Below are 45,747 nucleotides of genomic sequence, written 5' to 3'. Positions count from 1 at the left end.
CACACCACTCGAAGCTCTGCGCGACCACGACGGACTCGGACTCGCGGCATAGAAGGACAGCAAACAAGGCGTCCGGAAAACGCGGGGCCCCTCAGTCTGCCCCGCCACTGCGAGCGCGTTCAACACCCGCCCCGGCGCGGGCCGGGCGAGGCGTTCGGACTGCCGGCGCACCATCGTCATCGCCGCCGGATAGGCCGCCGACGTACCCAGTCCGAGCACCACACGCGCGACCACGAGCATGCCGATCGACGTACCCACGAAACCGATCAGCCCGCCGAGCGCGACCAGCGCCATGCCGGCGAGGTACACCCGCCTGGGCCCGAACAGATCCGCGAGCCGCCCGGCCGTCGGCTGCCCGATCGCGGTGGCCAGGTACAACGCCGACACCAGCCACGTCGTGGCCCCCGCGTCCACACCGAACGCCCGGCCGATCGACACCAGCGCGATCGCGATGATCGACGAGTTGATCGGATTCAGGACCGATCCGATGGCGGCGGCCGCGGTGAATCGGGCCCCGAATCCGGCTTGTTCGGGGGCGGGGCCGGCGAATCGGCGGCGCGAGGGCGAGGGTATCGGGTGCGGAAGCGGGTCGGTCGGGGGCATGGCGGCGGGCACGTCCGTTCTGCGGGCGTCGGGTCGGGGGCCGGACCCGGGGCGGCGCTGTCAGCCTTGCGCGTGCGTGGGTCGCCATGAAGGCCGTGTCATTCGCGCCAATGGCGAGTGCGGTGCCGGGACTGATGGCGGCACGGTCGTCCCCGTGCCGGTGCCGCCCGCCGTGCCTGTCCCCGTGGGGGACACGCACCGAGACCCCGGCTTTGTGACAATCGAGAGGTGACGTCACCACATCCACTCGGAGAGTTCCTGCAGGCCCGCCGCGCCCGTCTCCAGCCCGGCGACGTCGGGCTGCCCGCCGGCACCGGACTCCGTCGTACCCAGGGGCTGCGCAGGGAGGAGCTGGCCGCGTTGGCGGGGCTGAGCATCCAGTACTACACGCGCCTGGAGCAGGGCCGCGAAAACAATCCCGGCGGCGCGGTCCTGGACGGGATCGCGAGCGCGCTGCGGTTGAACGAGGAGGAGCACGCGCACCTGTACGCCCTGGCCAACCACGCGGCGGAGCGGCTGCCGGCCGGCGGCGCGCCCGCCGATCGGGAGGTACGGCCGGGGATCCGCGCGCTCCTGGAGCGGGTCCGACCCTGGCCCGCGTACCTGCTCGGTCGGACCAGCGACATCCTGGCCGCCAACCCAGAGGTGTTCGCGCTGCTGCCCGGACTGGCCGACTGGGCGCCGGAGCGGCGCAACAGCATCCGATACCTGTTCCTGCACCCGACGGCACGGGAGTTGTTCGCCGACTGGGAGCGGGCCGCGCTCAGCACCACCGCGCAACTGCGCTCGCTGCTCGCCGCCGACCCCAGGGACCGGGAGTTGGCCGCTCTCGTGGACGAACTCACTGAGGGGAGCCCCGAGTTCGCGGTGCAGTGGCAGCGGTACGACGTGCGCCGGCGGCGTAGCGACCAGGAGACGTACCGGCATCCGCAACTCGGCGAGATCACGCTTGCGTTCGAGGTGCTGCGGATGGAAGGCGGCCAGCGGATCACCATCTACCAGCCGCAGGAGCCGGACGAGGAGGGCCGCCGGGTGTTGCGGGGCCTGTCCGAACTGGCCACGAGGGTCCGGCCGGAGGCCACGGCGTAGGGGGGCCGGCGGCCCGGGGAGGGTCTTGCGTGTGCGGCCTGCGGGGCTTGGCGCTCAGCTGCCCAGTTGCTCAACTGCTCAGTTGCTCAGCCGCTCGGGTCGTCAGCCGCTCGGGTTCTCAGCCGCTCAGCTACTTGGCTGTTCAGGCATTCGGCTGGTCGGTATCCGGCCGTCGTGTCGGCTTCGTTTGGAGTGGCGGGCCCCGAGCGGGTGCCGAGTTCGGCCGTGTTGGCTTCCGCCGTGTTGGCTTCGGCGGTGGGCTCCGGCTCCGCTATCGGATTGGCCTCGGCAGGCCCCTCGACCTCCGCCACCACTTCGGCCCCAGCCGCAGCCGCAGCGGCCTCGGCTTCGGTAAGCGCGCGGCGCATGTCCTCGGCATGGCGGCGGGCCATCTCCCGGATCTCCGGAGTGAGGTATGGACGGTCGGCGACCGCCGCGGCCTCGGCCGACTCGGTCCAGGCACGCATGACGTCGAGGGGGCGCTGATGTCCGCACGACACCTCGGCCCCCGATTCGTCGTGCACGGTCGCCTCGTAGGCGCCATTGACCCAGACGCTGACGCCCTCCTCGTGAAAAACGACATCGAAGGGCACATCGTCGGGATCCGGTTCGGGACCGTCACCGGTTAGGAGCGTGAACTTCTCGTGTGGCCGCATCCAGTGGTCGGTGCCCCACGGCTCGACCCAGATCGCCAGCATCGCAGCGGTGTCATTGTTCAGTCTGATCGATGGCATGGCCCAGGGTATTCAGCCCACGCCCGGCCCGCTCCGGTTCGCCGGCCCGGCACGCAAGCGCCCCCCACGGAGGCCCTACAGGCAGGCAACATGCACCCATCCCCACCATCACGCCGCGCGCCGAGCCGAGGCGGGACGGGGTACGCGCGAGGAGGACGGTGTGCCGCCTCGGTCGCAGAGCGGTCGGGTCGTCCGCCGAAAGGGTTTCCCGAGTGGGTCGGCCGTGGTCGGCCGTTTCCAGCGAGAGTTGTGCTCTTGGTTGCGGGTACTGGGCCGGGGTTTATTCGGATCATGGCGGTGGGCCGCCGTCAGCCTGCGGGGCTCAGAGGGGGTGGCCTGCGTTTTCCGGACGCCTGCGTCGTTCGTTCATGGCGCGAGTCCGAATTCATCGTGCTTGCGCAGTGTTTCGAGCGGCGTGCTGTATCCCGGGCCCAAGTGGAGCCGTTGGCGTGTGTGCGCGCTGGGTTGCGACGGTCTTTACGAACACGGGCGCATCGTGGTGGACCCGGGTGGCGTGATCGCGGTCGGTCCTCAGGCCGCGGCCATTACCGAGTCGTTCGACATGTGACCGATTCTTCGTGAACTGCACCGTCACTTGGTGGAACGAGGAGCGTGAGCCCTTTTTGTCGAGTGGCATCGTGGGCAAACGCTCCGGGCGGCGCCGGTCGAGCGAGTTCGACGGGAGCTCCCGGGCCGGCCATGCTCGTGTGCGTAGGGCTCCGACAACCGCGAGTCCCGGCTGTCGGCGCGACGAGCCGGGGGAACGGCAAAGCTGCGGAGAACACGCAGGTCGGCAGGAAAAAGTCGCGGCGCAGGCGCGGGTGTGGTTGGTAGCGGTGGGGAGAGTGAGGCGTTGGGCCGAGTTCGTCGGAGGGGCTTTCGAGAAGACGGGTGTGCTCGGCGCGAGTTGCGGTTCGGCTGGGTGCGGGCAGCCGGCTGTCAGCGGGGTGAGGCGAAGGTGTTCACCCATTGGGCTGCGGCTGGGAGGACCTCGTCGAGGTTGGGGATTTCCGGGTACCAGGCTTTTTCCCATTCGAGGGAGATCCAGCCTTGCCAGGCTTGGTTTTGCAGGGTGGTGCCGATGGTGGTCAGTGGTACTGCTCCGGTGCCCAGGGGGACCGGGGTGGTGTCGATCGTCGAGGCTGCGTCCTTGATTTGGACGTAGTGCAGGAAGCCCGCCAGGGCTTCTGCGGTTTCGGGCGGTTGTTCGCCGTGGCGCCAGGGGTGCAGGGCGTCCCAGATTGCGCCGACCGCGCCGGCGAAGGGGCGGATCAGGGTTGCGACGGCTGTGCCCGTGGGGTGGGAGTCGTGGGTTTCGATGAGCATGGTGACGCCGCGAGCTCGGGCGTCGGGGAGGAGGGCGGCCAGTCTGCGTTTGGCGCGTTCGGTGTCGCCGTCGCCGGTGCCGCCGGGGAAGATGCGGACGGCCGATGCGCCCAGGTCGTAGGCCAGGTCGAGGAGGCGGTCGATGGCGGACAGGACGACCGGGTCGGGGGTGGGTGCGCAGATGCCCGCGTAGCCGGCCAGGCACGGTACGGCCAGGCCGGCGTCGGTGATTTGGGCGCGGATGGCCCGGCGCTCGGCCGGGGGCAGGTCCACGTGTACGAACTCGTCCTGGTGGACCCGGAGTTCGAGGCCGGTGCAGCCGTGTCGAAGCGCGCGGACGAGGTGTTCGTGCACCGGCCGGCCGGGGGCGCCGAGGGTGCTGAAGGCCCACCTCGGATGCTCGGGTGTGCTCACGTGTCCTCGAATCTTTCGCCCCGTGGGCGGCACGGTCGAATGGAAAGCGCTTTCCCGCTTCTGTTTCGGAGCGTAGGTCGCCGTCGCCCCCGGGTCAAGGCGACACCGGCGCGTCGAGGTGCCCCCTGTGCCCTGCCCCGGGAGCGGGATGTCAGCCGAGTGTGTAGTCCAGGACGTACGTGTGAGTGCCGTCCTCGGTTCGTGTGATGTCCAGGGAGCCGGTGATCCCGGCGAGTTCGTCCGTCCCGGTACCCGCGACCACCCGGATCGCCAGTTCCTCACCCGCGGTGCCCGGTGCGCAGTGCAGGAAGACGAAGGAGCCCTTGCGGCCCGTCAGTTCGCCGGTGAAGCGTTCCACCGCGACATAGGCGGCGGGGGTGCCTTCGACGTCCATGACCGACGACATGTGCACCGTGCTCTCGCCGGCCAGGTCGCCGGTGAACACCTTGGTGATGGTGACCCGGCCGAGTGCGGCGCCCGGGGCCTCGTCGATCGCCTCCGGTTGGAAGGAGGTGAGGTCGAACGTCCCGGTGGCGGTCGTGCCCATGCCCATTGCGCAGTCCTCGTTTCTGGGGGGATGAGGATGAGGATTCCGTATCCCGTTGATCGCACGCAGCTTTGCACACGGCGCCGACATCCGGGGAGGGCCCGGCGCCGGCGGGTCAGGCCCGCCGCCCCACCACCACCGTCATCACCGCGCACAGCGCCGCCGGCAGCAGCAGGGCCCAGGCCAGGTCGTGGGTGCCCGTCGCGCCGTCGACGCCGACGAACGCGCCCATCGCCGCGACCCCGACCGTGGCGCCGATCTGGCGGACCGCGTTGAGCAGGCCGCCGGCCGCGCCGGCCGTGCCCTCCGGTGCCGTGGCGATCACCGTGCCGACCAGGGCGGGCAGCGCGAAGGACACCCCGAAGCCGGTACACACCAGCCCGATCGCCAGCACCGGATACCCGAAGCCGGCAAGCACTGCGACGGCGAACACCACGCAGCCCGAGGTCAGCAGTCCCAGCCCGGCCAGCATCGGGGCCCGCGGCCCGGACCGCGCCACGATCCGGCCGGTGAGCAGCGGGTTCACCGCGAACGGCAGCGTCATCGGCAGGAACGCAACCCCGGTCCGCATCGGCGACATGTGCAGGTTTTGCCGGAACAGCAGCGGCAGGACGAACAGCAGTCCCGTCATCGCGAAGTTGACCGCCGCCCCGGCGAGCAGCGCCGACCTCGTGGCGCGCGAGCGCAACACCGCGGCCGGCAGCACCGGGTGCGGGCTGCGCCGTTCGGCCCGGACGAACAGCAGTGCGGCGAGCACTGCCGCCGCCCCCGAACCGGCCGCGTGCGTCCCGGACCCGGACCCGGCCGCGATCAGCGCGTCGGTGGCCAGGCCCAGTGCCACGCACACGACGAATTGGGATGCCCGGTCGATCGGCCGCTCGCCCCGGGGGCACCGCACCGCGCGGCCGGCGGTCAGCGCCAGGGTGAGGGCAGCGATCGGGACGTTGATCAGGAAGATGGAGCGCCAGCCGTACGCGTCCACGAGCAGGCCGCCGGCGAGCGGACCGACCGCGAGGGCCGCCCCGCTGAGCGCCGCCCACACCGACACCGCCCTGGCCCGCTCGGCGGGGATCGGGAACAGCCGGGTGATCATCGCCATCGACGCCGGTACGCAGGCGGCCGCAGCCACCCCGAGCAGCCCGCGCAGCGCCACCAGCGTCCACAGGTTCGGCGCCGCCGCGCTCAGCAGCGAACCGACGCCGAACCCGACGATGCCGACCCGGAACGCCCGGTGCGCGCCGAACCGATCGGCCACCGCCCCCGCGGTCAGGAGCAGTGCGCCGAAGACGACCGTGTACCCGGACACCGTCCACTGCAGCCCCGCCACCGAGCCGCCCAGCGACCGGGCCAGGTCCGGCTCGGCCACGGACAGCACGGTCATGTCGAGCAACACCATGAAGTAGCCGAGCGAGATACCGATAAGGGCTCGGGTGCGCGACCTCGAGGTGATGGCGGGTGGGGTTGCGACGGGTGGGTCGAGGAGTGTCATCGAGAGTCTCCGAGAGTGGAGCGACGGTGGGGGAGCGACCCCAAGGAGGCCCAAGGAGGCCCAAGGAAGCCAAAGAGGCCCAAAAAGGCCCAAAGAGACCCGGGGGCGACCCCGGAACGGGCCCGGGAACGACCCGGGAGAGCCCGAGGATCGCGCTGCACCACTGTCCGTCGACCGCGGCTCTCGACTCGACCGGCCCGACCGTATGCTCCGTTCGGAATATCCGAATGCTCGAAGGAGGTTGCACGGCCCATGGAACTTCGCCGGCTCCGCACCTTCGAGGCGGTTGCCCGGCTCGGCACGGTCACCGCGGCCGCCAACGCGCTCGGCATCGCGCCGTCGTCGGTCTCCGAGCAGATCCGGGTCCTGGAGAAGTCCGTGGGCGTACTCCTGTTCGACCGAGGTCCCCGGGGCATGACGCCGACCGCTGCCGGGGAGCGCATGCGGGAGTGGGCGCACCGGCTGCTCGACCAGGCCGAACAGGCCCGCCGCGAGGTGGCCGCCGCGGCGCCGCTGCTGCGGCTGGGGGCGTTGGAGAGCATCGCCGTGACCCACGTGCCCTCGGTGCTCGGCCGGCTCGCCGCCCGCCGGCCCGATCTGCGGGTCCAGGTGGTCTCGGACAGTGATCGAAGCGAACTCCTGGCCGCCGTGGTGGCCGGTCGGCTGGACGTGGCGCTGCTCCTGGACACCGGCACCTGGCTCGGCGAGCTGGGGTTCGAACCACCGCCGGCCGCACTGGCGTTCGTCGACCTGGAACCCGTCGGGCTGGCACTGGTCGCCGCCCCGGGGCATGCGCTGGGCGACCGGGACCGGATCACCGACGCCGACCTGCGCGAGGAGCGGCTGCTGGTCAATGGGGCGTCGGCCTGCTCGTTCCGGCTGGCCGGCGACCGGTTGCTCGGCGTCGAGGTGGAGCGGGTCCGGGCCGGCGGTGTCGCGGTCACCCGGGCCTGGGCCGAACAGGGGCTGGGCGTCGCGCTGTTGCCGCACTTCGCGGTCGCCGACCAACTCGCCGCCGGCACCCTGGTCAGGCTTCCGCTGGACACCCCCGACCTCACCCTGCGCCTGGTCTGGCGCCCGGACCGCGAGACGCTGCCCGGACTGCGCGAAGTGCTGTACGCGGCGGCGGCGCCCGGCGAGCACGCCGAGGCCGGCGCGCCGATCCGGGCGGGCTCGCCACAGGGCTGAGCCGCCCCCCAGCCGGCCATACAACCGACCCCACAACCAGCCACACAGCCGCCCCCACAACCGGCCCAACCCCCGCCCCGCCGACGCGCGTGTCGATCGTGCGCCGACTACGCTCGAAAACCGACCATCACGCTACGTGACGACAGCGCACCGGCCCACGCCCGCTCGCCGGCCCGGCCGGTCGACGGACGGGAGCAGGACGATGCCGGACACCACTGCGCCCCGCACGGCCGACGGGTGGTCGCCATGGACCCGGTGACCACCTCCCTGGCCGAGCTGCACGACCGGCTGAGTTCGCTCGCCGACGGCGAAGTCGCCGACTACATCCCACAGTTGGCCTCCGCCGACCCCCGTACCTTCGGCCTCGCGCTGGTCAGCATGTCCGGCAACCGCTACCACGCCGGCGACACCGACGACCTGTTCAGCATCCAGTCGGTGTCCAAGCCGTTCGTCTACGCACTCGCCGTGTCCGAACTCGGCCCGGCAGCGGTGGCCCGCCGGGTCGGCGCCGAGCCCAGCGGCGAGGCGTTCAACGCGATCAGCCTGGAGCAGGGCACCGGCCGACCGGCGAACCCGATGGTCAACGCGGGCGCGATCGTCACCACCTCGCTGGTTCCGGCGGCCGACGCGAGCGACCGCTTCGAACGCATCCGCGCGTGCCTGTCCGCCTTCGCGGGCCGATCCCTGGACGTCGACGAGGACGTCTACCGCTCCGAGGCGGCGAGCGGGGACCGCAACCGGGCGCTGGCCTACCTGATGCGCGGCGCGGGTTCGTTGGCCGGCGATGTGGACGAGACCGTACGCACCTACTTCCGCCAGTGCTCGATCCGGGTCGGGGTGGCCGACCTGGCGGTGATGGCGGCCACGCTGGCCAACGGCGGCGTCAACCCCGTCACCGGCGACCGGGTGATCGCCGAACCGGTGGCGGTGCGGGCGTTGGCGGTGATGGCGACCTGCGGGATGTACGACAGCGCGGGCGAATGGCTGCTGCGGGTGGGACTGCCGGCCAAGAGCGGGGTGTCCGGCGGCCTGATCGCATGCAGCCCGGCGCGGTTCGGCATCGCGGTACACAGCCCGCCGCTGGATCGGGCCGGCAACCCCGTGCGGGGTGTGGTCGCGCTGACCGAGTTGTCCGAACGTTTCGCGCTGCACCTGATGCACCAGCCCGGTCGGCACATCGCCACCGTCACCGAGGTCACCACCGCGCTCGACCACCCGTCCTACCGGGCCCGGACACCCGCGCAGCGGGCGGTCCTGGACCGCGAAGGGCATCGTGTCGTCATCATCCGGGCGCAGGGGGCGTTGGAGTTCACCGAGACGGAGCACCTGCTCCACGCGCTGCGTCAGTCCGAGCCGAGCCCGCCGGGGTGGATCGTGCTCGACCTGGACCGGGTGACCCGGATCGCGCTCGGCTCGGCCACGATGCTCGGCGCCGTGCTGGCCGACCTGGTCGCCGCCGGCCACGAGATCGCCATCGCCGCCCGGGAACCGCTGCTCGACCCGATCGGCGACGGGCCGGCGCCGTGGACGGCGTTCGTCAGCCGGGATGAGGCCGTCGCGTGGGGCGAGGACCGGCTGCTGGCGACGACGACCGAGCCGACCGGATAGACACGACCCCGCGCATCCGGCCGCCCGCCCCCCGCGCCCCGCACCGCTCCGGAAAAACTCCACCGGACCGGTCACACTCCTCCGCCCGCGCGGGTCACCTCCTCGACGGACCGACAACGGACCCGGACCCACGAAGGCGAAAGCCCCGACGCCGACCCGCACCCGGACCCCGAACCCGGACGCCGGCCGGCCCTCCCGAGGAGCGCAGCATGACCACAGGCATCAAGACGGTGATCTACCCCGTGCGGGATCTCGCCAAGGCCAAGGAGTTGTACAGCCGGATCCTCGGCGTCGATCCGGTGATGGACGAGTCGTACTACGTCGGCTATCACCTCGACGGCCAGGACATCGGCCTGGACCCGCACGGCCACGCCAAGTGGGAGCACGGCCCGATCTCCTACTGGCACGTCGCGGACATCGAGGCGACCTTCGCGTCGCTGGTCGAGGCCGGCGCGGAGCCCGTCCACGAGGTCAAGGACGTCGGCGGCGGCAAGCGCACCGCCGTGCTCAAGGACGCCGACGACAACCCGATCGGTCTCATCCAGGAGGCCTGAGCCCGGAGCGTCGTGGGCCCGGGAACTCGCGGAGTCCGGGCCGGGGTACGCCGAACCCCGGCCATGACTCCCGAGACCGGACTCCCGGGCCCGCGCGGGGCAGAGCGCCCGAGCCGATCTCCCCCGGCCGGAACCCGGCCCCACCATGGCGGGGATCCTCGCCCCGCGAACCGCCGACGGCGCGGCCGACACCCCCCGTGGGTGTCGGACGCGCCGTCGGTATGTGCGCTCCCGGGCTCTCGGCCGCGCTCCCGGACCTGCGTCCACCCCCGCTCGGGCCCGCGGTCCTACCCCTGCTCCGGACGCTCGTAGCTGCCGTACGTGGGTGCGCCCCGGCGCTCGTAGGACGTGATCACCACGCCCTTCCCGGTGACCTCCGAGCCGGTGAGCGCGAACGCGGTCGGCAGTACACCCGGCTCGAACAGGCGCTTGCCCGTGCCGAGCGCGACCGGGAACGTCAGCAGGTGCATCGTGTCGATCAGGCCGAGCCGCAGCAGCGCCCCGGCAAGCGCGCCGCTGCCGTGGATCTGGAGTTCGCCGCCGTCCTGCTTCCGGAGCGCGCCGACCTCCTCCGCCAGGTCGCCGTGCAGCAGCCGGCTGTTGTGCCAATCGGCCGACGTGAGGGTGTTGGTGGGCACGTACTTGGGCAGCGTGTTCAGCGGCCCGGCGATCGGGTCGGCCGGGTCGGTGATCGCGGGCCAGTAGGACGCGAAGATGTCGTACGTCCGCCGCCCGAGCAGGAACGCCTCCGCACGGCCGATCACCCCGACCATGAACCGGCCGAAGTCGTCGTCCCCGTACGGCGCCGACCAGCCGCCGTGTTCGAAGCCGCCTCCGGGGTCCTCCTCCGGGCCGCCCGGGGCCTGGTAGACCCCGTCGATGGTGAGGAAGGTGGTGAGGGTGATCTTCATGGCGCTGCCCTTCGTTGCGGTGTCGCCGTGGTGGTCCCGTGGTTTTCGAGCCGACACATGCTTCGACTGCGCGTCCACCGGAAACTCATCGGTCCGGGAGCGATCCCTCGATCGATCCCCGACGATTCCCGCCCCGATCCACCCGCATGCGTCACCACCACACGCGATACGACCCTGCCTCACGTCCGACGAGGAGCCCGCGATGTCCTTCCCCGACGTCCCCGACGATCCGCAGAGCCTCGGCTACCCCGGGACCCGCTACCGCGGCGACTCCGGCGAGGTCAACGCCCGGTTCCGCCCCGCCGAGCATCCGCCCGAGCTGATCACCGCCGGTGCGACCTACCACTACCTGGCCACCACCGACTCCACCGACGGCGAGTACGGCCTGTACCGGGTCGACATGCACGCGGTGCCCAGCGGGCCCGGCACCCACTTCCACCGAACCATCTCCGAGTCGTTCTTCGTGCTCTCCGGCACGATCCGGCTGTTCGACGGCCGGGACTGGCGCGACGCCAGGGCCGGGGACTTCCTGTACGTCCCGGTCGGCGGTCTGCACGCGTTCCGGAACGAATCCGGCGAGCCGGCCTCGATGCTGCTCCAGTTCGCCCCCGGGGCGCCCCGGGAGGCCTACTTCGAGGGCATCCCCGAGCTGGAACACCTCACCGACAAGGAACGCGCCCGGTTCTTCCTCCGCCACGACAACCACTGGGTCGATCTCGGCGGGTAGGCGCGCGCTCAACCCCTCGTCGGCGGCGGTACCGCCGAGCGGCGGCGGATCCGGCAACCCGGTGCGGTGACGATCAGGCTCCCGGCGTGGCCGGTGAGCGTGCGGCAGGTGTCGGACGGGGCCGATTCGCCGGGCAGCGGGACGAACGCGGCCGGCCCCACGATCGGCAGCCGGGTGCGCAGCCGGCCGGTACCGTCGGCGGCGTACAGCCGGCCGTTCATCGCGGCGAGGGCGATCACGCCACCCGCCGGGCCGAGTACGCGCCAGGGCGCCGGCGCCTCGGGGTCGGCGGGCAGCTCGGTCGCGTACACGTGGTGCAGTGTGTCCGCGGCGTCCACCACGAAGACGCCGCCGTCGCACAGCGCCAGCGCGAGGGTGCCCTCGGGCAGTCGGGCGACCGGGGTCCACGGCGCGGGCCGAGTCACCGGCCGCCGGCGCAGCAGCCGATCGTCGGCGCCTACCGCGTACACCTCCAGCGGCAGCGCACCGGCCGCCTCCCGCGCCGCGGCCAGGGCACGCACCGCCGGCGCGGCGCCGATCGCCCGCCAGGGCAGGTTCTGCCCGCCGGTGTCGCGGCAGAGCAGCGCCCCCTCGACGTCCACCGCGAACAGCACGTCCTCACAGGCGGTGAGTGCGCGGATGTCGGCGGCGGGGCCGATCACCTCCCACTGCGGCTGTGTGGCGGCGCCGAGCCGGTCCAGCACGTTGCGGGTGACCCGGTCGACCACCGGATCGGCCAGCGCACTGCCCCAGTTGATGGTGCCCGCGTTGAACACCGTGCCCGCGCCGAGCCGGAACGTGCCCATCACCGCGTCGCCGCCCTGCCCGTAGCGCGCCCAGTGCCGCAGATCGGCGGTGGCGAGCACGACGAACGACGGCGGGGTGCCGTCGCGGCCGGTGGCGCGGGGGACACCCGTGCTCCAGTCCAGTTCGGCCGCGTCCGTCTCGTAGCCGAGCGCGCCCTGGGCGAACTTGTCGCCGTCCGCGAGACCGGTGCCGGTGAACACCCAGTGGTCGGTGAACCGGGCGATGTACGCCTCCTCGCGGATCACCTTCATCCCCTCGCCCCACGCACCCGCGCCCCGCCGGAAACTGAGCCCGGTCATCGTGTTCTCCGGCCGGTGCACCGGCGCGCTGGACCACTCCACGGTGACCCGCTCGGGATCGATCGCCGCCATCGGGTCGGCGATCGCGTCCCGATGGCAGACCATGGTGCGGCCGTCGTCCTCCAGGCGCATCTGCCACCACGCGGTGTTCCCGGCGAAGATGGCCAGGTTGCCGCCGCGCCGCACGAATCCCTCGACGGTGTCGCGCTGTTCCCGCGACCAGTACTCGTCGTGCCCGTTGATCACCAACAGCCGGTAGTGCGACAGGAGTTCGGTCCCGCCGTGCAGATCCAGGCCGGAGCAGAACTCGACCGGCCGGCCGGTGGCCCGCAACCAGCGCAGCAGGCCCTCCTCCCAGCGCTCCGGCGGGGGCCCGCCACCGGGTCGGTCGAACGTGACCCGGGCGGCCCGGTCCGGCTGTTCGGCGTAGTACAGCCCCCGCCCGGGCACACCGGAGCGGTTGTACGCCTGCCAGGTGGCGAACGGCACCGACACCAGGATCGGCGCGGCCACCCCGGGCTGCGCCGAGCGGACCACGAACCAGACCTCGTGGTCGAGGGGTTCGTCCCCGGCGAGCGGGGTGCCGTCGTCGAACACGGCCCGGTACAGCGAGCTGGGCCAGTCCGGTGGGACGGCCAACTCCCAGTGTTCGCCACTCACTCGGGCCCGGGCCAGGACGTGGTCGGTGGTCGCGTCGACGATCGTGACCTCGCCGCGCACCGGGCCGTCGTCGGTCGAGGCCAGGTGGAAGCGCAGCCGGTCACCCGCCGCGACGGACGTGGCACCGGCATACGCCAGGACGCTCATGCGACCGGCTCCGCCACCCGCTCCGCGAAGCCGGTCAGCGCGCCGATCGGCACCTCCCGCCCGGCGGCGGCGCGTACCAGCAGATCCTCCAGCGCGACCAGATGCGCCTCCAGCGCGTGTACGGGCAGATAGGCGGTGTCGCCGGTGACGCTGACCACCAGCGCGTCGCCCTCGGTGACCACGTGCATGCAGTACCGGCAGGCGATGAACTCGTGTCCGCCCGCCGGTTCCACCCGACTGCGCGTGCGCGCCACGTCCAGTTCGGCGGCGGTCGGCTCGGGCCCCGGCTCCGGCGGCCGGTCCACCAGGCGCATGTCGTTGAAGCAGCAGAACGGCCGGATGGGCGTGCCGCGTTCGGCGGTGATCCTGGACATCAGCGCGTTCCACCGGTCGGGGTCGTAGCCCGCGCTGCGATACGCGCGCAGCGACGCCTGCCATGCGGCGGGCAGCAGGTCGGTGAAGCGCGCGGCGAGGTCCAGGTCGAGCACGAACAGCCCTTCCTGGGAGAGCGTGGTGACCAGATCGCGGCTGTCCGCCCGGAAACGGTTGGCGACGATCGGCAACATCACCGCGGTGTCCCGCCCGCCCGCTCGCGCCGCCAACACGGCCGCGCCCGCGAGCAACACCGCCGACGGGCTGACCCGATGGCGCAGCGCGACCGCGTCGGCGGCCCGGGCCAGCGCGGGGGAGACCAGGCGCACGGTGCGAAAACGCGGCGCCGCCGGTTCGGCGATCACGTCGGCGAACACCGTCGGCGCGATCCGCCGATAGTGCGTCTCCCAGTGCGCGAGCGCCGATTCGCCCCGGCGCAGGCCCGTGGTCGTGGACTGCTCGTGGGCCAGGTCCAGCGGCCCACCCGCCGCCGGGCCGCCCGCCGACCCGCGCCGGATCAGCAACCGCAGGTCACGGACCAGGACTTCGACGCCGTGCCCGTCGGTGGCCACGTGACACAGGGCCAGCGCGATGTAGCGGACCCGGCCGCCGTGCACCACCAGGCCGACCCGGATCGGCCAGGCGTCGAAGTAGTCGAAGCGGGTGGCGCCGAGGCGTTCGGCCACCGCCGCCGCGACCGTGTCCGCGTCCTCGATCAACGCCGCCTCGAACACCTCCACCGGCAGCGTGCCCACCGAGTGGCGGGCCTGCCGGGGCTCGCCGTCGGTGCGCACGAGACGGGTGCGCAACGCGTCGTGACGCTCCATCAGCCGGCCGAGCGCGGCGCTCGCCCGGGTCACGTCCACCGGCCGGCCGCGGTCGGCGATCGGCAATACGCGGGTCATGTTGAAGTAGTGGTCGCTGGGCGCGGTGCGCCGGATGGCCTGCCAGATGGCCCGCTGACCCCACGTCAGCGGCGCTCGGACCGGGTCGTCGGCGGAGACCGCGAAGGGCGCCGGCACCTCGTAGGGGGCCGCGACCGGCGCCTCGGCCGCGACCCGGGCTCTCGCCGACTCGTCCTCAACCATCGCCCACCGCCACGCCTTGCCGGGTCAGGTGCGCCACCAGCGAGTCCAGGTCCTCGACGAAGTCCAGGTCGGCGTCCAGGTCGAAGAACACGTCGAATTCGCCCTCCAGGGCGTCGATCAGGCGCAGGAAGGTCAGCGAACTCACCCCTGACGCGGTCAGCGAGCCGGTCGATTCCAACACCTCGTGCGCGCTCACCTCGCCGCCGCTCACGTCGGCGATCAGCGTGGCCACCCGTTCGCGCAGCGGGTCCGCCCTCATGCCGCGTCCCCCGCCAGTCGCCGACGCAGGCTCAGCGGCCGGATGTCCGGCCAGACCCGGTCGATGTGCGCGGTGCACTCCTCGCGGGTGCCGACGAATCCGGTGGGCACCCAGCCGGCGGGCGGGTCGGTGCGCAGCGGCCACAACGAGTGTTGTTCCTCGTCGTTGACAACCACGCGGTAGGTCTCCTGGTCGGTCTCGGGGTCGGTGGTTTCGGGATCGTTGCGCATCACGGCTCCTGGAGGTCGCGGACGGCGTCGGTCACGCCGCCGACGGTGGGTGTGTCGAAGAAGACGTCGAGCGGGACCTCGACGCCGAGGCGTTTGCGGATCCGGGCGGCGATCTGGGTGATGGTGAGCGAGTGGCCGCCGAGGTCGAACAGGTCCTCGTCCACGCCGATGTCGTCCAGGCGCAACACCTCGGCCCAGATCGCCCGCACGGTCTCGGTGAGTTCGTCGGCCGGGCCGCCGGCGGCACCGGACGGGTCGGCGGACTGGCCCGGTTCGGGCCGGGTGGGTGCCGGTTCGGGCAGGCGGGCCCGGTCCAGCTTGCCGTTGGGGGTCAGCGGGAAGGCGTTCAGGACCAGGAAGCCGGCAGGCACCATGGCACTCGGCAGAGTGCGGGCGAGGAAGGCACGCAACTCGTCCGGCGCAATGGGGGGTTGTCCGGGCTCGGGAACCACATAGCCGATCAGGCGGGCGTGTTCGCCGTCCGGGTCGAGCAGTCGGATCGCCGCTTGGGCGATGCCGGGGTGTGCGGCGAGCCGGCTCTCGATCTCGCCGAGTTCGATCCGGTGTCCGCGCAGTTTGACCTGCGCGTCGGTACGCCCGACGTAGTCGAGGCCGCCGCCGGGCGCGTGCCGGACCAGATCGCCGGTGCGGTACAGGCGGGCGCCGGGCGGCCCGAACGGGTCGGCCACGAAACGCTCGGCGGTCAGCCCCGGGCGGCCCAGGTAGCCGTGCGCGACGCCGTCCCCGCCCAGGAACAACTCGCCCACCAGGCCCTCGGGGACCGGATGCAGCCGGCCGTCGAGTACGTACGCGCGGGTGTTGGCCAGGGGCCGGCCGATTCCGGGCGCGGCCTCGGAGTCGACCTCGGCGTAGGTGGACCACACCGTGGTCTCGGTGGGCCCGTACACGTTGAGCAACCGGCCCACCGCGTCGCGCAGTTCGGCGGCCAGCGGGGCCGGCAGCGCCTCGCCGCCGGTGATCGCGGTCAGCCCCGGACGGTGCAGGCCGGCCGCGAGCAGCACCCGCCAGCCGCTCGGGGTGGCCTGGACGTGCGAGACGGCGTGTCGCTCCAGCAGGGCCAGTTGCGCCGGTCCGTCCCGGTGCCGGTCGTCGGGCACCAGCACCACCCGGGCGCCGGTGGTCAGCGGCAGCAGGAGTTCGACCGTGGAGATGTCGAAGGACAGCGAGGTCAACCCGAGCCAGCGGTCGCCGGGCCCGGCGCCGAGCCGGTCGCGCATGCTCGCGAGCAGATTGGCCAGCGCGTGGTGCGGTACCTGGACGCCCTTGGGCCGACCGGTCGAGCCGGACGTGTAGATCACGTACGCCGGATCGCTCGGCGCGGGCCGGGTGGGCGGCCGGACCCGTCCGGGCTCGGTTCCGAACAGGTCGGGCCCGTTCAGGTCGGGGGCGGCCAGGACGAGCGGTTCGACGGGGGTGACGAGGCGGAGCCGGGCCGGTGCGGCGGGGGCATCGGGGATCGGCGGTTCGGCGGGGGCGAGGAGGTGGAGCCGGGCCGACTCCCCGGACACGTCCGGAACGTGGTCGGGCGTGAAGTCCGCGCCGGGGCCGCCCGGTTCACCGCCCTGCGCATTCTCGTCCCGTACGATCGCCGCGATGCGCGCGTCCGACCGGATGAACGCCAGCCGTTCGGCCGGATAACCCGGGTCGAGCGGCAGATACGCGGCGCCCGCGGCGAGCACGCCGAGGACGGCGGCGACCTGTTCGCCGGTGCGCGACAGTTCGATCGCCACCAGGTCGCCCGCGCCGATCCCGGCCCGGTGCAGGCGTTCGGCGAATACGTAGGCGGCCGAGGCCACCTGGCGGTAGGTCAGGAACCGGCCCGAGCACACGACGGCGACCGTGTCGGGTGCGGCCGCGGCGCGCGCAGCGAACAACTCGACCACGGTTTCCTCGGCCGGATACGGCGTGTCGGTGGCGTTGTCGGTGTGCAGGACCCTGACCAGTTCCTGCTCGGACAACAACGGCAGGTCGCCGAGCGGCAGTTCGGGGTCGGCCAGCGCGGTGTTCAGCAGGGTGGCGAAGTGGCCCGGGATACGCGCGGCCACCTCCGGGACGAAGCCGTCCGTCGGTACGTGCAGCGCGCCGTCGATCCGGTCCCGGCCCTCGACCAGTTGCAGATGCGCGGTGTTGCGCGCGGTCGGCGGCAACACGATCCACTCGACCCGGGTCTCCACCCCGGGGAAGACCGGCTCGACCACGCGCGTGCGCCGCCGATAGCTCACGGTCAGCTCGGTCAGCGCGGTCCTGGGCCCGAGACCGCGCACGGTGTGGCTGTACGGCACGTCGCGGAAGGCGTAGATCGCCCGCAGTTCGGCGCGCAGTGCCCGGACGAACGTGCCGAATCCCTGTCCCGCGCGCGGTCGGGAGGAGACCGGCAGCTCATTGACGTAGAGCCCGACCCGGCGTGCCTCGACCGGGGTGCGGGTGGTGAGTTCGAGCGCGGTGCGCACCCGCGCGTTGCCGTAGCGGAACAGCAGCGTGTGCCAGGCGGCCAGCAGCAGTTCGAAGTGGGTGACGCCGAGTCGTACGGCCGTCTCGTGCAGTGCGTCGACCGTCTCGGGCCCGAGGGTGAACGGGATCGTGGTGCCCGGCGCCGGTTCGCCGCCGGCGCGCGTGGTGGGCAGCAGCCCCGGCAGGATCGCCCGACCGTGTTCCTCGCGGTGCCGGGCCCAGACGCCGGTGGGGTCGGGATGATCGGCCGACGCCGGTCCGGCCCGGAACACGTCGGTCGATCCCGGGCCGTCCGATGCCGGCGTCGCGGGAGTCCCGCCCTCGCGGGCCGCGCGGTAGGCCCGGGCCAGGGCGGCCACCACGATCTCCTTGGACGTGCCGTCGAAGATCACGTGGTGCGCGGTCACCAGGAGCGTGTGCCGGTCCGGCGCGAGGGAGAACAGGGTGAAGCGGGCGAGCGGACCGGCGTACAGGTCGAAGGGGCGGCCCAGTTCGGCCCGGATCAGCGCATCCAGGTCCGCCTCGTCGGCCGGCACCCGGCGCATCGGCGCGGGCGTCGTGGGCACCAGGCCCGGCGTGCCGTCCGCCTCGCCGACCGCCGCGGCCAGTATCGGGTGCCGCTCGATCGTGGCCGCGCACGCGCGGGCCAGCGCGTCCGGGTCGAGCGGGCCGTCGAAGCGCAGCAGCACCGAGAGGTGGTAGGCGGACTCGGCGGGCAACGTGCGCTCGGTCACCCACACGCCCAACTGGGCAGCGGACAACGGCGCGAAGGCCGGCGTGTCGAGCCCCGCCCCGGGCTCGGCTTCGACGTGGGCGCTCGCGGCCGTCGGGGTCGGATGATCGTTCGGCGGAATACGATCGTTCCAGGGGATCTGATCGTTCGTCACAGTCATGGTCGGACCTCGTCGTCCAGGAGCCGGCGCAGCTCGCGCTTGAGGATCTTGCCGCCCTCGTTGCGTGGCAGGGATTCCCGGAACACCACGTGTCCGGGCAGTTCGTGAGCGGCGAGCCGTTCCATCAGGAACACCCGCAGCTCGGTCGCGGTCAGTTCGCCCCGGGGCACCACGACGGCCGCGACGGTCATCCCGAGCACGGGGTGCGGTACGCCGAACGCGGCCGCGTCCAGCACGCCCGGGTGTTCGTGCAGGGCGTCCTCGACCTGCAACGTGGAGACCTTGTACGCACCGGACTTGATCACGTCCCGCTCGCGGTCGACCAGGTACAGGAAACCCTCGGCGTCCAGGTAGCCGAGGTCGCCCATGCGCACCCAACGCCCGGAGAACACCCTAGAGTCGGCCTTCTCGTTGTAGTACGAGCGGGGCGTGGTCGGGGTGCGCAGCCAGACCTCTCCGGTCTCCCCGACCGGCAACACCCGCCCGCGGTCGTCGGTCACCCGCAGGTCGCGCAACGACGCGGGTCGGCCGGGCGAGCCGGGGTGTTCGGGGTCGAACAACATCGTGGTCTGCGCGGGCGCGGCCTCGGTGGAGGTGTAGTAGTTGACGATCTGCGCCTGGGGGAACAGCCGGGCCAGGCCCACTGCGACCCGGCGCGGCAGGGCGGCGGCCGTGGAGCCGAGCAGTCGCACGCTGGACAGGTCGTGGCGGTGTGCCTGGTCCGCGCCGAGCAGTTCGACGGCCATCGCCGGCACCACGAACACGCTCCCCACCGCGTGCCGTTCGATCAGCCGGGCGAAGTGTCCCGGGGTGAAGCGCGGGGCGGCGATGGCGGTCGCCTTCGCGTCCAGCGCGTTGATCAGCATGGTCTGCCCGGCGTTGGTGCCCACCGGATACGCGTGCAGGAAGTGCGCCGAGTGGCCGAGCGGGCGGCGGCGCGCGTCCAGCGTGCAGCCGTACGCCAGGTTGGCATGCGTCGCGGCAACACCCTTGGGGGTGCCGGTGGTTCCGGAGGTGTACAGGATCTGCGCGAGGTCGCCGGGGGCCGGGGTCGGCAGGCCGCCGGCGGGGTAGGTCTCGATGTCCTCGACCGGCGCGGTCCAGGCGCCGGTGCCGGCGTCCGGCGGGACCAACTCGGCGCGGTGCAGTACGGCCGCCGCGCCGCTGTGCGCGAGCAGGTGCCGCACCTCGGCGGGGGCGAGCCGGTCCGACATCGGCACCGCGACCGCGCCGGTGCGCTGTACGCCCAGGTAGGCGGTCGCGTAGTCGATCCAGTCGCCGTTGCCGTACAGGAGCGCGACCCGATCGCCCGCGCCGATGCCGCGCTCGGCGAGCCCGGCGGCCACCGCGTCCGCGCGGTAGTGCCAGGAACCGAACGTCAACTTCTCGCGTCCGCTGAGGATCGCGGGTTGCTCCGGCTCGATCTCGGCGCGATGCGCGAGCAGCGCGGACAGGGTCTCCGGTGCGCGGCGGCCGGCGGGTGTCGGCCGGGGTCGGGTTCCGATGCTCATCTCGACACCTCCGCGAGGGCGGGCGCCGACCCGGCGGCCCGGGCCCGGATCCGGCGTTCGCGTTCCTGGATGCCGACCTCGTCGTCGGCGGGAGCGTCCGGGACATCCCGGTCGAAGTGGGCAAGTACCGGCAGCCGCAAGCCGATCAGCACGAGGGCGAGCATTGCGGCGCCGAACACCAGGTAGAGCAGGCCGATGCCGCGTCCCTCGCCGTGTCCGATCAGCCGGCCCATCGAGCTCGCGAGCGGCCCGTCGTCGGTCATCAGCGGCTCGAACAGCTTGGCGCCGAGCGGCGCGATGATGCCGTGTCCGATCGGCAGCGTGGACCAGGCGACCAGGGTGTTCAGCGCGAATACCCGGCCGTGGAACCGCTGGGGCACCTTGACCTGGACGATGGTCGTGTAGACGCCGTTGACCAGGGACAGTGCGCAGGACATGCCGAAGGCGCCGATCCCGACCACCCACAGGCTCGCGTGCAGTCCGGTGAACGCGGACGCCCCGGCCAGGGCGGCGGCCAGCCACAACATGCCGCGCAGCCGTTGCCGGCGCGGACCGCCCCAAAAGCCCATCGCGATGCCGCCCACGATCACCCCGGCACCGGCCGCCATGGATACCCGGGCGGCGCCGCCGAGCGAGTCGAAGGACAACACCAGCGGCGTGGTGAGCAGGAACAGCGGGGACAGGAACAGGTTCAGCACGGCGAACCAGAGCAGCATGGCCCGGAAGCCGCGATGGCGCCACGAGTAGGTGAACCCGTGCTTGATCTCGGCGGTGAGCGACTCGCGCCGCCGCCAGGGGAGGGTGCGCGGGAACTTCACGAAGGCGATGATGGTGATCGCGATCGTGTAGCTGATCACGTCCAGGATCAGGATGCCGCGCAGGCCGATGCCGGCCATCAGCCCCACCGCGATCAGCGGGACGACGAACTGGGCGACCCCGCCCGCCAGTTGCACGATGCCGTTGGCGTGACCGAGGTATTGCTTGGGCACCAGTTGCGGCACCGCCGAGGCGTAGGCCAGGCGTTGGAAGGTGAGCGCGACGGACAGCGCGCCCAACAGCACGTAGATGTGCCACGGATGCAGCGAGCCCGAGACCAGGAGCAACAACAGCACCCCCTGGGTGCCGCCGGCCGTCAGGTCGCCGAGCAGCATCACCCTGCGCCGGTCCATCCGGTCCACGATCGCCCCGGCGAGCGGGCCGATCAGGATGCCCGGCAACATGCCGATCACCGCGTAGAGCGCGAAGCGGCCCATCGAGCCGGTCTGGAGGTAGATCCAGATCGGCAACGCGAATTCGGTCAGCGCGGAGCCGGTGATCGAGACCAGTTGGCTGAACGCCACCAGGAGGAACCGGCCCATGCCGGGTTGGGGTTCGCGGCCTCGCGAAGCGGCGGTCCCGGTGCGGTCCGGTCCGGGGTCGTCGTCCGGTGGTCCGGCGGTGCCGTGGAACCACCACGGGCCGTCCGCCTCGCGGGTGGGCAGCGCGTCGGTGCGGCCCGCGGCCACCGCCGGATGTACGCGCGTGATCACCTCGGCCAGGTCGTTCGCGCGGTGCTTGAGGAAGAAGTGGCCCGCCTCGTCCAGCATCACCAGCGCCACCCGGTCGGCGATGGTGCGCCACTCGCGGAAGCGTTCCTGGTAGAAGTCGGCGGCCGGGTCCCGGTCGCCCATCACCGAGACGATCGGCGCACGCAGCCGGGGGCGGTTGTCGGACAGCGCCTCCGTGAAGTACTCCTCGGCCGCCACCGAGTCGCGTCTCATGTTGCCGATGATGAACTTCATCTGGTCGCCGTCCAGGTCCGCCATGTCGGCGCCCATCGAGGTCAACCAGTTGGCGTACACCCGGTCGCCGAGCAGCGGTTCGAGCGCGGCCACCTTGCTCAGCGTGGACAACACCCGCCCGCGAGGGCGGGCGAACGGGAACTGGGCGCCGATGTACACCGCATCCAACTCACGGCCGGCCGCCTCCAGTTGCCGCGCCACGGCGACGATCAACGCGCTGCCGACGCCGCAGTGGCCGTAGAGCGCGATCGGTCCCTCGACCCGTTCCTGGACCTCGGCGACGATCCGCCGCGCGAGTTCCTCGAAGGGCAGCCGCTCCTGGGTCACGCCCACGTCGTGTCCGGGGATGGCCACCGACCACAGGTCGTGGGTGTCCGGCAGCGCGTCGGCCAGTGGTTGGTACACCACCGCGCTGCCGCCACCGTAGGGCACACAGACCAGGGACAGGGTGCGCCGCGCCACCGGGACGGGTTTGCTCAGCCGGTACAGCAGTCGCGCCGGGCCGCGTTCGGCCTCGGACAGCGTGGACAGGGCGGCGATCTCGCGGATCGTCTTGTGTGTGAAGACGTCCATCACGCTGACCGCCCGACCGCCGATCTCCGGGAGCTGTTTGCGCGCTCGCGCGACCACCTGGGTGGCCAGCAGGGAGTGGCCGCCCAGGTCGAAGAAGTCGTCGTCGACGCCGACTTCGGGCAGCGTGAGTACGTCGCACCAGATCCGGGCGAACAGCAGCTCCGCCGGGGTGGTCGGCGGCGCGGCGGCGGCACCCTTGGAGCGGCGCGCGGCGGGCGCGGGCAAAGCCTTGCGGTCGAGCTTGCCGCTGGGGGTCAGGGGCAGCGCCGGCAGCGCGACGAACGCGGCGGGGACCATGTAGTCGGGCAGGGTGCGTTTGAGCGCGGCCCGGATGTCGTCGGCGTCGAAGTCTTCGGTGCCGCGATCCGGGTCGGGGTCCGTGACGACCGTGTTTGGGTCGTGGTCCGCGCCTCCCGTGCCCGAGTCGGAGTTCGTGGCCCCGGTGCTCGGGTCGAGGCCGGCGACCTCGACGGTGGAACCCGAGCCCGGTCTCTCGGCCTTGCCGGCGGCACCCACGGCCCGCCCTGGGGCGGTGGGTACCACGTACGCGGTGATGCGCTTGTCCCCGGGGGTGTCCTCGCGGACTACCACCGCGGCCTCGTCCACCTCCGGGCGGGCGCGCAACGCGGCCTCGATCTCGCCGAGTTCGATCCGCAGGCCGCGCAGCTTGACCTGACCGTCGATCCGGCCCAGGAAGTCGAGGGTGCCGTCGGGTCGCCATCGGGCGAGGTCGCCGGTGCGGTACAGCCGGGCGCCCGGCGCGCCGAACGGATCCGGGACGAAACGTTCCCCGGTCAGGCCGGGCCGCCGGTGGTAGCCGAGCGCGACCTGGACCCCGCCCAGATACAGCTCGCCCGGCGTGCCGAGCGGCGCGGGTCGCATCGCCTCGTCGAGTACGTACACCCGGGTGTTGTGGATCGGCGCGCCGATCGGCACGGTGGCGAGCGGGCCCGCGCACTCCCACGCGGTGACGTCCACGGCCGCCTCGGTCGGCCCGTACAGGTTCGCCAGCGCACAATTCGGCAGCCGCTCGCGGAAGGCGCGGGCGTTGTCCGGAGCCAACTCCTCGCCGCTGCACACCACTCGGCGCAGCGTCGTGCAGCGCTCGACGCCCTCTTCGGCCAGGAACACGGTCAGCATCGCGGGCACGAAGTGCGTCACTGTCACGCCCTGTTCGGCGATCACGTCGCGCAGATATCCGGCGTCCTTGTGCCCGCCCGGGCGGGCCAGGACCAGTCGGGCGCCCGCGGTCAGCGGCCAGAAGAACTCCCAGACCGACACGTCGAAGCTCGCCGGGGTCTTCTGCAACACCGCGTCGTCGGGGCCCAGTCGGTAGGTGTCCTGCATCCACGCGATCCGGTTCACGATGCCGCGGTGGGTGTTCGGCACACCCTTGGGCCGGCCGGTGGAGCCGGAGGTGTAGATCATGTACGCGACGTCGTCGGGCGTCGGTGCGGCGACATCGGCGCGAGCGTCGGTGCCGGGTGCCGGGTCGGGCCAGTCGGCGAGGTCGTCCAGGGCGATCACCGTGGCCGCGCAGTCGGCGGGCATCGGCAGTCGCCGGTGGCTGAGCAATACCCGCGCGCCCGAGTCGGCCAGCATGAACGCCAGCCGTTCGGCGGGGTATTCGGGGTCCAGCGGGGTGTACCCGGCGCCGGTGCGCAGCACGCCGAGCAGGGCGGCGACCAGCTCGGGGGAGCGTTCCGCGCCGACCGCGACCAGGTCGCCGGGGCGGACCCCCTCGGCGCGGAGGCGGTGGGCGACCCGATCGGCGGCGGCGTCGAGTTCGCGATAGGTCAGGGTGTGTTCGTCCAGGACCACGGCGGTGGCGTCGGGGGTGCGGGCGATGCGGTCGGCGATCAGGTCGACCAGTGTTGACCGTTCCGGGACCGGCGCGGCGGTGTCGTTCCAGCGAATCAGGACCAGGTCGCGTTCGTCGGGGTCGAGGCCGTCGAGGGTGGACACCGGTACGTCGGGCCGGTCGGCGAGTACCGCGAGCAGCCGACCCAGATGCCGGCCCAGGCGGGCGATGGTCGTCTCGTCGAACAGGTCGGTGTTGTAGTTGAAGGCGCCGTACAGGCCGTCCGGCCACTCCATCAGGAACAGTTCCAGGTCGAACCGGGTGCCGCCGGCCTCGAGGCCGAACGCCTCGGCGGTCAATCCGGACCCGGCGTCGGGGGCGTTCGCCGTGGCGTAGTTCTGCACCGCGAGCACCGCCTGGAACACCGGCGACCGGGACACGTCGCGCGCCACGTTCAGCTCGGTGACCAGCTGGGCGAACGGCAACTCCTGGTGTGCGTACGCCTCCAGGCAGGTCTCCCGGGTGCGGTCGAGCAGTTCGGCGAAGGTCGGATCGCCCCCGGTGCGGGCGCGCAGTGCCACCACGTTGACGAACATCCCGACCAGGTTCTCCACCTCGGGATGCGGGCGACCGGCCACCGGCGAGCCGACCGCGAACTCGCGCTGCCCGCTGTGCCGGGCGAGCATGAGTTGGAAGGCGGCGAGCAGCACCATGTACAGGGTGGCGCCGCGCTCGCGGGCCAACGCGGCGAGCCGGTCCAGAAGTTCGCGGTCGACCTCGAAGGCGTGGCCGGCGCCGGCGAAGGTCTGTCGGGCCGGGCGTGGTCCGCGAGTGGGCAGTTCGAGTGGTTCGACGCCGGCCAGCTCGGTCCGCCAGTACGCGGTCTCGCGCAGCAGTGTCTCGCCGGTCAGCCGCTCCCGCTGCCAGATGGCGAAGTCGCCATAGGAGACCGCCAATTCGGGAAGTCGCGGCGCGCTGCCGGCGGCGTGCGCGGCGTAGCCGGCCAGTACCTCGCGGACCATGATCTCGCTGGACCATCCGTCGCTGACGCTGTGGTGCACGGTCAGCAGCAACACGTGGTCGGTGTCGGTCAGGCGGATCAGCAGGGCCCGGATCAGGGGTCCCTCGGCCAGGTCGAAGGACGCCGCGGCGCCCGCGTTGACCAGTCGCTCCGCCTCGGCCCGGTCGGCCGCCTCGACGCGTGTGAGCACCGACGGCAGGGTCGCGGCGATGTCCAGGCGGGGCTGTCCGTCCTCGTCCACGAGGTAGCGCGAGCGCAGGGTTTCGTGGCGGGCGACGAGGTCGGCCAGGGCGCGTTCCAGGGCGTCGACGTCGAGCGCACCGCGCAGCCGGCGGGCGACCGGGATGGTGTACGCGGCCGTGCCGGGCGCGAACTGCTCCATGAACCAGACGCGTTCCTGAGCGTAGGACAGCGGCGGCACGGTGCCCTCCGGCCGGCGCGGAATGACCGGGCCGGTCGGCACGCGGCGGCGCAGCCGGCGTTCCAGGAGTTCGCGTTTGGTCGCGGACAGCGGCGTGTCGCGCGCGGGGGACTCGGTGCTCATGGCTGCGAACGGTTCCTCTCGGCGGAGAGCAGCTGCTCGGCGGTGTCGTCGTCGAGCGCGGCCAGGTCGGCGACCAGAAGTTCCTCGACCGCGGCGGCGAATCCGGCGAGGGTGCGGTGGGTGAACAGGGTGCGCAGCGGTACGACGAGGTCGGTGGCGGCGGCGATCCGCGCGACCACGCGGGTGGCCAGGAGCGAGTGGCCGCCGAGTTCGAAGAAGTCGTCGAGCACGCCGGCCTTGTCCAGGCCGAGCACGTCGATCCAGATCTCGGCGACCAGTTCCTCGGCGTCGGTGCGGGGCGCGAGGTAGCCGTGGGTCTGTTCGGCGCGTCGGTCGGGGGCGGGCAGGGCGCGGTGGTCGAGTTTGCCGTTCGGGGTCAGGGGGAGCCGGTCCAGCCGGACCAGTGCGCCGGGCAACAGGTGCGTGGGCAGTCGGCTGGCGAGGTCGGCGCGCAGTTCGGGCACGGACAGGTCGGCGGTGGTGACCACGTAGCCCACCAGTGCCTCGTCCCGGGCGACCACGGCGGCCTGGAGTACGCCGGGGTGGGCCAGGAGCGCGACCTCCACCTCGCCCGGCTCGATCCGGTAGCCGCGCACCTTGACCTGGGCGTCGAGCCGGCCGAGGAATTCCAACCGCCCGTCGGCGCGCAGCCGCACCCGGTCCCCGGTGTGGTAGCGGCGGGCGCCGGGCGGGCCGTCGGGGTCGGGCCGGAAGGCGGCGGCGGTGGCGCCGGGGCGGCCGAGGTAGCCGTGGGCGACGCCGGCGCCGCCGATCAGCAGTTCGCCGGGCACGCCGGGCGGCACGGGGTTGCCGTGCGCGTCGGCGACCACGGTGTGCGTGGCGTCGATCGTGGTGCCGATCGGCGGGCGTGCGGTGGCGTCGGCGGGGCCGAGGTCGGCGGTGGTGGCGATGACGGTGGTCTCGGTCGGCCCGTAGGAGTTGACCAGGCGGACCCGGTCGCCGAAGCGGGCGCGCCAGGCGGCGACCGCGCCGGGGCGAACCTGGTCGGCGCCGAGGATGAGCAGGCGCAGCGCGGGCGGCCAGGCGATGGTGTCGGCGCCGGTCTCGACGAGCTCGTGCCAGTAGGGGGTGGGCAGGTCGAGCACGGTGACGTCGGCTGCGTCGCCGGCGGCGAGTACGTCGGGCAGGGTGGCGTCGGGCGCGGGCAGGACCAGCGTGGCGCCGGCGGCCAGGGTCGGATATAGCTCCTCGACATGGGTGTCGAAGCTGAGCGAGGCGGTCTGCAGGACCCGGTCGCTCGGCTCGATCCGGTAGCCGGTGCGCATCCAGCGCACCCGGGCGGCGAGTGCGCCGTGCGGGACCAGGACACCCTTGGGGGTGCCCGTGGAGCCGGAGGTGTAGATCAGGTACGCGGGGGACTGGGCGGTGGGTTCGAGGGGAGTGAAGGGTGCGCTCTCCGGCGCCGCGTCGGCGAATACCGGGGTGACCGTCGCGGGCAGCCCTTCGGCGTGCGCGGCATCGGTGACCACCACTTGGGTCTCGCTGTCCGCGAGCATGAACTCCAGGCGTCTGAAAGGGTATTTGGGGTCCAGGGGCAGATACGCGGCGCCCGCGCGCCAGGTGGCGAGCATGGCCACGACGGCGTTTGTGCCGCGTGGGCACAACACCCCGACGACGGCGCCGGGTTCGACCCCTGCGCTGCGGAGTCGGGCGGCCAGGGCGTCGGCGCGCAAGGCGAGTTCGCGGTAGGTGACGGAGCCGTCGGGGGAGCGCAGGGCGATACGGTCGCCCGGGACCCCGGCGATGGCCGCCAGGACCGATTCGGCGGGCTCGTCGACGGGTTCGGGTCGGATGCCCAGACGGTCCCGGTCGGCGTCGGTCAGCAGTGGCAGCAGGTGTACCGGGGTGTCCGGCTCGGCGAGGGCACCGCGCAGCAGGGTTTCCAGGCGGGCTGCCAAGGAGATTGCGGTCGCCTCGTCGAACAGCGCGGTGCGGTAGCCGAAGACCGCCTCCAGGTCGTCGCCGTCGCGTCGGATGTCCAGGGAGAGGTCGAACTTGCCCGCGCGGTGGCCGCCGTCCACCTCGCGGGCCGCCAGGTCGGCGAAGCGGCGGGTGGGTCCGGTGTCCGCGTCCTGGGTGTGCACCGTGAGCAGGGTCTGGAACAGCGGCGCGGGCGCCGCCGGATCGCGGTCCACCCGCAGTTCGGCGAGCAGTCGCTCGAAGGGGATGCGGTCGTGGCCGTACGCGCCGAGCGCGGTCCGTCGGGTGCGGCGCAGCAGTTCGCCGAAGGTCGGCTCCCCGCGCAGGTCGGCGCGCAACACCAGGGTGTTGGAGAAGTAGCCGATCAGGCCCTCGTGTTCGACCTCACCACGACCGGCGATCGGTGCGCCCACGGCGAAGTCGCGCTGCCCGCCGTGCCGATGCAGCAGTGCCTGGTAGCCGGCGAGCAGGACCATGAACGGGGTACAGCGTCGGGTCCGCGCGACGTGGTCCAGGGCGGGGCCGATGCCGGTCAGGCGTCGGGTGTGGAACGCGGTCGCGGAGGACGGCGCGGCGGTGCGCGGGCGGTCGAGTGGGAGGTCGAGCCTGGGCAGGTCGGTGAGTTGCCGGCGCCAGTAGTCGACGGCCCGTTCGGTGTCCGGGTCGTGCTCCCGCTGCCGGGCGGCGTGGTCGAGGTAGGAGGGCAGTTCGGCGAAGAGGGGTCGTACGCCGTCGCGGTGCGCGCTGTAGCGCAGTTCCAGTTCGCGGCGGAGCAGATTGAGCGACCAGCCGTCGGCCAGGATGTGGTGGAGCACCACGCACAGCACGTGTTCACGGTCGTCGAGCCGGACCAGAGTCACCCGCAGCGGCGGTGTGGCGGCGAGGTCGAAGCCGGCGTTGACCCGCTCGGCGAGGATGCGGTCGGCTGCGTCGGCACTCGGCCCGGCCGGGTCCACGATCTCGATCGGGACCGGGCCGGGCGGTGCCACCACGGCGACGGGGCGTCCCTCGTCGTCGGGGAATCGGGTGCGCAGCGCGTCGTGTCGGGCGACGACGCCCGCGAAGGCGACACGCAGCGCCTCGATGTCCAGCGGGCCGGACAGGCGCAACAACCACGGGATGTTCCAGGCGGCGTCGCCCGGTGCGAAGCGGTCGAGGAACCACAGGCGTTCCTGGCCGAAGGACAACCCGCCGACCCGCTCCCCGGCGCGCGGCTCGGCGGCCCCGGTCGGCTCGATCCGCTCCCGGGAACCGGTTCGGGAAAGCGTGTGTTCGTCGTCCATGTCGACCCCCTCGCCACCATCGCCCGAGGGACGTCACGCGCCGACCGAACGGCCGTGCCGTCATCCCGTTTCCGCGATCCGACGCGGGCGTCGGCTCGCGGCACGGCGGCGCGTCGGACGACCTGTCGTCGCCCGATCGAAGTCCGCCCCCGTGGCGTGCGTCGGCAACGCTAGGAGTGCCATCGAGGCAGTGTCAATGGTCTATACCAAACCGACTATTGGTCCAGACCTCGAATCAAGCGGAACGGAAGGGACCGGCCCGGATACCAACCGGGTGTTAACGATCGGGATGGTCGAACAGGCAGTCGGGCAACGGGATTCGGGGGTGTCGAGTCGAGCCGGGCGCGGCTTTGCGCATCCGGGCCGGGCTCCGCGCATTCGGGATCGACCGCGCGGATCCTGGGTCGGCTCGGATCTGGGATCGAGGAGGCGGATCCGGGCCCGACTCAGCCGCGAAGCAGGTCGATCAGCCCCGTCCCGCTCTCGTGCCCGTGCCCGTCGGCGACCCGACGCTCCATCAGGGCCAGATAGGGCAGCAGCAGTTCGGGACTGACCCCCTGCTCGGCGGCGGTACGCAGGAGGGTCGGCGCGCCCGCGAGTTGCATCGTGAGCGGGGAGGCCACCCCCGACACGTAGTCGCCGGCCGCCAGTTGGGCCGCCGTGCGGTGCGCCGTGGATGCCATCGCGGTCAGCCATTCGGCCAGCAGCGGGGCGAAGGCGGTCGGTGCGATCGCCTCGTCGCGCACCAGTGCGAAGGCGTGGGTGATGCCGCCGAACATCCCGGTCATCGCGCTGAGCAGGGCCACGTCGTACAGCGCGGCGAAACCGGCGTCGGCGCCCACGTAGCGGCCGGCCGCCGGCACGGCCAGGGTGTCGCCGTGGGTGTCGAAGACCTCCCGGGAGCCGCTGTAGAAGACGTAGCCGCCGGCCCCGGGTACGCCGATCATCGGCGGGATCGCCATCACCCCGCCCGCCAGGAAGCGGGCCCCACGCTCGGCGGCCCGGGCGGCGGCGGTGCGGGCCTCGGCGGGGGTGGTCGTGGTGAGGTCGACCAGGTCCCGACCGGCGAGGTCGACACCGACCAGGGTCTCCTCGACCGCGGCGTGGTCGAGCAGGCACACCACGACCAACTCGGCCGCGGCCACCGCCTCGGCGGCGCTCGCGGCGACGGTCGCGCCTGCGGCGGCGAACGGCGCGGCCCGACCCGGGGTGCGGTTCCAGACGGTCGGTGGGTGCCCGGCGGCGAGCCAGGCGCGGGCCAGTGCGCCGCCCATGGCGCCCAGGCCGAGTACGGCGAGCGGGGGCTTGGGGGTGGATGCGGGCATGGTGGGATCGGTCGTTCGGGTGTCGGGTTCCATGCCGATTAGGCTGGTCACCGGCGTCCGGGCGGACAAGTACGCACTTGTAAGTGGGTACTCGCGCGACCCCGGCCGCCGGTACGGCCCGAGCGGCACCGCAGCGGGGGCGGAACGTGGGCGGCACGTGGGCGGTGCACGGGCGACGAGCGGGCGGAGGACGGACATGACGGGCACGGGAACGGGAACTGGCACGGGCAGGAGCAGGGGCAGGCCGGGGGCGTACGTCTGCGGGATCGACGCGGCCATGGGGGTGGTCGGCGGGAAGTGGAAGGTGCTCATCCTGTGGGCGCTGAACGAGCACCCGTGCCGCTTCGGCGAGCTGCGCCGGTTGGTACCCGGGATCACCGAGAAGGTACTGGCCTCGCATCTGCGGGAGTTGGAACTGGACGGCATCGTGCATCGTGAGCAGTTCGACGAACTGCCGTTGCGGGTCGAGTATTCGCTCACTCCGCTGGGCACGTCGCTGAACGAGGCACTGCGACCGCTCGGCGCGTGGGGGCGGGCGAACCTCCTGGGCGACACGTCCGGGTACAGCGCCGACACGGACCGGTTGATCACCCTGTCCGTGGTCGCCGATCGCACCGAACTCACCGACCGGGAATGGGCGTTGCTCGCACCGCTCTGGCCGGCGTCCGGGTCTTTTGCCGACCGGGGGCCGGGTCTGCGACAGGTCGTCGACGGTGTGCTGTACCGGATGCGGACCGGTGTGCGCTGGGCCGACCTGCCGCCCCGGTTCGGGCCGTGGCGGACGGTCGCCGCGTGCCGGCGCCGCTGGGTTGCCGACGGCACGTGGGCGGCGGCCGTCCGGGTATTGCAGGACCGCCTTCAGACGGCCGGCGGGGACGACGCGGAGGTGCTGCGCGGTCTGATCGGCCGGCTGGGCGAGGTGGCCCGCCAACCGCGACCGCTGGTCGTCGGCCCGAGCTGACGCCGGCGTCCGTCAGCCCTGGCCCATCGTGTGGTGGGTGAAGACACGGTCACGGGCGGTGGCGACGGCCGTGGCCACCGCGCCGAGCAGGACCGCCTCCTCGCCGAGGCCGCTCGCGGCCACCCGCGGGCGCAGCGGGGTCAACTCGTGCAGTTCGGCGGTCATCGGGCCGAGCAGCAGGTCCGCGTTGGCGCCGATCCCGCCGCCGAGGACCACCAGTTCCGGATCGAGCACGGCGGCGACCGAGGCCACCACGTGGGCGAGCCGCTGCGCCTCGTGCCGGACCGCGCTCGCGGCCGGCTCCTCCGCGCGGCGGGCGGCGTCGAAGACGGCCTTCGCGGTGAGCGGCCCGGTCATCCCCAGCGCCCGCGCGCCGCGCACGACCGCGTCGGCGGACACCGCGTCCTCCAGCATGCCGCGTCGCGGCACCGGGCCGCTCGCGCCGTGCCCGACCCGGTCCGACGGGCGCGGGGACAGCGGCAGGAAGCCGATCTCGCCCGCCGCGCCACCCGCGCCCGGGAACAGCCGCCCGTCGGCGACGATGCCCATGCCCAGGCCGGTGCCGACGGTGACGTACACGAACAGCGGGCAGCCCGCGCCGGCACCGCCGTGGTATTCGCCGAGCGCGGCCAGGTTGGCGTCGTTGACGATGTCCACGGTGGTGCCCAGCGCCGCCTCCATCCGGCCGCGCAGGCCCGGGCGGCCCCATCCGGGCAGGTTGACCGCGTACCGGATCCGGTCGGCCGCGCGGTCGTACACGCCCGGGCAGCCGATCACGGTGTGCACCACGGCGGTCGGCTCCAGACCGGCGTCGGCGACCACGGTCTGCGCCAGGTCGGTGGCGGTGGCCAGCATGGTGGCCGAGGTACGGGCCCGGTTGTGCCGGTCCTGCCGGGCCAGCAGCCGGCCGTCCAGGTCGGCGACCGCGACCCGGATCCAGGACCGCCCGACGTCGATCCCCACCACGTAGCCCGCCGTCGGATCGGGCTCGTACAGCAGCGCGGCCCGGCCCCGCGCGCCGGTTTCCAGGCCCACCGGTCGCACCAGCCCCGCGCGTTCCAGCGCCTCCAGGGCGGTGGACACCGTCGGTTTGGACAGGCCGGTGTCGCGGGCGAGTTGGGCGCGCGAGATGGGCGCGGCGGCGCGGACCCGATCCAGGAGTACCCGCTCGTTGTGACTGCGCAGTACGCCCCGGTTCCAGTGCGCCACGGCGGGCGCGTCGGGTTCCGGCGGGATACCTCCTGGGGTCATCGGCTCTCCGTCAGCGGCATCGAAGGTAGTCGCGCCACTGTAACCGCCACGGAAGGGCAAAGATGTGGCCTCGATCCCCGGGCGCTCTTGACGAGGATTAGTTAAGGAATTTTACTTAACAAACCGACGGCCCCGAGCACTCGGCCGCTGTCCGAAGTCCCTTTCTCCGCACCATCGTTCCGACCCCCGGCGTTCCCCCGGGGGTACCCCTCTGCAGGAGGTCCACGATGAGCGCCGGCCCGAGAACGACCACGCCGGACGGCGGATTCGTCCGCCGGATCGGCCTGTTCCAGGCGACCGCGATCAACATGAGCCAGATGTGCGGCATCGGACCGTTCGTCACGATTCCGCTGATGGTCGGCACCTTCGGCGGTCCGCAGGCCATCCTCGGCTTCCTCGCCGGCGCGCTGCTCGCCCTCGCCGACGGCCTGATCTGGGCCGAACTCGGCGCCGCGATGCCGGGCGCGGGCGGCACGTACATCTATCTGCGCGAGGCGTTCCAATACCGCACGGGTCGGCTGATGCCGTTCCTGTTCGTCTGGACGGCCATCCTGTTCATCCCGCTGATCATGTCCACCGGCGTGCTGGGCATGGTGCAGTACCTGCAATACCTGTGGCCCTCGATGTCGCAGACCGAGGGCGACGTCGTCGGCGTCGGTGTGGTGGTGCTCGTGGTGCTGCTGCTGTGGCGCCGGATCGAGTCGATCGGGCTGCTCAGCACCATCATGTGGGTGGTCATGCTGATCAGCGTGGGTGCGGTGATCATCGCGTGCTACACCAACTTCGACGCCGACCTGGCCTTCACCTACCCCGACGGCGCGTTCGACATGGGCACCACGGCCTTCTGGCTGGCGTTCGTCGGCGGCCTGAACATCGGCATCTACGACTACCTCGGGTACAACACCACCGCCTACCTCGGCGCCGAGATCAAGAACCCCGGCCGGGTACTGCCGCGTTCGATCGTCTACTCGATCGTGGGCATCATGGGGATCTACCTGATCATGCAGATCGGCGTACTGGGGGTGACCGACACCGACACCATCTCCGGTTCCTCGTCGATCGGTTCGCTGGTCCTGGAGAAGGCGTGGGGCAAGGGCGCGGCACAGACCGTGACCGTGCTGATCCTGATCACCGCCTTCGCGTCGGTGTTCGCCGGCCTGCTCGGCGGTTCCCGGGTGCCCTTCGACGCGGCCCGTGACCGGGTGTTCTTCAAGCAGTTCGCCCGGCTGCACCCGCGCCACCGGTTCCCGACCGTGGGCCTGGTCACCATGGGCGTGGTGACCGCGGCCGGTTTCCTGATCGGAAACCACACCGACTTCAACACGATCATCGTGCTGCTGACCGCGGTGATGGTGATCGTTCAGGCGGTGTCCCAGGTCGCCGCGCTGATCGTGCTGCGCCGCCGGCAACCCGGGCTGCGTCGGCCCTACCGGATGTGGCTCTACCCGGTACCGGCCGTGGTCTCCTTGGTCGGTTGGATAGCGATCTTCTGCTACGCGGACAAGAATTCGCCCGACCGGCATCCGATCGAGTGGTCGCTGGCGTGGGTGGCGCTGGGGTGTCTGGCGTTCCTGATCTGGGCGAAGGTGGAGCGGACCTGGCCGTTCGGGCCGAGGGAGATCGACGAGGTGTACTTGAACCGGAACGAGGCGGATGTGGACGGCAAGGTCGATGGTGAGCCGGCACCGGCCGGTGCGGCGGCGAGCGAGGTCGGGCCGGGTGGAGCCGGTGCGGCCGGCGGCGGCGTCGCGGAGCCCGCATGAAGGCGGTCGGCGGTGATCGAAATCCCGCTGCCGCCGAGGGATTCGGCGCTCCGGAAGCTCCCGCCGCCCTTCCCGCGCCGGAGCGGGTGTTCGCCCGCTTCGGCGCGGGGGTGGGGGAGTCGTTCGTGTGTGGCATTGACTTCGGTGGCACCAAGATCGCGGTGGCGACCGCGCGGCCGGACGGCACGGTGCTGGCCGGCGAACGGCTGGAAACCGACGCCCGCGAGGGCGCCGAGCAGGCGGTGCGGCGTGCGATGCACGCGGCGCGCGACCTGGTCGCACGGACCGCGGCCGATACCGGCGGGCACTGCTCGGCGGTGGGCGCGGTCAGCCCCGGAATCGTGCTGCCCGACCGGGTGTTGCTCGCGCCCAACGTGCCCGGTTGGCAGGATCTGGCGCTCGCGGCCACCTTGGCCGAGGGTTTCGACCTGGACCCCGAGCGGGTAGCGGTCGGCAACGACGGAAAGGCGGCGGCGCTGGCCGAGTCCCGCTGGGGCGCGCTGCGCGGCGCGGATCCGGCGATCCTGCTCACCCTCGGCACCGGGATCGCCGCGGCGATCGTGCTCGGCGGGCGGGTCCTGGCCGGGGCGAACGGCGCGGCGGGCGAGATCGGTTACCTGCTTCGAGATCGCGCGGACGTCGGATTCGGCGCCGGGCGCGCGCCGTTGGAGGAGCACACCGCCGGCAGCGGCCTGGGCAGGCGCGGCGGCGAACTGCTCGGCCGTGAGGTGGACGCCGCCGCGCTGTTCACCGACCCGGATCCGCGCGTACGGGCCCTGGTCGACGAGGCGCTGGACGAACTCGCGGTCCACATCGCGAATCTGGCGATCACGATCGACGCCGAACGCATCGCGATCACCGGCGGCCTGATGCGTTCCGCGCCGCGTGTGCTGGCCGCGCTGCGCGCCCGGATCCGCACCGCCGTGCCCTTCCCGCCGGTGGTCGTCCCGGCCCGCTTCCTCCAGGACGCCTCCCTGCGGGGCGCCCTCTCGCTCGCCGCCGAATTGCCCCGCCTGCCGACGGCCACCGCCGGGGCGACCTCCAATGCCGGGCGACCGTAAGGGGTCGCCTCGGCTCGATACGTGCTCGACGTGCCCGGAATCGGCCCGAACGACGGGGGAATTGCGGACCGGATCGGTCCGGCACGCGGGCCGGGAGCGCACCGAGTGCGCTCGCAATCCGCCCGGTACCCGTTCCGAATGCGCCCGGACTGCATTCGGAACGTGTACCGGGTTCGCCTGCCCCAATTCGACACCGGATCCGAATTCGGGCGCGGCACGCGCGATATGCGCGTCGGAATTCGTCCCCACCCGGACAACGACCGCTCCGAATTCGCCCCGGCGGGTGTGCGATTGCGGCCGACGCCGGGCGACTTCCGCCGGCTCCCGACAACGCGCGCCGCACGCCGGCGTTCGCATCCCGATCGAAATGATCGACCGATAAGACCCTTTCGTCTTGACAAGATGTGCACCCCACCCGCACCATGCACACGCATACGCGCGCCATGGTCACCGCCTGTGTGCGCAACGGTCGGCGTGTGGCGGCCCATTCGGTGTGCGGGGGTAGGTGCGGATGGCCATCACGGTGGGCGACTACCTGATCGACGAAACGATGCACGACCGGGTCGAGGACCCGCGTACGCTGCCCGACCTGTTCGCCGAGGCCGCCGCCGCGTGGGCCGACGCACCCGCGGTGTCCGACGGGGAACACACCCGGACCTGGCGCGAATGGCGGGCCGAGTCACACGCGTTGGCCGCCGGACTCCAGGACCTCGGCGTGCGCCCCGGCGACCCCGTGGCGGTACGGCTGGCCAACTCCTGGGAGTTCCTGCTCGCGCATGTCGCGATCGCCGACCTGGGTGCGGTGATGGTGCCGCTGCATCTGGCCCTGGGCCCGCGCGAACAGCGGTCGTTACTGGAACGGGTGACGCCCCGGGTCCTCGTGCTGCCGGCCGCGTGGCACGGTCGGGACGAACTCGGTGACGCACGTCGAATATCGGCGGGACTGGCCGTCCCCACCCGCCTGTTGGTGACCGGTGAGGTCACCGAAACGCCCGACGTGCGATCGTTCGCGGGGCTGCTGCGCGCATACGCCGGCCGCCGACCACGCCCGGTTCCGGTGCGCCCGGAGCAGCCGTTCGTCCTGCTGCCCTCCTCCGGAACCACCTCCACCCGGCCCAAACTCTGCCTGCACAGCCATGCCGGGCTGCTCGCGAACGCCGCGACGGTGGCCCGGGAGGGGCGGATCCGGGCGGACGACACGATCGTCAGCGCAAGTGCGTTCACCCACCTGTTCGGCCTGTTGTCGGTCCACCTGTCGGTGCTGGTCGGCCATCGTCAGGCGCTGCTCCCCGCCTGGGACGTCGAGACCTTCGCCGATCTGGCCGCCCGGGTCGACGCCACCGTGCTGTTCGCCGTCCCGGCACAACTGCGCGACGTGGTGGGCCGGACCGGGACACACCCACCGATCCGGCTGCGCGAGGTCCGCACCGGCGGCGCCGCCGTGCCGGGCCGGCTGGTCGCGGAACTGCGCCGCGTCGCCGGGGCCCGCACGATCGTCCAGTGGGGCATGTCCGAACTCGGGGCCGGCACGTACACCCTCCCGGACGATCCACCCGAGGTTGCCGCGCGCAGCATCGGCCGCCCGATACAGGACGCCCGGGTACGGGTGCTGGACGAGAGCGGTGCGCCGTGCGTGCCCGGCGAGGTGGGCGAACTCCAGTACCGGGGGCCGCATGTGTTCCGGGGCTACCTCGGCGACCCGGAACTCACCCGCGCGGCGATGACCGCCGACGGCTGGTTGCGTACCGGGGACCGGGCCGCGCTCGCCGAGGACGGCACCGTGGTCTTCCACGGCCGGCACGCCGAGTCGATCAACGTCGGCGGGCTGAAGTTCGGCGCCGCCGAGGTCGAGGCGGTGCTCGACGAATTGCCGCAGTTCGCCACCGTCGCGATCGGCGCGCGCCCGGACGCCCGGCTGGGCGAATACCCCTGCGCGGTCGCCGCGTTGCGCCCGGGCGCCACGATCGACCTGGACGGGATCCGGGCGCACCTGGCCCGCCGGGAAGTCGCCGAGTACAAGTGGCCGTTGGCGCTGATCGTGGTCGATGAGGTGCCGGTCACCCCGACCGGCAAGATCGCGCGCGGCCGGCTGGCGGAGCTGCTGGCGAGCCGGACGGGGGCCACCGACCCGGACCGGCCGATCGCGGCGGTGGCCGATCCGGAACACCCGGCCGACTCGGGCGACTTGACCGACTCGATGGAGCCCGCTCATTCAGTCGGTCCAGCCGACCCGCCCGACTCGGTCGGCCCTACCGATTCGGTCGGCCCAACCGACCCCGCGACTCGGGCGCCGCGATCAGCCGACGCGCTCGCCCTGGTCCTCGACCTCACCACGGACGCGGTCGATGCCGACCCGGCCGAACCCATCGCGCCCGACGCCACGTTCGGCTCGCTCGGCCTGCATTCGGCGGCTGCGGTGCGGCTGGCCCTGCGGCTGTCGGACGCGGTCGGGATCCCGCTGCCCAGCACGGTGGTCTACGACCACCCGACCCCGCGCGCGCTGGCCCGACACCTGGCCGCCCTCGGCGGCGAGGCACAACCGGACGACACCGCCGGGCCGCAGCCGGCCGCCGCAGACGACGACGAACCCCTGGTGATCGTCGGGATGGGCTGCCGCCTCCCCGGCGGGACCGTTTCCCCGGCCGACCTGTGGCGCGTGCTCGACGAGGGCCGCGACACGATCACCGAATTCCCCACCGATCGCGGCTGGGACGCGGCGCGGCTGTACCACCCCGACCCCGACCACCCGGGCACCTCCTACGTGCGACACGGCGGATTCGTCGCCGACGCCGCCGACTTCGACGCCCGCTTCTTCGGCATCGGCCCCGGCGAGGCTCTGGCCATGGATCCGCAGCAGCGGCTGCTCCTGGAAACCACGTGGGAGGCGCTGGAGCGGGCCGGCATCGACCCCGCGACCCTGCGCGGCACACCCACCGGCGTCTACGTCGGCATGATGGCCGCGGACTACGCGCCGCGCGTCGGCGAGGCCCCGGAGCGCTTCGACGGTCGGCTGCTCACCGGCAACGCCGCGAGTGTGGCGTCCGGCCGGATCGCCTACCAGCTGGGCCTGACCGGTCCCGCGCTCACCGTGGACACCGCCTGCTCGTCGTCGCTGGTCGCCTTGCACCTGGCCGGTCAGGCGCTGCGCCGCCGCGAGTGCACGCTGGCCGTGGTGGGCGGGGTGACCGTGATGGCCGGCCCCGGCTCGTTCGTCGAGTTCAGCCGGCAGCGCGCGCTGGCCGCCGACGGCCGCTGCAAGGCGTTCGCGGCGGCGGCGGACGGCGCCGGCTGGGCCGAGGGCGCGGGCGTACTGATCCTGGAACGACGCTCCGACGCCCGGCGCCTGGGCCATGCCATCCTCGCCGAGTTGCGCGGCTCCGCGGTCAACCAGGACGGCGCGAGCAACGGGCTGACCGCGCCCCACGGCGGCGCCCAGGAGCAGGTGATCCGCCAGGCCCTGGCCGACGCCGGGTTGACCGCCGACCAGGTGGACGCGGTCGAGGCACACGGCACCGGAACCCCCTTGGGCGACCCGATCGAGGCCCGCGCGATCCTGGCCGGTTACGGCACCGGGCGCCGCGCGCCCGCACCGCTGTGGCTGGGCTCGATCAAGTCGAACCTGGGCCATACCCAGGCCGCCGCCGGGATCGCCGGGGTGATCAAGACGGTACTGGCGCTGCGTCACGGCGTACTGCCCCGCACACTCCACGTGGACGCGCCGACCCCCCACGTCGACTGGACGAGCGACACGGTTCGGCTGCTGACCGCCGCGACCCCGTGGCCGAGGTCCCCCGACCGCCCCCGCATCGCGGGTGTATCGGCGTTCGGAATCAGCGGCACCAACGCCCATGTGCTGGTGGCGGAGGCGGACGCGGCCGACGACGCGCCGCACGCACGACCCGCCGCGCCGGGCCGGCCCGTGCCCTGGGTCCTGTCCGCGAAGACCCCGGCAGCGCTGCGGGTAATCGCCGAACGGCTGGCCGATCACCCCACCGTCCGGGCCGACTGCGTGCCGGCCGCCGTCGGCCACACCCTTGCCCGTACCCGGACCGGCTTCGAGCACCGCGCCGTCGTGGTCGCCGACGAACCGGCCGCCTACCGCGCCGCGTTGCGCGCGTTCGCCGCCGGAGAGGACACGCCGGACCTGGTCGGCGGGATCGCCGGGCCGGTCGGCGAGGCCGTGTTCGTGTTCCCCGGCCAGGGGTCGCAGTGGGCCGGCATGGTCGACGGACTGCTCGCCGAGTCATCGGAGTTCGCCCGCTCGATGGCCGCCTGCGATGCGGCCCTGGCCGAACACCTGCACTGGTCCCCGCTCGACGTCCTGCGCGGCGCCGCCGACGGTCCGCCGGCGGACGGGGTCGAGGTGATCCAGGCGGTGTTGTTCGCCACGCAGGTCTCGCTGGCCGAACTCTGGCGCGCGTACGGCGTACGACCCGCCGCCGTGGTCGGACACAGCCAGGGTGAGGTGGCCGCCGCGTACATATGCGGAGCATTGTCGCTCGCCGACGCCGCCCGGGTGGTCGCCGTACGGGCGCGGGTGGTGCGCGAACTCGCGGGTGGCGCGATGGCCTCCGTCGCGCTGTCCGCCGACGAACTCCGGGCCCGCGCGGCGCTTCGGGACGGCCGGGTGAGCATCGCCGCCGTCAATGCGCCGCGTTCGGTGGTACTCGCCGGGGACGCCCCCGAGGTGGACGCGCTGCTGGCCGAACTGCGGGCCGAGGACGTCCGGGTGGCCCGACTCCCCGTCGACTACGCCTCGCACTCGGCACACGTGGCCGAAGCCGAACACCGCCTGCGCGCCGAACTCGCCGGGATCACCCCGCGCGCCGGGCACATCCCGCTCTACTCCACGGTCGACCCCGGCCGGTTGGACACGCGGAGGATGAACGCCGAGTACTGGTACCGCAATCTGCGCCTGCCGGTCGCGTTCGACACCACCGTCGGCAAGCTGCTGGCCGACGGCCACCGCTGCTTCGTCGAACCCAGTCCGCATCCGCTGCTCACCCACGCCGTACACGAGAGCGCGGAGGCGGCCGGACGGGACGTGGTGGCCGTGGGCAGCCTGCGCCGAGGCGACGGCGGAATGCGTCGGTTCCTGCTGTCGATGGCCGACGCGTACGTCCAGGGTGTGTCCGTCGATTGGCGATCGGTCTGCCCCGGGCAGGCGCGGGACCTGGTCGAGTTGCCCACCTACCCGTTCCGGCGGGAGCGGTACTGGTTGCCCGACACGTCCACGCCCGCCGGCCCGCTGCCGCCCACGCCCGACCGACCCGCCGACGCCGACACCGCCGAAACCGCCGACCGTATTCGCGCCCTCCCGGAAGCCGAGGGCCGGATCGCCGTGTCGGACCTGGTCCGGCGGATCGCCGCCGACGTGATCGGATATCCCGACGCCGACGAGATCCCGGCCGATCGTGCCTTCCAGGAACACGGGTTCGACTCGCTCGCCGCAGCCCGCCTGCGCCGCCGGCTGACCGATCTGCTCGGTGTCCGGCTGCCTGCCGCAGTCGTGTTCGACCTCCCCACCCCGACCCGACTCGCCGGCTACGTCTGGACCCGGGTCGTGGCCGCCGCTCCGCCTGCCGTGGCCTCCGCCGAACTGCCGGACGGGCTGGACGGGTTGGTGCGCCGAGCGTGCGCGGACGGACAGGCTGCCGTCGCCCTTGACATCCTCGCGAGCGCTTCGCGACTGCGACCCGCCTTCGACGCCTTTGGCGCGCCCGCGCACGCCTCGATCGGCCGCACCCGGGCCCGGGGCGAGGCGCACCCGGAACTGATCTGGCTGCCCTCGGTGTTGCCGATGAGCGGGCCGCACGAGTACGCCCGCCTCGTGGCCCACTGGGCCGGCGTGCGTACCGTCCACGTCCTGTCCCAACCGGGCTTCCTGGCCGGCGAACCGCTGCCGCGCGACCTGGACGCCCTCGTCGCGGCACACGTCGCCGGTTTGGAACGCCGCGACGGTTCGGCGCCGTTCGTGGTGTGCGGCCACTCCTCCGGCGGGCTGATCGCCCACGCGGTGGCGGGCCGCCTGGAGGCGCTCGGCCGGCAGGCCGCGGGGGTGGTCCTGCTCGACACCTCGCGACCGGATCCCGACCTCCTCGCCACGGCGCTGCCGACGATCCTTGCCGCGCCCCGGGCCGGGTCCGGGACGGAAGCCGGCCCCGGGACCGACGCCCGCTCCGAGGCCGCCGACCCGATCGACGCCGGCCCGACCCGGCTCACCGCGACCGGCGCCTACCTCCGCATCCTGACCACCCGGCAACCGGAGCCGATCGGCACGCCCACGCTGCTGCTCCGGGCCGAACGACCGCTCGTCGGGGCCGCCGACTGGGCGCTTCCGCACACCCGCGTGGACGTGCCCGGCGACCACTTCTCGGTGCTCGACGCGCATTCCGCACCGGTGGTCGCGGCGGTCGAATCCTGGCTGCTCCGGCTCCCGTTCGACGCGGCAGATCGGTGACCACCCCCGTCCGCACCCCGTCCGCCCGTCGTACCACCGCACCGCCGGCTCCCGGCGTCGTGCGGCCACCCCTTGTGTCAGGAGCCACCCGGATGACCGAGCCCACCCGGCGAACAGCCGTGGGACACGCCCCCGTTCCGCCCACCGAGCCCGCCTTCCCCGACCCCGCCAAGTTGTTCGCCGACGTGCTCTTCGATCCGCCGGCGGGGCCCGACGCGGCGATCGCCGGGCCGGTCCGGGACGCGCTGACCTATCGTCGGGTGCGGTGGCTGCACGAGCGCATATCCGGCGAGGATCCGCTCCTGCGCCATCCCGCGTACCTGCGCGAACTGCTCGAACTCGCCGCGATGGTCGACCCGAGCGTGTTCCACGTGATGTTCCTGCACCACTGCATGACCCTTGGCCCCGCGCTGGACTTCGGGGCGAGCCCCCGGGACATCGCCGAACTGGCCCTCGGCCCCTCGATCGGCGCCGCGCTGATGACCGAGGTGGGCCGGGGCAACAGCTCCGCCGGCATCCGCACCGAGGCGGTCTGGGACCCGGCCGGCGAGGCGTTCGACCTGCACACCCCGGACGCCGAGGCGAGCAAGTACCCGCCCAACGTGGGCCTTTCCGGTGTGCCCCGAGTGGCGGTCGTCGGCGCGCGGATCGTGGTGGACGGCATCGGCCGGGGCACCGGGCTGTTCCTGGTGCCGCTGCGGGACGAGGTCGGCCCGTGCCCGGGGGTGGTGATCACGCCGCGACCGCCGACCGGTCTGTTGCCGCTGGACTACGCGGCCGTACGCTTCGAGCACGTTCGGGTTCCCGCCGACCGCTGGTTGCGCGACGGGGCCACGATCACCGCACCGGAGGGCCATCAGGACCCGCTCGACCCGGCGGCCCGCAGCCGGCGCAGCCAGGGCCAGAGCAGGTTCGCGTGGGGAGCGATCGCGACCGGGATGGCCGCCGTCACGCGCGCCGCGACCGCGATCGCCCTTGCCCATGCCCACCGGCGCCGCACGGTCGGCCGCTTCGATCCGGAAACCCCCGCGCTGGCCCACCGCAACCAGCAGCGCGCACTGTTCGGCGCCCACGCGGCGGCCTTGACCGCGACGGTGCTGGCCCGCCGGGCGACCGACCTGTGCTGGCGGTTGCCGGTGCACCGGGGGGCCGATCGGGGTCTGCCCCCGGCCACGATGCGCACCGCCTCGCTGCTCAAGGTGACCACCGATCGACTCGCCGAACAGGCCGTGTCGCGCTGTCGGCGGGCGTGCGGCGCGTTCGGCTTCTTCGCGGAGAACCGGCTGATCGACTACCAGGGCCTGGCGATGGCCTTCAACGCGGCGGGCGGCGACAACCAGTTGATCCTCCTCGACGCGGGCTGGTCGATGGCGACCGGCGTCGACTACGAGCCCCCGGCCGCGCCCGACGCACCCCACGACCCCGACGCCCCGGGCCCCTCCACCGCGCCCCTCGAACGCGGCGGCTGGGCGGGCCTGTTCCGCGCCCGCGAGCGACTTCTGCACGAAGAACTCGTCGAGCGGCTGCGGATCGGCGCCGAGCGAGGGACCGACCCCTTCGTCCTGCGCAACGACTGCGCCGATGCCGCCGAGCGCCTGGGCGAGGCGTACGCGGCGCGGATCACCGTCGAGGCGCTGATCCACGACGCCCGCCCGATGTTCGGGCACCGGGTGGCCGAGCCGGTGCTCGACGACCTGTGCCTGGTCCGGGTCCTGGAGGAAGTCGCGGCGCACGACGGCCGGCTCCTGGCCGCCGGTCTGCTCACCGCCGACGAGGTACGCACCCTGTCGGCCCGCATCGACGCCGCGTGCGCCCGACTGGCGCCGCACGCCCGGGCGTTGGTCGACCTGCTGGACGTACCGCCGGGCCTGGTCCGGGGCGCCCTGGCCGGGGACGACCCGATCGGCGACCTGACGACGTGACGCCCCGCCGCCCCCGGATCGGCCTCTCCGGGCACCCCTCTGACTCCTCATACCTCCACAGGGCGCCCCGCCCCGACCCGCGCACCCCCGCCGGGCCGTTCGGGACGCGCGCGCACCACCCCTCGGACCACGGACAAACGGAGCTTCGATGAACCCTGCACCTTCGACGGCCGTCCCGACCGGGATCGCCCCCGAGCACCTGTCCGATCCGGACGCCGACCGTATCCGCGCGTTGATCGACCACGTGTGCGGACACGGCGCGGCGGACATTCTCCGCGCCGCGCTGCCGCCGGGAGTTCCCGACGCGGTCGTGGACATGGTGTCCCGGCACTGCCGCTTCGACCACGCCGCGCTGCTCGTCTTCCCGGAGCGGCTCGGCGACCTGCTCGACCGACTGCCGCACTGGGGATTACGGACCACCGAGGTCGTGCCCAGCACCGTCGTTCGCGACCGCATCGCCGAACGCCTGGGCCTGCGCGCGGATTCGGTCGAGGTACACATCGTGCGATGCTCGCTGCCCGGCGACGGGGTCGCCGCCTGCGAGGGCCGCAACCTCGAACTGTTCGCCGTGGCACCGGTCCCGGGAGCCGACTTCGCCCGACTACGGGCCGAGGAGCGCGCCCGCAACGGCGAGACACACTTCGCCTTCCGCGTGGTCGAGCCGACCCCGGTCACCCTCCTGGATCTGCACGACCTGCTGGTGTCCCGGGACGAGGTGCTGCGGGACGGCGGCGGCTTCAATCCGCACGAGGACACCTTCGTGCTGTACTTCCGCAGCACCGGCGAACCGGCCTCGGACCGCTGGCCGCGCCGCCTGGAGATCCTGGCCACCGGTTCGTATCCCGAGGTACTGCGGCGCCATGCGGCTCCGAACCCGGCGGCCGGTCGAGTCGGTTCGCCGGTGCACGAGGATCCGCCGGGCGAGGACCCGATCCGGGAGATGTTGCACCTGGTCACCGGCGCGTGGGTGACCCAGGCGATCGGTGTCGCGGCGCGGCTGGGCCTGGCCGACCACCTCGGCGACGGGTCCCGGTCGGTGGCCGCGCTGGCCGAGGCGGCGGGCGCCGAACCGGACCGCCTGGGGCGGCTGTTGCGCCTGCTGGCCGGGCACGGGGTGTTCCGGGCCGAGGCGGACGGGCACTATCGGCTCACCGAGCGCGGTGCGCTGCTGCGCACCGATCGGGACGGATCGTTGGCCGCGCTGGCGGACCTGTACAGCGGTCTGTTCTTCACGTCGTATCTCGGGCTGGAGCACACGGTGCGCACCGGCGAGGACGCGTTCACCCGGGTGCACGGCCGCGAGTCGTTCGAATATTTCGCGGAACACCCGGACGACGCCCGGCTGTTTCGGGAGGCGATGGCGTTCGGCACGATCGTCTTCGACGCGGTGCCGGCCGCCCTGGATCTGCCGCCGGCCGCGACGGTGGTCGATGTCGGGGGCGGCGACGGGGAGTTGCTGCTACGCGTGTTGCGCGAGCATCCGACCGCACGCGGGGTGCTCTTCGAGCGGGGGCATGTGGTCGACGCCGCCCGGGAGTTGCTCGCCGCATCGGCCGCCAAGGACCGGTGCGACCCGGTGGTCGGCGACTTCTTCGTCGATCCGCTGCCCGGCGGCGGAGACGTGTACCTGCTGGCCCGGATCCTGCACGACTGGGCGGACGCCGAGTGCCTGGTCGTGTTGCGGGCCCTGGCCCGGGCGATGCCGGTCGACGCACGCCTGGCGATCGTCGAACGGCCGATCGTCGAGGCGGGCGAATCGGTGTTGCCGCTGCGCTTCGACATCCAGATGATGACCAACGCCCGAGGTCGCGAGCGCACGGTGGCGGAGTACCGCGCGTTGCTGGCCGAGGGCGGCTTCGAACTGCTCGACCTGCGACCGCTGCCGCTGGACATGGCGGTACTCACCGCGCGACCGCGCCCCACGCAGGAGTAGGCACCGGACGCGCACGTAGACACCGGGCACACGTGCGGGCACCGGGCACACGTGGGCACCGGACATGCGGCGGCGGGGGGGGCCCCCCCCCCCCGGGGGGGGGGGGGCCCCGCCCCCCCCCGCCCGCCCCCCCCCCGGGGATGTGGTTGGCGCCGGGGGCCCGCGGCGCGGGGGCGCCCGATCATGGGGGGGGGGGCGC

27 protein-coding genes and 1 pseudogene are annotated in these 45,747 nt (G+C 72.9%); 12 read left to right on the top strand and 16 right to left on the bottom strand.

The genetic code is table 11. The features are described from left to right. Positions 1-603, bottom strand: a 603-nt coding sequence (locus ACFXKZ_RS50385) for an MFS transporter (RefSeq protein ID WP_380014585.1), incomplete at its 3' end; no start/stop codon positions are given. Positions 604-831: 228 nt separating this feature from the next. Between ACFXKZ_RS50385 and ACFXKZ_RS50380 the strand changes: the two genes are divergently transcribed. After that, complete coding sequence (locus ACFXKZ_RS50380; RefSeq protein ID WP_380014582.1) at positions 832-1,692, top strand: helix-turn-helix domain-containing protein; 861 nt, start codon at positions 832-834, stop codon at positions 1,690-1,692. Positions 1,693-1,778: 86 nt separating this feature from the next. Here the strand turns inward: ACFXKZ_RS50380 and ACFXKZ_RS50375 are convergent, their stop codons facing one another. The 4 genes from ACFXKZ_RS50375 to ACFXKZ_RS50360 all read right to left on the bottom strand — a co-directional run bounded on the left by ACFXKZ_RS50375 (position 1,779) and on the right by ACFXKZ_RS50360 (position 6,202). Then, positions 1,779-2,426 carry a hypothetical protein gene (locus tag ACFXKZ_RS50375; RefSeq protein WP_380014579.1) on the bottom strand — a complete coding sequence of 216 codons (648 nt, stop codon included), beginning with the start codon at positions 2,424-2,426 and terminating at the stop codon, positions 1,779-1,781. Between the two features lie 939 nt (positions 2,427-3,365). Then, complete coding sequence (locus ACFXKZ_RS50370) at positions 3,366-4,166, bottom strand: sugar phosphate isomerase/epimerase family protein (protein ID WP_380014576.1); 801 nt, start codon at positions 4,164-4,166, stop codon at positions 3,366-3,368. A gap of 151 nt (positions 4,167-4,317) precedes the next feature. Further along, on the bottom strand, positions 4,318-4,719 hold the full coding sequence (locus ACFXKZ_RS50365; protein ID WP_380014573.1) for a DUF3224 domain-containing protein: 402 nt from the start codon (positions 4,717-4,719) through the stop codon (positions 4,318-4,320). Between the two features lie 109 nt (positions 4,720-4,828). Next, on the bottom strand, positions 4,829-6,202 hold the full coding sequence (locus tag ACFXKZ_RS50360; RefSeq protein WP_380014570.1) for an MFS transporter: 1,374 nt from the start codon (positions 6,200-6,202) through the stop codon (positions 4,829-4,831). A gap of 252 nt (positions 6,203-6,454) precedes the next feature. Between ACFXKZ_RS50360 and ACFXKZ_RS50355 the strand changes: the two genes are divergently transcribed. The 3 genes from ACFXKZ_RS50355 (at position 6,455) to ACFXKZ_RS50345 (ending at position 9,552) form a co-directional block, all read left to right on the top strand. Then, positions 6,455-7,390 (top strand): LysR family transcriptional regulator, encoded by a 936-nt coding sequence (locus ACFXKZ_RS50355; protein ID WP_380014567.1) that lies wholly within the window; start codon positions 6,455-6,457, stop codon positions 7,388-7,390. Positions 7,391-7,636: 246 nt separating this feature from the next. Next, complete coding sequence (gene glsA / locus ACFXKZ_RS50350) at positions 7,637-8,998, top strand: glutaminase A (RefSeq protein ID WP_380014564.1); 1,362 nt, start codon at positions 7,637-7,639, stop codon at positions 8,996-8,998. 209 nt (positions 8,999-9,207) lie between these two features. Beyond that, positions 9,208-9,552, top strand: a complete 345-nt coding sequence (locus ACFXKZ_RS50345) for a VOC family protein (protein ID WP_380014561.1) — start codon at positions 9,208-9,210, stop codon at positions 9,550-9,552. Between the two features lie 287 nt (positions 9,553-9,839). Here ACFXKZ_RS50345 and ACFXKZ_RS50340 read toward each other — a convergent pair whose 3' ends face one another. Beyond that, entirely contained in the window at positions 9,840-10,463 is a 624-nt protein-coding gene (locus ACFXKZ_RS50340; RefSeq protein WP_380014558.1) for a dihydrofolate reductase family protein, read from the bottom strand. Positions 10,464-10,665: 202 nt separating this feature from the next. Here ACFXKZ_RS50340 and ACFXKZ_RS50335 point away from each other — a divergent pair, with 202 nt between their 5' ends. Continuing rightward, complete coding sequence (locus ACFXKZ_RS50335) at positions 10,666-11,190, top strand: cupin domain-containing protein (RefSeq protein WP_078979929.1); 525 nt, start codon at positions 10,666-10,668, stop codon at positions 11,188-11,190. Positions 11,191-11,198: 8 nt separating this feature from the next. Here ACFXKZ_RS50335 and ACFXKZ_RS50330 read toward each other — a convergent pair whose 3' ends face one another. The 9 genes from ACFXKZ_RS50330 to ACFXKZ_RS50290 form a co-directional block, all read right to left on the bottom strand. Then, positions 11,199-13,103 (bottom strand): N,N-dimethylformamidase beta subunit family domain-containing protein, encoded by a 1,905-nt coding sequence (locus ACFXKZ_RS50330; protein ID WP_380014555.1) that lies wholly within the window; start codon positions 13,101-13,103, stop codon positions 11,199-11,201. Then, positions 13,100-14,563 (bottom strand): condensation domain-containing protein, encoded by a 1,464-nt coding sequence (locus tag ACFXKZ_RS50325; protein ID WP_380014552.1) that lies wholly within the window; start codon positions 14,561-14,563, stop codon positions 13,100-13,102. The genes ACFXKZ_RS50330 and ACFXKZ_RS50325 overlap by 4 nt, the downstream gene beginning before the upstream one ends. After that, positions 14,556-14,822 carry an acyl carrier protein gene (locus ACFXKZ_RS50320; RefSeq protein WP_380014549.1) on the bottom strand — a complete coding sequence of 89 codons (267 nt, stop codon included), beginning with the start codon at positions 14,820-14,822 and terminating at the stop codon, positions 14,556-14,558. The genes ACFXKZ_RS50325 and ACFXKZ_RS50320 overlap by 8 nt, the downstream gene beginning before the upstream one ends. After that, entirely contained in the window at positions 14,819-15,052 is a 234-nt protein-coding gene (locus ACFXKZ_RS50315; protein WP_380014546.1) for an MbtH family protein, read from the bottom strand. Before ACFXKZ_RS50315 ends, ACFXKZ_RS50320 begins: the two co-directional genes overlap by 4 nt. Continuing rightward, a complete protein-coding gene (locus ACFXKZ_RS50310) occupies positions 15,052-18,417 on the bottom strand; it encodes an amino acid adenylation domain-containing protein (RefSeq protein WP_380014543.1) in 3,366 nt (1,121 codons plus the stop codon). Before ACFXKZ_RS50310 ends, ACFXKZ_RS50315 begins: the two co-directional genes overlap by 1 nt. Further along, entirely contained in the window at positions 18,414-19,928 is a 1,515-nt protein-coding gene (locus ACFXKZ_RS50305; protein WP_380014540.1) for a class I adenylate-forming enzyme family protein, read from the bottom strand. The genes ACFXKZ_RS50310 and ACFXKZ_RS50305 overlap by 4 nt, the downstream gene beginning before the upstream one ends. Next, positions 19,925-25,648, bottom strand: a complete 5,724-nt coding sequence (locus tag ACFXKZ_RS50300) for an amino acid adenylation domain-containing protein (RefSeq protein WP_380014537.1) — start codon at positions 25,646-25,648, stop codon at positions 19,925-19,927. Before ACFXKZ_RS50300 ends, ACFXKZ_RS50305 begins: the two co-directional genes overlap by 4 nt. Beyond that, positions 25,645-28,872: an amino acid adenylation domain-containing protein gene (locus tag ACFXKZ_RS50295; protein WP_380014534.1), complete on the bottom strand. Its 3,228-nt coding sequence runs from the start codon at positions 28,870-28,872 to the stop codon at positions 25,645-25,647. Before ACFXKZ_RS50295 ends, ACFXKZ_RS50300 begins: the two co-directional genes overlap by 4 nt. Before the next feature lie 446 nt (positions 28,873-29,318). Beyond that, complete coding sequence (locus tag ACFXKZ_RS50290) at positions 29,319-30,230, bottom strand: NAD(P)-binding domain-containing protein (protein ID WP_380014531.1); 912 nt, start codon at positions 30,228-30,230, stop codon at positions 29,319-29,321. 163 nt (positions 30,231-30,393) lie between these two features. On the opposite strand from ACFXKZ_RS50290, the pseudogene ACFXKZ_RS50285 reads away from it, so the two are divergent. Together ACFXKZ_RS50285 and ACFXKZ_RS50280 are read left to right on the top strand one after the other, a co-directional pair. Further along, positions 30,394-30,741 (top strand): annotated as a pseudogene (locus tag ACFXKZ_RS50285) (winged helix-turn-helix transcriptional regulator); the annotation flags it as partial. Between the two features lie 54 nt (positions 30,742-30,795). Then, positions 30,796-31,158 (top strand): transposase, encoded by a 363-nt coding sequence (locus tag ACFXKZ_RS50280; protein WP_380014588.1) that lies wholly within the window; start codon positions 30,796-30,798, stop codon positions 31,156-31,158. 12 nt (positions 31,159-31,170) lie between these two features. On the opposite strand, the gene ACFXKZ_RS50275 is transcribed toward ACFXKZ_RS50280, so the two are convergent. Beyond that, positions 31,171-32,409: an ROK family protein gene (locus ACFXKZ_RS50275; protein ID WP_380014528.1), complete on the bottom strand. Its 1,239-nt coding sequence runs from the start codon at positions 32,407-32,409 to the stop codon at positions 31,171-31,173. Between the two features lie 227 nt (positions 32,410-32,636). Between ACFXKZ_RS50275 and ACFXKZ_RS50270 the strand changes: the two genes are divergently transcribed. From ACFXKZ_RS50270 to ACFXKZ_RS50250, 5 genes are all read left to right on the top strand, one after another. After that, positions 32,637-34,172, top strand: a complete 1,536-nt coding sequence (locus ACFXKZ_RS50270; protein WP_380014525.1) for an APC family permease — start codon at positions 32,637-32,639, stop codon at positions 34,170-34,172. Next, positions 34,169-35,233, top strand: coding sequence for an ROK family protein (locus ACFXKZ_RS50265; protein WP_380014522.1), 1,065 nt, complete (start codon positions 34,169-34,171; stop codon positions 35,231-35,233). The genes ACFXKZ_RS50270 and ACFXKZ_RS50265 overlap by 4 nt, the downstream gene beginning before the upstream one ends. A 511-nt stretch (positions 35,234-35,744) precedes the next feature. Continuing rightward, on the top strand, positions 35,745-41,693 hold the full coding sequence (locus tag ACFXKZ_RS50260) for a beta-ketoacyl synthase N-terminal-like domain-containing protein (protein WP_380014519.1): 5,949 nt from the start codon (positions 35,745-35,747) through the stop codon (positions 41,691-41,693). Positions 41,694-41,785: 92 nt separating this feature from the next. Continuing rightward, positions 41,786-43,615 (top strand): acyl-CoA dehydrogenase, encoded by a 1,830-nt coding sequence (locus ACFXKZ_RS50255; RefSeq protein ID WP_380014516.1) that lies wholly within the window; start codon positions 41,786-41,788, stop codon positions 43,613-43,615. Between the two features lie 148 nt (positions 43,616-43,763). Continuing rightward, positions 43,764-45,548 carry a methyltransferase gene (locus tag ACFXKZ_RS50250; RefSeq protein WP_380014513.1) on the top strand — a complete coding sequence of 595 codons (1,785 nt, stop codon included), beginning with the start codon at positions 43,764-43,766 and terminating at the stop codon, positions 45,546-45,548. Positions 45,549-45,747 lie beyond the last annotated feature (199 nt).

This window comes from Embleya sp. NPDC059237 (genome assembly GCF_042754105.1).
GTDB lineage: Bacteria > Actinomycetota > Actinomycetes > Streptomycetales > Streptomycetaceae > Embleya.
Note: the sequence above shows the minus strand (reverse complement) of the source record. Positions and strands in the feature narration are given on the sequence as shown.

Bases quoted from the DNA above. Each gene is read 5' to 3' on its own strand.
- ACFXKZ_RS50375 (WP_380014579.1), bottom strand. From the start codon at position 2,426: ATGCCATCGATCAGACTGAACAATGACACCGCTGCGATGCTGGCGATC.
- ACFXKZ_RS50365 (WP_380014573.1), bottom strand. From the start codon at position 4,719: ATGGGCATGGGCACGACCGCCACCGGGACGTTCGACCTCACCTCCTTC.
- ACFXKZ_RS50360 (WP_380014570.1), bottom strand. From the start codon at position 6,202: ATGACACTCCTCGACCCACCCGTCGCAACCCCACCCGCCATCACCTCG.
- ACFXKZ_RS50355 (WP_380014567.1), top strand. From the start codon at position 6,455: ATGGAACTTCGCCGGCTCCGCACCTTCGAGGCGGTTGCCCGGCTCGGC.
- glsA (WP_380014564.1), top strand. From the start codon at position 7,637: ATGGACCCGGTGACCACCTCCCTGGCCGAGCTGCACGACCGGCTGAGT.
- ACFXKZ_RS50345 (WP_380014561.1), top strand. From the start codon at position 9,208: ATGACCACAGGCATCAAGACGGTGATCTACCCCGTGCGGGATCTCGCC.
- ACFXKZ_RS50340 (WP_380014558.1), bottom strand. From the start codon at position 10,463: ATGAAGATCACCCTCACCACCTTCCTCACCATCGACGGGGTCTACCAG.
- ACFXKZ_RS50335 (WP_078979929.1), top strand. From the start codon at position 10,666: ATGTCCTTCCCCGACGTCCCCGACGATCCGCAGAGCCTCGGCTACCCC.
- ACFXKZ_RS50330 (WP_380014555.1), bottom strand. From the start codon at position 13,103: ATGAGCGTCCTGGCGTATGCCGGTGCCACGTCCGTCGCGGCGGGTGAC.
- ACFXKZ_RS50325 (WP_380014552.1), bottom strand. From the start codon at position 14,563: ATGGTTGAGGACGAGTCGGCGAGAGCCCGGGTCGCGGCCGAGGCGCCG.
- ACFXKZ_RS50320 (WP_380014549.1), bottom strand. From the start codon at position 14,822: ATGAGGGCGGACCCGCTGCGCGAACGGGTGGCCACGCTGATCGCCGAC.
- ACFXKZ_RS50315 (WP_380014546.1), bottom strand. From the start codon at position 15,052: ATGCGCAACGATCCCGAAACCACCGACCCCGAGACCGACCAGGAGACC.
- ACFXKZ_RS50310 (WP_380014543.1), bottom strand. From the start codon at position 18,417: ATGACTGTGACGAACGATCAGATCCCCTGGAACGATCGTATTCCGCCG.
- ACFXKZ_RS50305 (WP_380014540.1), bottom strand. From the start codon at position 19,928: ATGAGCATCGGAACCCGACCCCGGCCGACACCCGCCGGCCGCCGCGCA.
- ACFXKZ_RS50300 (WP_380014537.1), bottom strand. From the start codon at position 25,648: ATGAGCACCGAGTCCCCCGCGCGCGACACGCCGCTGTCCGCGACCAAA.
- ACFXKZ_RS50295 (WP_380014534.1), bottom strand. From the start codon at position 28,872: ATGGACGACGAACACACGCTTTCCCGAACCGGTTCCCGGGAGCGGATC.
- ACFXKZ_RS50290 (WP_380014531.1), bottom strand. From the start codon at position 30,230: ATGGAACCCGACACCCGAACGACCGATCCCACCATGCCCGCATCCACC.
- ACFXKZ_RS50275 (WP_380014528.1), bottom strand. From the start codon at position 32,409: ATGACCCCAGGAGGTATCCCGCCGGAACCCGACGCGCCCGCCGTGGCG.
- ACFXKZ_RS50270 (WP_380014525.1), top strand. From the start codon at position 32,637: ATGAGCGCCGGCCCGAGAACGACCACGCCGGACGGCGGATTCGTCCGC.
- ACFXKZ_RS50265 (WP_380014522.1), top strand. From the start codon at position 34,169: ATGAAGGCGGTCGGCGGTGATCGAAATCCCGCTGCCGCCGAGGGATTC.
- ACFXKZ_RS50260 (WP_380014519.1), top strand. From the start codon at position 35,745: ATGGCCATCACGGTGGGCGACTACCTGATCGACGAAACGATGCACGAC.
- ACFXKZ_RS50255 (WP_380014516.1), top strand. From the start codon at position 41,786: ATGACCGAGCCCACCCGGCGAACAGCCGTGGGACACGCCCCCGTTCCG.
- ACFXKZ_RS50250 (WP_380014513.1), top strand. From the start codon at position 43,764: ATGAACCCTGCACCTTCGACGGCCGTCCCGACCGGGATCGCCCCCGAG.